Source organism: Alkalicoccus saliphilus (assembly GCF_003044065.1).
Classification (GTDB): domain Bacteria; phylum Bacillota; class Bacilli; order Bacillales; family Salisediminibacteriaceae; genus Alkalicoccus; species Alkalicoccus saliphilus.
Map to the genome: position 1 here is coordinate 1 of NZ_PZJJ01000016.1, position 57671 is coordinate 57671.

Here is a 57671-nt window from a genome sequence, read left to right on the forward strand (position 1 = left end):
GGCTTCCCCCCGAAGGGTTCCGCCGGTTTCCTGCGCTCGACTTGCATGTATTAGGCACGCCGCCAGCGTTCGTCCTGAGCCAGGATCAAACTCTCCGATAAATCGTCGAAGTTTGAACTTCTGACATCGCGAAGCAGGATGCTTCGCTTGCAAAACGGAATCTGGCTAAAGATTCTTTAAAAAAAAATTGACAGAGAATGATTCATTCTCTTTTTCCTTCACAATCGTCTTTTGTTTAGTTTTCAAAGGGCAAATCATGTGTTCAAATTGATAATGGTGGGCCTGAGTGGACTCGAACCACCGACCTCACGCTTATCAGGCGTGCGCTCTAACCAGCTGAGCTACAGGCCCAAAACACGTATTAAAATAAAATGGAGCGGGTGATGGGAATCGAACCCACATCATCAGCTTGGAAGGCTGAGGTTTTACCACTAAACTACACCCGCTTAATAGAAAAAACGTATTCTGTTTAACTTGCAGTGCATGGAAATGGTCGGGAAGACAGGATTTGAACCTGCGACCCCTTGGTCCCAAACCAAGTGCTCTGCCAAGCTGAGCTACTTCCCGTTTTCGCTCACTACTTAAATAAACAAGTATATGGTGCGGTTGAGAGGAGTCGAACCTCCACGGGTGTTACCCCACTAGGCCCTCAACCTAGCGCGTCTGCCATTCCGCCACAACCGCCTGTGCTGGTTTTAAAAAGTATGGTGCGGGTGGAGGGAGTCGAACCCCCACGCCCGAAGGCACTAGATCCTAAGTCTAGCGCGTCTGCCAGTTCCGCCACACCCGCATACTAAGTTAAAAGATAAATATATAAAATTAAAATGGCGGTCCCGACGGGAATCGAACCCGCGATCTCCTGCGTGACAGGCAGGCATGTTAACCGCTACACCACGGGACCTTATAATAGATGGTGGAGGATGACAGGCTCGAACTGCCGACCCCCTGCTTGTAAGGCAGGTGCTCTCCCAACTGAGCTAATCCTCCGTGAATTAAGTAAATGGTGACCCGTACGGGATTCGAACCCGTGTTACCGCCGTGAAAGGGCGGTGTCTTAACCACTTGACCAACGGGCCATCTATCTGTTTTATGGATGTATATAACTGGCGGAGAAGGAGGGATTTGAACCCTCGCGCCGCTTGCGCGACCTACACCCTTAGCAGGGGCGCCTCTTCAGCCACTTGAGTACTTCTCCAGGATGGCTCCACAGGTAGGATTCGAACCTACGACCGATCGGTTAACAGCCGATTGCTCTACCACTGAGCTACTGTGGAATAGTGTCATTCCTTTAATGGGACAAGTAATATCTTAACATCGAGTTAATTATTATGTCAATATTATTTTTAAATATTTTTCGGTGTGCGTAATGCGGCATTTGCTGCGCTGCCGTTTCGGCGACTTTTATAATGTACCACAGGCGGTGATTTTACGTCAACGCTTTTTCATTATTTTTTGTGCGAACTTTTTTCAGCTTTCCTCTGCACTTTCCGCACACGTATTTTTCTGTGTTCATACGGCGCTTCCTTTCATACTCATGGGCACATGACGTGCACTCGTATACGTGAAAAACTGTCTGCTTTCCACCTCGCTGCGGCAGATTTCTGCAGTGTCTTGAGCCGCCCACTTCTTTAAGAAGCTGTTTGAATTCCGGATCCCGGTGGTGATAGCCTTTACCCTCCAGATGAAGATGATAATGGCAGAGTTCGTGCTTAATGATGCTTACGACTTCTTCCATCCCGTAATATTCATAATGCTTCGGGTTAATTTCTATATCATGAGAGTGCAGGGCGTACCGTCCCCCGGTTGTACGAAGACGTCCATTAAAAAAAATCCGGTGCCGGAACGGTCTGCCGAAATAATCTTTGGACAGATCTTCAGTTAGATGCTGCAGCTTTTTATTGTCCATACTGATTTGCTCCGCACCCTTTCTGTATATGTTATTTTCCATCATATCATTTACCTCCCATTATTGAGAAGTACTGCCTTAGTAATTTTTGTACATCAGAAAAAGGCGCCTTTTTAAAAAGACGCCTCCATCGTGCTGGTTATTCGTTTGGCCTGCCGTCAGGCTGAAGCATCGTTAAGGCGATCCTTCCTTTATCTTTATCAACATTTTCCACCCAGACAGTAACGACATCTCCTACAGAGACGATATCCATCGGATGCTTAACAAACCTGCGTGCCAGTTTGGAAATATGCACAAGTCCATCCTGTTTTACTCCGATATCAATAAACGCACCAAAGTCGACGACGTTTCTCACTGTACCCTCCAGCTCCATTCCGGACATAAGATCTTCCATTGAAAGAACATCTTTTTTCAAAAGTGGTTTTGGCACATCATCCCGCGGATCTCTCCCCGGCTGCTGGACGGCCTGCAGTATATCTTCCAGCGTCGGAACCCCGACTCCAAGTTCGTCCGCCGTTTGTTTCAGGTTCAGCCCCTCATATGCTTTGCCGGCTTCTTCTGATCCTATATCATCCGCAGTGAGCCCGAGTTTTTTAAGGAGTGCCTTCGCTGCCGGATAGCTTTCAGGGTGGACCGGCGTAGCATCCAGCGGTTCGTCCCCTCCTGCAATACGAAGAAAACCGATACTCTGCTCGTAGGTTTTCGCTCCAAGACGCGGTACTTTTTTCAGTTGTCTGCGATTGGTGAATTTCCCTGCTTCCTCTCTCGCTTTAATAATGTTTTCGGCTACACTTTTAGATAGTCCGGAAACGTACTGCAGAAGAGAAGAAGAAGCGGTATTTACATTAACTCCGACACGGTTAACGACCGTCTCTACAACAAACGTGAGACTTCCGCTCAGCTTGGACTGGGTAACATCATGCTGATACTGGCCGACCCCGACAGATTTCGGATCGATTTTCACGAGCTCTGCGAGTGGATCCTGCAGCCGCCGGGCAATCGAGACGGCACTGCGTTCTTCCACCTGAAGATCCGGAAATTCTTCTTTGGCAATTTTAGAGGCCGAGTAAACACTTGCCCCGGCTTCATTCACGATCAAGTAATACACTTCCTTGTCCAGCTGCTTCATTACTTCAGCAGTAAACTGCTCCGTTTCCCTGGAAGCTGTTCCGTTACCGATCGCAATCATTGTTACCCCGTGCTCTTCAATAAGATTTTTGACGGTTTTTTCAGCTTCTTTCACTTTGTTCCATGGAGCTGTCGGATAAATTACACCGGTGTACAATTTCTTCCCGGTGTCATCCACGACTGCCAGCTTGCACCCTGTCCGGTAAGCCGGGTCGATACCGAGCACAACGTTACCTTTCAAAGGGGGCTGCAGCAGGAGCTGGCGGAGATTCTGGGAAAAGATATCAATCGCATGTTCTTCTGCTTTTTCATTCAGTTCGCTTCGTATGTCCCGTTCAATCGAGGGGTGAAGCAGCCGTTTAAAGCTGTCTTCTATCGTTTCCTTTAATAACGCTTCTACGGTAGATCTTTTTCCACCGAGCACCAGCTTTTCCAGCCAGGAAAGAATTTTTTCTGCCGGAGGATCAATTTTCACACGCAGAACATTTTCTTTTTCTCCCCGGTTTACTGCCAGGATGCGGTGTGGCACCATTTTTGATACGGTTTCTTCGTACTCATAATACATCCCGAAAACTTCCTTCTCGTCTTCTGCTTTCGGTTTTTTCTCGGAAATCAGCTTCCCTTCTTTCCAGGTCGTAAACCGAACGTAGCGGCGGATATCCGGATCATCAGAAAGGTATTCTGCTATAATATCTTTCGCCCCTTGAAGAGCTTCTTCCACTGTATGTACTTCCTTTTCTTCGTCCAGAAAGGAAAGGGCCTTTTCTTCCGGCTTTTCTGTCTGCGGGATGGAATACAGCCACTCCGCCAGAGGCTCGAGCCCTTTTTCCTTTGCTGTGGTGGCCCTCGTCCGGCGCTTCTGTTTATAAGGCCGGTAAAGATCTTCAACTTCCTGCAGCCTGGACGCACTGTTTATGCTCTCCTGCAGCGCTTCGTCCAGTTTTCCCTGTTCATCTATGAGGCGCAGCACTTCTTCTTTCCGTTTTGCAAGCGCTTGAACATAGGCCCACGCATCAAGAATGGCACGAATCTGCTCCTCGTCAAGCCCGCCGGTCATTTCTTTACGGTATCTGGCAATAAAGGGGACTGTATTCCCCTCTTCGGAAAGTTCAATTACTTTCTGTACTTTTGTTTCCGGCAGTGCAGTCTGCTTATGTACAATCTGAAGATGTTCTTTATTCATTGCGATTCCTCCAATTATGCTTCCTTTTCTCCCTCTCAGTATACATGTTTCCCGCCTCAGGCTCCATCGCCCCTTTTTATTTTCTCCTGGTAAAGGAGCTTCGGACACCGTCACATCAAAATGAAAATTCAATACAAACATAAAAAAAGAAGCTATCCCGATAACTTCAGGATAACTCTTTTAAAAACTATACGTAAGCTTTGCCAATCATTACTGTGGCATCATCATCCACGTATTCAAACAGGCTGGAGATTCTATCCATGATTTCCTCCGGCGTGTCCTCGTAATCAAAAACCCGGTTCGCAAGCGGATCCTGAGGAAACCCGTCGGAATACATGCTGAAAACCATCCCTTTTTCATAAGGCCAGGTCTGAACACGCAGTTTCTGCTTTCTTCCGGACAGGTACCCGCGCTGCGGTACAGGACGAATCATTTTTCCGTCCGGATGATAAAAATTGCAGGTGATGTTGCCTACATTGATGTATTCGCACGTTTTGTCGGCAATATAAATCCTTAGAATAGAAAGCACAGCTCCGCGTGTTCCCCACATTTTTTCATTACACCGTTCCATCAGCGTTTTCAGGTGCAGACTGTGGTCTTCCGCGATGACTTCCATCGCCTGTTTGGAAGCATGCATCGCTTCCTCTCCGCTGCCCAGACCATCAGCCACGGCAATGAGTACGTATCCATCAGCACGGACACCATAGTATCCGTCCCCTGTGCACCAGTTCCCCTGCTTGGCTGTTTGATAAATACTGACATCCGCATCCTGCAGGTGTAAATGATCAAACATGCTAGAAAGCCTCCGTAGGCTCGATTCGAATAGATTCACGGAGTTTCTGAAGGGCGCGGCGCTGAAGCCGGGACACATGCATCTGGGAAATTCCGAGCTGTTCTCCTGTTTCTTTCTGGCTCATGTTTTCAAAATAAGTCAGCTGGAGAATCTGCTTCTCTCTTTCTGTAAGTACGGCAAAAGCTTTCTCAAGAAGAAGCTGCTGATCGGTCTGTTCATATCCGCCTTCATCCTGACCGACAAGATCCAGCAGCGTTACTGCACTTCCTTCATCATCCGCTTCTATGGAACGGTCCACAGAAAGGGCCTGATAGCTTTTTCCCATTTCCATCGTTTCAAGTATTTCTTCTTCAGAAACACCGAGATGCTCGGCAATTTCTTCCACTCCGGGAGAACGCTGCAGCGTCGTCGTTAAATCTTCGACGGCACCTTTAATTTTGGGCCCGAGCTCTTTAATACGCCGCGGAACGTGAACACTCCACGTCTTATCACGGATAAAACGTTTAATTTCACCCACGATGGTAGGTACAGCAAACGATTCAAAGCTCCTCCCGAATGAGGGATCAAAACGGCGGAGTGCTGCAAGCAGGCCGATCATACCAACCTGAATCAGATCTTCATCGTGGCGCTGTCCCCGTGAAAATTTCCGCGCAAGAGCATGCACGAGACTTTCGTACTCCAGCACCAGCTCCGTCTGCAGTTCTTCATCATTCGTTTCCTGGAATTCTGCGATCTTTTCCAGCATTCGTTTTTTCGATTCACTGGTGTTCTGGTGATTCTTCTGAGGCTCTTCTGCCATTCGGTTCCACCTCATCTCTTTGCAGGAACTTTGTCATAATGATCATGACGCCTTTTTCCCCGCGGATTTCTACCTCATCCATCAGTGTTTCTATCAAAAAGAGGCCGAGCCCTCCTTCCTTTAGTTCGTCAACAGGCTGGTCCTTGGATACCGGGCCGCGTTCTCTGTTGAAAAATTCCGTATCAACCGCACCGCCTTCATCTGCAACTACGAGCTCGAGACGATCCTCATGCACAGCAAAGTTAACATGCATATCATTTGAAGCGGACTGCTCCGTATACGCGTGATTTACTACGTTTGTACACGCTTCTGCCACAGCGATTTTAATATCTTCAATATCATCATATGAATACCCGAGACGGCTTGCTACTCCGGAAACAGTAAGACGAACGACACCAACATACTCCGGTTTTGCCGGAACTTTCATTGCTATGTTTTCAGCTGTTTGTACCATTCTTACGCTTCCTCCCTCTTATCTGCTTCAATATCAATAACTTCATGAAGTCCCGTGATTTCAAACAAACGGCGCACGCGTTCGTTGAGGCCGGTCAGCTTCAATGTGCTTCCGGATTTTTCCGCGGCCTTTAGAGCTCCGATAAAGATTCCGAGTCCGGTACTGTCAATGTACTCTACGCCGGACAAATCTATCACAAGACGGTGATTTTCTTTTTCCGCCAGAGGAATCAATGTATCCTTAAGTTTTGCAGCTGTATAAACGTCGACTTCCCCCGTAACCCGGGCAATACTTTCATTTTCATGTTCTTCTACCTGAATATCTAAATTCATAGTTCCCCTCCTGTAATAAACCTCGAGCTATAATTAATCCTAGTGCCTTTACCCCAATACTGGACAGGTCAAACCTTTCTTCTCACAATCATAAGTGTAAAATCGTCACGCAGCTGAAATTCCTGGGCTTTCTCCAGCTGATAGTAAACTTCGTCCACGATCTCCTGTGCCGGGAGATGAAGGCGCTCCCGGATCATGTCGACGATTTGATCCCGTTCGATAAACTCTCCATCAATCCGGCTTTCCGTCACCCCGTCAGAAAGAAAAACAACCAAGTCTCCCGGATCCAAAGGAAGCTTTTTTTCTTCGTACCTGACTTTCGGCGAAACACCGAGTACGAGGCCTTTCGCCTCCAGTGAAACAAAAGTATCTTCCTGTGCATTATAAATAAACCCTGGCTCATGACCAGCGCTTGATATGGAAAAGCTGTGCTCCTCCGGATAATATACACCGTACATCATTGTAATAAACATGTCTTCATCGATGTTCCGTTCCACCACGCGGTTCAGACTTTCCAGCACAGCCGACGGCTGCATCTGTTTGTCTGTCAGTGTGTCCATCGCGTATTTGATCATAGACATCGACATCGCTGCCGGTACACCTTTTCCGATAACATCGGCCACCGCTACAGCAAGATTGCCGTGATCATCCAGGTCATAGTGGTAATAGTCGCCGCTCATTTTACCAGCAGGGACACTGACCACACCAAAATCCACTTCCTCCAGATCAATCTTTTTATCCGGAAGAAGCGTCCGCTGCATCTGGGCAGCTACGTTTAATTCAGACTCCAGTTCCTGCTGCCTGTCCCGCAGACTTTGATGCTCACGGTAGGCAAGACCATAGCCGATCATAACCTCCAGAAGAAGATCAAAAGAATCTCTCACTTCTTCCGGCATATTCTGGGAGAGGTCCTCGAACACTGATACATGAAGGCTCACCGTTTCTTCCGGAGACATATCCTGTTCCATCATCTGCTTGCTGAACTGCTGGGCGTGATAAAGCGCATGTTCACTTTTATCTTCCAGATAGCTCGTCAGCATATCTTTATATAACTGGTACATTGATACCTTCATATCCTCCAAATGACCGCACCCCCCTTATCTCAGCCATTTTATTGTAGTGATTACCGTTCCTTCGTCCTGCTCTGATTCAATACCGAATTCGTCCATAAGTCTTTTGACGCCGGGCAGGCCTGCTCCGAGCCCCCCCGAAGTTGTAAAACCATCTTCCATGACGCGGCGCAGGTCCTTGATACCCGGTCCCTCGTCTGAAGCTATGATTTTCATACCGCGTTTACCTGACTCTGTTACTTCTTCTATTTTGATCTGTCCCTGATTTGCGTACAGGTAAATATTTCGTGCGAGTTCGGAAATCGCGGTCGTAATTCTCGCCTGATCCACGGACCCGAATCCAATCTCACGCGCAAGTTTCCGCCCCGCCTGTCTGGCTGCTACGATGCCCCACTCACTGTTTATATCAACATGGGTCTGAACCTGCATAATTAACCCTCCAATTCGAGCTGGAGACGTTCCAACCCTTGTTCAAGGTCCAGTGCAGTCGGGACTTCGTCCAGCACAATGCCCATATCGATCAGCGTAATCGCCACTGCCGGCTGAATACCGGTGAGTACAACACGTGCACCCATCAGATTAGACATGTCCACTACATCTCCGAGCACTTTGGCTATAAATGAATCGATCATTTCCACAGAAGTCAGATCTATAACAACACCGCGTGAACCTTCTTCATGAATTTTCTCGAGCACATCTTCCTGGAACCGGAGGGCAGTCTGATCGTCCAGTTCTACCTGGACAGATATCAACAAATAATCGTGTAGTTTTAAAATTGGAATCCGCAATGCTGTTCCCCCCCTAAGATTCAAGTTCAACGATGTCACGTTTTGTCATTCGAAGTGCCGTTTCGACACCTTTTTTCAATGTACTTTTTGTCGGAAATTTGCCAAGGTCAATACCGAGGTTGACGATTGTCTGAGCAATTTCCGGACGGATACCCACCAGAATGCACTGTGCCCCGACGAGCCTTACCGCTTCGGAAGCCTGAATAATATGATGTGCAACCATTGTATCCACGACCGGCACACCGGTTATATCAATTAAAACGACCTGCGAGCGGTGTTCAATGACACCGTCAAGAAGGTTTTCCATGATCAGCTTTGCCCGCTCAGTATCAATCGTCCCAACAAGCGGCATAACACTGATATTTTCAAATACCGGGATTAAGGGAGCAGAAAGCTCTTTTAAAGCCATTTTTTGAAGAAAAACTGTATTCTCCCACGATCCGGAATACTGGTTTACGAGAAGGTTAACTATTTCGTCCACCCACTCTTCGATTTCTTCGATCATGCGGAACTGATCCTCATTATTATCAGTTTCCTGAAAAATAACTTTTACGGATACTTTCCGGAATTCCTGAAGACCCCGTGTAATGTAGTTGAGCGGCCATCCCATCTGGATCAGACGCTCGACAAATTGATTCAGCTTTTCATCGCTCACTTCGTTTTCTTCCACAGTAAGCAGCAGCTTATGAACAAAATCACGGCTGGTACTTTCGTAAACGGAAGCTGAGATGCTCTGCAGCGACTCATCTGTCCGGAATTTTTCGATCTGCTGCATCCAGTCTTCAATAATAAGGTCCTGATGCTGCAGTATATTCTCTCTTACTTTCGGGATCATGACTGTCAATTCCTCCACTCTCTGCGACAAATTATAAATCTATTATTTCATTGATTAATGGTTTATGCAAACGTTCAACGGGGGAATGGGAGTAAAAGAACCTAAAGAATTCTGTGACGATTAGAAATTATAGCACATAATGCTGTCACAGCGTCTAAATATGCCTATTCTTACTTATAAAGTAAAAAAGGATCGGACAACCACACTTTGTCCGATCCTCCTGATGATATTTAAAAGTCAATAAGGCCTATACTTATATTTAACGCGTCATTCACTTTTAACATCATATTATCATCCAGCTGCGTAATTTTATCCGTCAGCCTCTGTTTATCAATGGTTCTGATCTGCTCAAGTAAAATAACGGAATCGCGGTCAAAACCGTAGCGCTCGGCATCAATTTCCACATGAGTCGGCAGCTTGGCTTTTTGAATCTGTGCGGTTATAGCAGCAACGATGACCGTTGGGCTGAAACGGTTTCCGATATCATTCTGTATAATAAGCACAGGTCTTACTCCACCCTGCTCAGAACCTACTACAGGGGATAAGTCCGCGAAATACACGTCACCACGTTTGACAATCAACTCCGCTACACCCCGCTTACTAGGCGGTCCAGCGTGCTTTCAGCCTCCTCTTCAGCTAAAAAGGACTCCGTGGCAATGTTAAGGTTAATCTTCGCCATTTCCATATAGCCTTGCTGCATTGTTTCACGAATGTGCTCTTTTTTCTGCTCCTGTACATAGCGTGTAGCTGCATTCTGAATAAAATCGCTGCGTTCCAAGACATCCCCTCCAGTTGAAGCGTCTGGTTCAGTTGCCAACTCCTTTGGTAAGCTTATCGTCATCTCTTCATTACCATTCATAGAAAACGAACACCTCCAAACAACTCTCTGCCTGCTTCTTTTTCAAGTCTAATCATATCATTTGACACCTTTGACTGCAAACGTCTTTTTTAAGATTCCCGAAATTCTTTCTTATTTTTTTCACAATGAAGGCGTTTTCTCACCACAATTTTAGAGGACCCGATTGTGCACAGCTGCTGTTTTCCCGTCTTTTTTCAATACTCTCGGTACACGGGCGCTTATAATACAGGGTATCTCGTAGCTGATCGTTTCCAGCCTTGCCGCTATCTCCTCCACTGAAATAAATTCGGTGCCCTGCCCGCCGATAAGTGTAACAAGTGTATCTACTGCTGCAGGATGTTCAAGTTTGATCAGCATCTGGTCCATACATATGCGGCCTACGATTGGAGACCGCTTCCCATCTACAAGCACGTCCCCCCCCTGGTTTGCCCGTATCCACCCGTCTGCGTAACCGATAGGTACTGTAGCAATCCATTCTTCTTCTGAAGCGGTATATGTCCGCCCGTAACTGATACTTTCTCCCGCCTGGAGCTTTTTCACGTGAGTGATTCTGCTGTGCAGCGAAAAAGCTTCTTTCAGTTTGACCGGGAGAAGAGGTTTTACAGCCGGTGAAGGCGCCAGACCGTACATGGATATTCCGACACGGACCATATTCAGCCCCGCTTCAGCATACAGAAGTGTACCTGCGCTGTTTGCAGCATGACGGCACGCGACCGGTCTGCCAAGCTCCTCTTCCAGCTCTTCCCCCATACGCCGGAATTCTTTCAGCTGTTTGAGAGTGAAATTTCGATCGAGCTCATCCGCTGCTGCCAGGTGAGTATACATGCCGGTTACTTTTATCGAGGGCGATGCGGAAACAGCTGAAGCAAAGCGGCTGATTTCTTCTTTTGATTTCATTCCTATTCTGTTCATACCGGAATCCAGTTTCGCATGGAGGGAGAGAACGGCGCCGGTTCCTGCCAGCGCATCAGACGCCTCTTTTATCCACTCGTCCTGAAAAGCTGTCAAAGTAATGTCTTTTTCTGCCGCAGTCGGCACGTCCTGCGGTCTCGTCACACCGAGCACAAGAATAGGTGCGGTAATACCTTTTGCACGAAGATCCAGCGCTTCATCCAGAAGAGCCGTTCCTAAAAAACCGGCTCCCGCTTTCAATGCTTCTTCTGCTGTTTCCAGGGCTCCATGCCCGTAGCCGTTAGCTTTAACAACGGCCATAAACTCTATTTTATCCGGCAGTGTGGATTTAATCCCCGCTACATTTTCCCGGATCGCATCCAGGTCTACTTCTGCCCACGTGTCCCGGTAAAAAACCGTGGCACTCTCCGGAACTTTCGGCTGATTCACTGTCATTCCTCCTCCTGATCCTCTGTTTCTTTCAAACTTGTTCAGCACCGGGTGCTTTTTCCAATCCTGCTGCAGTTCCTTTTTCTTCGTCTTCCGTGAAAAATTTCTGCTTTTCAGCATGCATCCCGGCTGCTTCATTTCGCAAACTTTCAGCGTGTTTCGATAACAACATGAGCACATGCATAGTCTCTGCTGTGGGAAACTGACAGATGGACAATATTCGTTTCACCTTCGGCTTTCAGTAATGGTCTGCCTTTTTCATCATTTGAAACACAGATATCCTTAAAAGCAAGCTCAGCACCGATTCCACACCCGCAAGCTTTGGCATAAGCTTCTTTTGCTGCAAAGCGCCCGGCAAGAAACTCTGTTTTCCGCCTATCATAAAGAGTGTCATACTTCTTTTTTTCTTTATCGGTAAGAATACGGGCGGCAAGACGCCCTCCTGTACTTTCGATTCTTTTTAATTCGATAAGGTCAATTCCTATTCCTTTTATCACTTCCAGCCAGCCTTTCCTTTATGCTTTCTCTTTATATTCTGTGCTAAAATAAAGTCGGTATTATTTTTCTAATTATAAAGGATGTACTGCCGGAACACACGTAAAAAAAGACATTTTATAAAGGCAGCTTATTAAAAGGTGGGATGACATGTTTCTTCGCAGTGAAAGCTTTGACGAATATATACGGTCTTATAAAGTTGTAACTGTCCTGATTGCGATTAATTTATTTTTCTTCGTCTGGACGGGCATGTTTACGTTCCTCGGCGGCGCTGAGATCCGTGCGCTCGGGATCGGAAACAATTTCTTTATTGCCGCCGGAGAGTGGTGGCGCATCATTACACCGATTTTCCTTCATGGAGGCCTCATGCACGTGGCTTTCAATTCGTTTGCTCTATTTTTATTCGGCCCGGCTCTGGAGCGGATGCTCGGCGGTCCAAAATTTCTGTTTGTTTATCTCGGCACCGGTATTTTTGCCAACATTGTCTACTTCTTTCTCGGGAGCCCGATGGTTTCGCATCTTGGAGCATCCGGAGCTGTATTCGGCCTTTTCGGCATGTACGTGTACATGGTGCTTATGCGGAAAGATCTGATTTCCAGCATGAATTCCCAGATGATTACGGTTATCGTTGTGATCGGGGTCATCATGACATTCGTAAACCCGGGGATTAACATCATCGCCCATATTTTCGGCCTGATTGCCGGAGCGCTTATTGCCCCTGTCGTCCTCTCCGGAGTCCGCTATACTGATCAGTTTGTTTCCAGAAGCGTCCATGATCCGGACGAAATCGGCTTTGATCCCGACCGGTGGCGTAAAAAAGAAGCGAGAAAAAAGAAACGCTGGTTCTACATCGGCGGTGCTTTCCTGGCTATGGTCACCTTTTTCTTTTTAGTTGACCTGCTCCTGCTGCCTTAAATGATCAAGCGGCTGCATGGAGAAAAAACGGTTCATACATGGGTTACACTCACACAGAAAGGTTCAGGACAGATAAGGTCCTGAACCTTCTTTTTATTTTACGGTACCGGAGAGTTTGGTGAGAATAGAGATGGATTAGCGCCGGTTTCCTCAGCACCACTGCCACCAGAGTCCAGCCTTCTGATTCCGGAGACTATCTTCCGGGTACTTTTGAATTCAGCCTCCCTCTGCGGTTCGTCGATCATCTTCCATTGCAATTCTATTAATTTTACAGAATCGCTGCTGTCTTTACACAGAAAACAATATGCTTCTTCTTTTTAATTCGATTGGAGGGGGATCAGAGTAATTCTACCAATAATAGAAGGAATACTACCGCCACTTTCCGGAATAGTTCCGACTCCGCCGGTTATTTCTACCACCCTCCACTTTATTTCTATTAAATAAGGATAATAATTCCAAAAAGGAGCTTAATACTGCCACCTCTCCTCTCATTTCTACCACTTACCGAGACCATACATGTCTTTTCCTTCAATAAAGAAGACCTTCCCGCTCTGGCACAGGAAGGTCTTCTTTATTCATTCAATACACTAGTACCGCTTCAGCAGGTAGTGCAGAGGAATAATCGACACGAGCACAATGAGGAGTGCCCCGGGAGCAGCCTGGTGATATATAGCTTCCGAAGCTTCGTAGTACACCCTGACTGCAAGTGTATCAAACCCCGGCGGCCTCAGCATAAGTGTTGCCGGCAGCTCCTTAATCGAGCTTACGAATACGAGCGCCCCGCCGGCGAGCACCCCGGGAAGGATCGATGGCAAAGTTACTTTCAGCATTACTTTCCATGCCGGATATCCAAGGCTCCTTGCAGCTTCGTCCATCCTCGGCGAAACAAGACTGAGAGATGCCTCACCCGCCTGCATCGCCTGCGGCAGAAAGCGGACGACGAATGCAATAGCTATCATATAAAACGTGTTGTACAGAAACGGAAGGTGATTGTTGAAAATAAATACCATCCCAAGAGCCACAATGACTCCCGGCAGTGCATAACCAGTGTAGCTCAGTTTATCGATCACTGAAGTAATAGAGGACGGATGTCTCGATTTCAAATAAACAAGCGGCGTGGCAAGAACCATACAGATCAGTGCTGCCAGCCCGGAAACTTTCACACTGTTCCATGCATATTCAAGGAAATCTGAGTCGATTACTCCTGCTCCAGCACCGATAATCGTCCAGTAAACTAATACAAATATCGGCAGGATAACCGCGAGGCTGAAGACAGCTGCCACATAAAAAACAGCAAGCGGCTTCCATTTTCCAAGACGGAGAATTTCCGGCGGGCGGAATGTATTGGAAGTCTGATAAAATTTATTCTTTCTCCGCGTATAGGATTCGATCCATAAAATAATGACCGTCAATACAATCAGCACAAGACTCAATACAGAAGCTGAAGGGATATCGAATCCGGCCCGCTGGTAATAAATCGCCGCAGTAAAGGTGACATACCTCATCATGGCAATCGCACCAAAATCAGAAAGCACATAAAGTGAAATCAGAATGGCTCCCGCGCCTATTGCAGGCCGGAGCAGTGGCAGGTTAACTTTCATAAATATCTGCGACGTGGTCATCCCCTGGGACCTCGCCACCTCTTCGTAGTTACGGTTCATCTTTCGAAGCGAAGCGCTCGCTATTAAAAAGACATACGGATACGTAAACATCGTCATTACGAAAAACACACCGAAAAATGAATATATGTTTATCGGATAATTTCCGAGCACCTGCAGAAAACCGTCATTCCACAGATCCCGCATCCAGCCGCTCGGGCCAAACACAATAATGTACGTCACAGCTCCAACGTAGGGAGGAATAACGAGTGGAATCGCAAGCAGCCACTGCCAGACTCTTCTTCCCGGAATATCCGTCCGTATAACGAACCAGGCAAGGGAAACTCCAATGACGATTGCAGCTGCAGTTACAGCTGCCGTCAAAGACAGGGTATTCCACATCAGCCCCGGGATTCTGTCTCCGAGAAGCCGTGCCCAGCTGTCCACCCCGGCACCGATCGAGCGGACAATGACATATATCAGGGGCACAGACATGAGCACCCCGGTGATTATTCCTATCGTAAGCAGAACAAAACCTGGAGGGTTTCCATTCCAGAGATTTCTCCAGCGTTTCTGAAGAAAGCGCACACCCGAATTGCCGGCAGTACGTGATGCATTTTTCTGTCTGCTTTCATCTTCTTTCTTCATGACAAACTCTCCTGACATAATACGGCTCTTCCGTACAGCATTCCCTCTCCTATTCAACCATAATTGAGAAGAACATGCCATACAAGGTATCTGCATTTTATGAACCTTCTCTGAAAATGCAGAGCAGTATGTCTTCTCCTTTACAGTAAAGAAATCAATGAACTTATTCAGTCACCTGTTCTTCCTGCCATCAAACCGTAATGACGGTCCTGAAGTAAATAATTTAAGCGGTGCTCCGTGCCGTCCCCTGAAGGACCATCAGCTCCATTCCGAGGTGTCTTTCATCGGCACGGAGCTTTAACAAATTCCTGCTTTAAAAAAGGACGACCCGGAGTCGGGCCGTCCTTTTCTATGGAAACTGCGGGCATTAACGTAGTTCCAGATCCAGTCCGGCATCTTCAATAAGCTGCCTTGTATCCTGGAAGTAGTCACCCAGTTCGCGAAGCGGCATGTTCTGTACATGCAGCTCACTGAAAGGTACTGCTTCTTCAAATGGAGGATCAAGATCTTCGTTGATCGGTACTTCCAGTGACTCTCCGACAAATGCCAGCTGGTTTTCTTCCTCGAGTAACCAGTCCATAAATGCTTCTGCATTTTCCTGATTCGGTCCACCTTCTACAAGCCCTGCACCGGCAGCATTAACAATGGCTCCCATTTCGTCTTCTTCCTGGTCAGCATAAACGAAGCCTACGTTGTTATCAGTCGGCTCTTCCAGCTGCTGATGATAGTAGTAGTTATTGACAAGACCGAAAGCATGCTCACCGGCACCTACAGCCCTGCGGATATCTCCGTGCCCTTCAAAAATACCGGAAGCATTTTCCTGAATAGCTTCCACCCATTCCTGTGTTCTTTCGTCGCCCCATTCATAACGGAGGGCAGATACGTTTCCAATCATGCCTCCATTACCGCCACGGGTAATTGCGTAGCCGTTTTCCACATCGCCATAGGAGTCTTCAAACAAATCTTCCATTCTGGAAGGAACATCTTCTTCGTCAATCATATCCTGATTGTAGATAAATCCGCGCGCACGTGTGGAAATGGCAACCCATTCATTATTATCCGCCCGGTACTGTTCATCGATCGTATCAATATTTTCCGGATCGCTCTCTGCGAGGAGACCTTCCTGGTTTAAGTATTCGAGACCGCCGACATCATTTGAAATAAAAACATCTGCCTGTACATTGCCGGCTTCCTCCTGAATCTGAAGCGGCTCTGCTTCATGAAGCGCCTGTACTTCCACACCTGTATCTTCCTCAAATTTGTCGAGAAGCTCATCCACGAACTGCTCGTTACGTGACGAATAAACAACAAGCTCTCCGGACAGGTCTTCTCCTGCAGCTTCTTCCCCACTATTATTATCTGCGGCATTTTCCGCTTCGTTATTCTCCGATGTGTTATTTTCACCGGCATTGTTCTCTTCCGCATTGTTCCCGCATGCCGCGAGCAACCCCGCAGCCGCAATGGAAGTAATAAGTAATTTGTAAGACCTTTTCACTAAACTCCAGCTCCTTATGTTTTAACTTGTTAACAAAATGTGTCCTATGTCTTTCTGTTTTGAATTTTACTGCGAATGAGAATCATTGTCAATGAAAATTAGAAAGTATTTCTATTGATATGGCTACGGGAGGGGTTTGTATCACAGCTGGCTTTCAAAAATGGCCCTCCCCCCAGTATCAGTCCTGGATGAAAGCAGGAAATGAGAGCCTGGCAGATTATTCAGTTCCAGCAAAAAGAACGGCCCAAATAGGACCGCTCTTAAAAATGTGCTGTTATTCAACCATTGCTACGAGTTCCGGTTTGATATCAAAAGAAACGATCGATCCGATTTCAACGTCCTGTTCCACCGGAGCATAAATGATCATCGGTGCTTTGGAAAGCTCGGGCTCGTTATGAAGTTTCACGTGCAGCTCCTGGTACTCCCCACCGTACGTCACTCTTTCCACACTTCCACAGTAGGCGCCTTCTTCAGAAAGCATGCAGCCCTCCGGACGGATTGAAAGGGTTACATTTTCCATCCGTTCCTTCGACTCTTCAGGGAGCGTCACTTTACCGATGTGTGTATGGATATTCCGCAGATCATTGTCCATTTTACCGGTCAGAAGATTTGTTTTACCGACAAATTGTGCTACGAAGCAGTTTTTAGGACATCGGTACATTTCTTTAGGAGCAGCAATCTGCTGAATAATACCTTCATTCATGACAACTACCCGGTCAGAAACAGCGAACGCATCTTTTTGATCGTGTGTCACGATGATAGCCGTCGTATTTGCACGCCGAAGAATATTCGTCACATCAAAACGCATCTTTTCGCGGAGACCGGCATCCAGGTTACTGAAAGGTTCATCCATCAGTACGACGTGCGGTTTAGGTGCAAGAGCTCTCGCAAGCGCGACCCGCTGCTGCTGTCCTCCGGAAAGCTGGGTTGGATAGCGGTCAGCGTATTCCTCCAGCCCGACAAGTTCCAGCACTTCCTTTGTCCGGACCTTCTTGTCACGCATCTTCCACTTATTCAGACCAAACATGACATTTTTAGCAATTGTCATATGAGGAAAAAGTGCGTAATCCTGGAAAACCATACCGATCCCCCGCTTTTCAGGAGGAAGGGCGCGGGATTCATTAACAATGGATGCCCCGTCTATTTTGATCGATCCGGAAGATGGATTTTCAAACCCTGCGATCATCCGGAGAGTTGTCGTTTTTCCACAGCCACTCGGACCGAGAAGAGAAATAATCTCCCCTTCTTTTATTTTAAGACTTAATTTATCCACCGCCGGCTTTCCCTGCTCGGAAAATGCTTTTGTTATATTGTCGAGTTGAATAAAGCTCATGACTTTTCCTCCCTGTACTTTCTCCAATGCAATTTCAAAAACACGGCACGCCTTCATAGAGAAACCCGCTTTATAAACAAAAGCGGATATAATGCTTATTTAGAATTCTTATAATCTAGTTGAGAATGATTTTCATTTCTACTGAAGTATAGCACAAATTTTTAAAAAAGGTCAATGTGATCCGCTTTCAACAAAGAATTTTTCCAATGTTATGATACTTTCTTTCACCGGGCGTAGGGAAAACCATTTTAGAGGCACATAAACAACCGGCCATCGATTTGTAAGGCCGGTTGTTTGTACTATATATTAGAGGAGTTTTTCTCCAAAAAGAGAACCAATAAGAGCAACTGCGGCTTCTGCCGTCTGGTTTTTCATGTCCAAAATCGGGTTGACTTCAACGAATTCCGCCGACGTCACAATGTTTTTCTCAGCAAGAATCTCCATTGCAAGATGCGTTTCCCGGTAAGTCGGCCCCCCGACAACCGGCGTTCCTACCCCCGGGGCATCACTCGGATCGAGGGCATCGAGATCGAGGCTCAAATGCACGCCGTCTGTACCGTTTGTTACATATTCCGATGCTTCCTCCATTACCTGCGGCATACCGATCCGGTCAATTTCATGCATCGTGTAAACTTTTATTCCTTTTTCCCTGATCAGCTTACGCTCTCCCTCATCCAGAGATCTGGCACCAATCAGGACGACGTTTTCCGGCTTTACTTTCGGGCTGAAACCGCCTATCTCTGTCAGACTTTTATCTCCAAGACCAAGACTAACAGCGAGCGGCATACCATGAATATTTCCGGATGGGGAGGTTTCCCCGGTGTTTAAATCTCCGTGGGCGTCGTACCATATAACACCCAGATTCTCTTTATCTTTTGCTGTACCTGCAAGCGAACCAATCGCAATGCTGTGATCTCCTCCGAGTATGAGCGGAAAAGAACCGTCCGCAATCACTTCTGCCGTTTCCTCCGCAAGCAGACGGTTTGCTTCCACTACTTCTTCCAAATCTTTAAGGTTTGATTCATTTTTTACGTCAAATCGTTTCGGCCGGCCTATTTGAATGTCCCCCCGGTCCTCTACCTGCCAGCCCAGCGCTTCCAGTCGTTCGACTACACCGGCATAGCGGATAACACTCGGACCCATGTCCACGCCCCGCCTCATCTGGCCAAGATCCATCGGTACTCCAATAATTGCAATTTTTTTATTCAAAACTGTCACATCCCATTTGTTTTATTTAAGCCGGTTCAGTATCACACCGAGTTTTATTGATAATTTTTCTGCAGAAAAACGGATTTATTTGGAAAGCAGCCCCCGGAAAGCAAATGTAATGTTCTGCGGCCGTTCAGCAAGCCTTCTCATGAAGAAGCCGTACCAGTCATTTCCAAACGGCGTGTATACACGCATTTTGTAGCCTTCACGGGCGATTTCTTCCTGCATTTCCGAGCGGAAGCCATAAAGCATTTGAAATTCAAACTGATCTTTTCCGATCCCGTTCTCTTCCGCAAATTTTTTGACCTCTGCAATAATATTATGGTCGTGGGTGGCAACAGCGGCATAGCTGCCGTTCAGCATGTGACGCTTAATAATGCTTAAGTAATTGTCATATACTTCTTTTGCGTCCTGATACGCCACTTCCGGAGGTTCATTATACGCTCCTTTAATGAGACGGATGTTGGTTCCTTTAAGCGTATCCACATCCTGCCCGGCCCGGTAGAGATACCCTTGAATCGCTGTACCGACATTGTCATATTCTTTCCGGAGTTCCATAAGAATATCCAGTGTAGGCTCCAGGTGCGAGTAATCTTCCATATCTATCCGTACAAAATTACCGTATTGTTTTGCCTTGGCAAGAATGGACCGCATATTATTTAAACAAAGTTCCTTGTCGACATCCAGACCGAGCTGTGTCAGCTTCAGGGACAAATTACAGTCCACCCCCGCTTCTTCAATCGCTTCAAGTGTACGTATACAGTATTCCGCCGCTGCCATCGCCTCTTCTTTATCGTATACAAATTCTCCGAGATGATCGACAGTGGCACTAAGTCCCTTTTCGTTCAATTTGCGGACTGTATCCATCGCTTCCTGCAGTGATTCGCCGGCAATTACTGACTTTGCTCCAAATTTCGGGCCCCATTTTGTCGCTTTATTTTTAATAAAGTCGTTTTTCGCTAAAAACAAAAAGAAGTTTCTTGTAATCATTTTTCTTTCGCCCCTTTCAATTTCTTCAGTATGTGCAGGCTGGTCAGCGTGGAATGGAAACTGCCGCAGGATTCGCTGCTTTGGGATAGTGCAGATAATTTTTTAAAAAGTCTTACTTTTCCCTTCCCTTTTTGCGCGCCTTTCAACCTGAAACGGAACTGACCGGAGGAAGTTCCTCTAATACAGTAATATTGCAAAAACCATGCCAAATATGAGAGCGCTTTCCTAAACGCTTTTTTTCTGAAAAAAGTGTTTGATTTTTGAGCACTGTCTGTAGATTTTGCACCAGAATGACAATATTTTTTGCACTTGAGACTTCTCCCTATTACAATGACAGAAGAAGACATACTGCCGGGAGGACAAATATGACGCTGCCAATCATGCCTGAAGTTTATAAACAGCTGCTCGACGCTGTCGACGCAGGTATTCATGTAATTGATATGGAAGGCCATTCTATACTTTATAATCAAAAAATGTCTGAGATTGAAGATATGAATAAAGAAGAAGTGCTTCGTAAAAACATTATGGACATATTTCTGTTTCAGTCCGAAGAAGAAAGCCGACTTATCCAGGCGCTCCGGCATGGAAGGTTCCATAAAAACGCGAAACAGACTTACTTTAATTTTAAAGGGCAGGAAATCACGACAATCAACGATACGTTTCCATTAGTATATGAAGGAAAGCGCATCGGTGCCGTAGAAATCGCGCGGGACATTACGAAACTTGAACGTCTTTCCCGGGAGAATGCCCGTGAAAAAAGAGCAGCGGGTTTTACATTCGACCAGATTATCGGAAAAAGCCCGGTTCTTCGGGAAGTTATCCACCATGCCGAAAGAGCGGCACGAACGTCGTCCTCTGTGCTGATTTACGGAGAGACAGGCACCGGCAAAGAGCTGTTCGCCCAAAGCATTCATAATGCGAGCGTACGGGCGGCGGGACCATTTGTCAGTCAAAACTGTGCAGCACTTCCGGAATCACTTATTGAAGGGATCCTTTTTGGTTCAGTGAAAGGGGCCTTTACCGGTGCATCAAATCATGCCGGATTGTTTGAGCAGGCAGAAGGCGGCACACTGCTTCTTGATGAAATTAATTCTTTGAGTGCCCCCCTCCAGGCGAAACTGCTCCGGGTTATACAGGAAAAATCCGTCCGGCGGATCGGAGACGTTAAGGACCGTCCGGTAGATGTCCGTCTTATTGCAGTGATGAACGAAGACCCCGCAGCTGCGATTCAGGAAAACCGTCTTCGTGAAGATCTGTATTACAGGCTGAGTGTTGTTTCTATTATTGTTCCCCCGCTCCGCCAGCGGAAGCAGGACATTCCGATCCTTACCGCGCATTTTATTGAAAAATATAACGAAAGATTTCAGCTTGGAGTTCCCGGGGTATCCGACCAGGTGAAAACGATATTCTCATCCTATGAATGGCCCGGTAATGTCCGGGAACTGGAACATCTGATCGAAGGGGCAATGAACTTGATTTACCGGGACGAAACCATTGAGTACAGCCACCTTCCACTCCATATACGGACGAAATTTTCCGGCGGAGCGCCGGCACTTCCCGCTCCTGAGCCGGAAGCTGCAGTCATCACTCCGAAACCATTAAAAACTTATCTGGAAGAAGTAGAAAAAGAGTACATCGAGACGATGCTCACGAGAAATAATCAAAACATTACCCGGACTGCCGCTGAACTTGGAGTCAGCCGCCAGAGCCTCCAGTACCGTATCAGGAGACTGCGTTCTGAATAATCTGTGCCTATGAAAACGCTGTGCTGAAGTGCGGTGCCTGAAAAAAGAAGTGCTTCTCCTTATTAAGAGTCCGCTCTTTTAACAGAAGTATAAAAAAAGACTGCGCCGGTCGTACCGGAAGGCGCAGTCTTTTTATGGCAGCTGCACTGGAAGCAGCGTTACTTCTTTTTCTTCTTCGTTGACGAGCTGTACCGTGTCGAGCGTAAAGTACTTGGCTGTCAGCTGTACCGCTTCTTTGAATGTTTCAAAAGATTCTTCCGAGTTTTCTTCAGCGGTGTAGAAAACATAAGCAGTTTCCCCTTCATACCTTACATCTTCAATTTCCACGGTGTCTGGCACCGCTGGTTCGTACCAGTCCTGCCCGTTGACTTCCTCCATCTGTGTGAGCGTTTCGTCGAAGCTGAGCGGATCACCCGCTCCACTCGTCATCGGTTCCCCCGCAGCTCCTGCACTGACAAGTCCTTCTCCACTGCTCAGCGGGTAATAGCCGCGGTTCAGCGTTGAAAGGTCAACTTCTGATTGACCTGACTGCCCGACGAGCAGCTCTTCTTCTCCTGCTTCAAAATTCACTTCGGAAACTTGATAAAGGGCCAGTGTTTCCTGAAGTACCTCTTCCATAAAATAATACTCTGCACTCGATAAAGAAGCCAGCTGGTTCTCTTCCGCGAAACGGAGTGTTAAGGCATTGGACGAACCTCCATTAAATTCGGCTTCTTCCAATGCTTCAAAGTAACTTCCAGAAGTCGGGTCACTTTCCTGAAGAGCATAAACCACTGCTTCTTCCTTAGACATCCCGTCTGCTGCTTCCGGAATACCGTAATATATTTCATCTTCTTCCAGCATGGCTGCCGTAACGAAAAGACTTTCTTCTTCTTCCACCGAATATCCTTCATCGTCCGCTGCAAAATAGTTATCATCCTCCGGAACCTCTTCCGGACTGTCTGCAGGCTCGTTGTTTCGGTTATTGTCTGATTCGTTCACATTGCTGCCGGAGTTTTGATTTTCGTTTTCATTGCTGATGTTATTTCTATTTTCGTTTTCACTGCTATTGTTATTTCTATTTTCGTTTTCATTGTTATTGCTGTTCCTATTTTCATTTTCAGCCGCTTCTTCGGGTGCAGAAGATTCACTGCCGTCGGTATCCGGGCTGACCGTATTCGTATTTTCCACATTCTCTTCATTATTCTGCACAGAAAAACTGTTATTATTTTCGGACGCCTCGTTGTTATCTGCTGCATCGAAAGTATTCGTCTCTCCGTTATCAGCTGGTGACGGGCCGTCACTGGATGAAAACATTCCAGTGTTCATAAAGGAAGGAATCATAAGTACGATCAGAAGCAGAGCTGCTGCCGATGCCATCGCCGGGAAAAACCAGGTTTTAGAAACTTTACGCTGTGGTGCTTCTTTGTCCGCCCGCTGCTTTACTGCATGAAAAAGTTCGTCTTTTGTCTGCTTATCTTTTACCGGCGGCATACGTCTCAGCGTGTCCTCCAGCTCTTTTTCCGACCATTTATCGTTATTCAAGGGGAACCCTCCTTTCCTTGTACATTTTCACCATCAGCCTGAAGATGCTTCTGCAGAGTTTTTATCGCCCGATGCTGGGTCGTTTTCACTTTGCTTTCTGACCATCCGAGAATATCGGCACTTTCTGCGATGGACAGCCCTTGTATATAGCGCAGAACAATCACCTGCTGCTGGTCTTTTGTACATTTTTTCATTGTTTTATAAATATGCTGAATCTCATCCTGCTGGGCCACGATTTCATCCGGCAGCGGCTGCTTGTCTTCAATTTCAAATTCCCGTTCACTCCACTCGTATTCCTTCCCCTCAAACTTTCTTTTCTTTCGGGACTGGCGGCGTATCCAGTCGATCGCTGCGTGCTTGGCGATAGAATAAAGCCATGTTTTCTCGCTGCTTTTTCCCTCGAAAGTTTCGTAGGAGTGGAGTACTTTTATATACACTTCCTGAACGAGCTCCTCTGCTGTTTCCCGGTTCCGGACGAGGTAAAATAAGTATTGGAATAGCTGCTGGTGATAGGCAGAGTACAGCCGTTCAAACTCCTCTCTCACGTCATTACCTCCCTGCTTCATCTATTTGACGCTGTAAGCGCTGAACATGTTACAAATTTTTGGATAGTTATGTAACTTTCCCGAATATGCTTTCTTTATTGTAACAGATATCGAAATAGAACATGCACGCCTTCCCCGCCTCCGTTTTCATCGTCATCCGGAGACCGAAGCTCAGTACATAAAATTCTTCAGACCACACCTGAAGCCTTCTGAAAATTTCCCTGTATATAGAATAAAAAGGATAGCCAGGGATTAATACACCCTGAAAAAAGTTTTTATATTGACTGCCTTGAACAAAAAAAGAACGTCTGCTTTCGTTTCCATGGAGAGGCTTTCCAAGCGGGCCGGCCTCAGCTGATTCCATCCTCCTGTTTAGAATAAGAGGTAACCTTGCTGGAAAAGAACCTTTTCATTCCTCAAGGTGCAACGGTTGTGCATGAGTCGCACTTTTAAAGCTCAGTGTTGTTTTTGAAGGTTTCCTGCGGCTTCTTTTTTCTTCGCTTGCCGCGGGGCTCATCGTCAGCTGATTGCCCTCCGGCTTTGAAAAGGATCTTCCGACTTCGCTTTATTCCCATAGGCGTCCCCGCCGGACGTTCCAGAGGAAAAAGCCTTTCCTGAATGGAAGAGAAGAAAGGACGGAATCAACAGGTTTTTTTAGAAGAGAAAACGTCTTTTTATTTTCCTGCTGGATCTGCAGCAGGCGACTCCGAGGCGAGATAGGACGAGTGGAAGATCCATTTCTTCCGGTTGATGGGCGGAAGAAATTAGCTGAAGTCGGCCCGCCCGGAAAGCGTCCTGTTGAGGCGAAAGCAGGGAAATGTATACACATCTATAAAAAACACTTTATAAACAGCCGGTTTCTTTCTCCAGGAGAAAGAACAGCGTTAGAAAAAGGAGAATCGGGGGACTGAAGCGCCCTGAGAAAACTTTTTTTAAAAAAAGTTTTCTCAGCATCCGGAATTAACCTGCGGAGTGTATCCCTTTATAACACTAAGGGTTTGGCAGCCCTTACATTACTTAAGAACTAGACAATGAAGTGTCGTAAGTCCTTACAAGTACACACCAGACAAAGGTGCTATTTCTTGATAATTATAGTATTATAAAGCTAACTACCTTTCACAGCAGTTCACCGGCGCTTTTCCGTCATTTTGGAAACTCAGACCTATTCACACTGTTTGTCATTTCTCTTCGTGGCACGTATAGTAGAAAAGGTTGATTTTCTCATATTTTTTTAGAGTTGGATACTAAGGCATTTCAGCCGGCCTATATGTGTAGAAGTAAAAATAATAATCGAGGTGAGCTCTTTGGCGAAAATTGAAGTCCGCAATTTGACAAAGGTCTTCGGCAAACGCCCCAAACCGGCGCTTGACATGCTGAAGGAAAAAAAGTCGAAAGATGAAATATTGGAAAAAACCGGCTTAACCGTCGGTGTGAACCGTGCAACGTTTGATGTTAATGAAGGGGAAGTCTTCGTTATTATGGGACTTTCCGGGAGTGGTAAATCCACGCTTGTCCGTCTGCTGAACCGGCTGATTGATCCAACGGACGGTCAGATCCAAATCGAAGGAGACGATCTGGCTAAAATGGACGACAACGCTCTGCGGGAAGTACGCAGAAAGCATATGAGTATGGTCTTCCAGAAGTTCGGTCTGTTCCCTTTCCGTACAATTCTGCAAAACGTGGAATACGGTCTGGAAGTACAAGGTATCGCAAAGGAAGAACGCAGAGAGAAAGCGATGAAATCCCTGGCGCTTGTCGGCCTGCAGGGTTATGAAGATCAATTTCCGGACCAGCTTTCCGGCGGGATGCAGCAGCGTGTCGGCCTTGCCCGCGCGCTGGCGAACGATCCGGATGTTCTGCTGATGGACGAAGCGTTTTCCGCGCTCGATCCGCTGATCCGTAAGGATATGCAGGATGAACTGCTCGATCTTCAATCCTCCATGCAGAAAACTATTATATTTATTACGCATGATCTGGATGAAGCGCTCCGTATTGGAGACCGTATTATGATTATGAAAGACGGTGCGGTAGTACAGATCGGGTCCCCGGAAGATATACTTATGCATCCGGCTGATGATTACGTCCGCCGCTTCGTAGAAGATGTGGATCGTTCAAAAGTCTATACAGCGGAAAACATTATGACACGCCCTGAAACAGTAAACATGGAAAAAGAAGGAACGCGTGTGGCACTGCAGCGTATGAGAAAGGCAGACATTTCGAGCATTTACGTTGTTAACCGCACCCGGCAGCTGCAGGGAATTATTCATGCCGGCGATATTGCAGAAGCTGTCAACCGGGATGAAAGTGATATTACGCCGTATGTTCAAAAGGACGTGCCGACGTGCAGGCTGGATACACCGATGCACGACCTTTTCAACCTTTCCTCCACTTCTCATGTACCGATCGCGGTACTCGGGGAAAACGACAAGCTTGCAGGTATCGTTATCCGCAGTAAAATACTTGCAGCACTTTCAGGAGAAGAGGTGAATACAAGTGAGTGAAACTTGGGAAGCAATTTACGCATGGTTTGATGCAATTCTTGATTTTATGCCGGAACTTCCGGTAGGTACATGGATTGAAGATTTTGTAGACTGGCTTCAGAACGCTCAGTTTATTTTTGACGGTATCCGTGGCTTTGTAGCCTGGGTCACCGGAATGTTCAACAGCTTTTTCGGGTTGATACCGCCAATTTTGTTCATTCTTATTCTGACAGTTATCGGCTATATGCTCGTACGCAAGTCTGAAAAATTCGGTCTGCCGATTCTTATTTTTCTTGGACTGCTGTTCATTGAAAGTATCGGCTACTGGGATGAGTTGATTTTAACCCTTTCCCTCGTTATTACAGCAACACTCATTTCTATTGTGATCGGTGTCCCTATCGGAATCTGGATGGGAAGAAGCGATCTCGTTAAAAATATTGTGACACCGATTCTCGACTTTATGCAGACAATGCCCGCGTTTGTTTACTTAATTCCGGCGGTTGCCTTTTTCAGTATCGGTATCGTTCCGGGAGTTATTGCATCGGTTATTTTCGCCATGCCGCCTACCGTCCGCCTGACCAACCTCGGAATCCGGCAGGTACCGGCAGAAATGATCGAAGCTTCCGACGCATTCGGTTCCACCCCTGGTCAGAAGCTTTTCAAAGTACAGCTTCCAATGGCCAAGGTAACAATTATGGCCGGGATCAACCAGACGATTATGCTCGCACTCTCCATGGTAGTTATTGCTGCGATGATCGGAACAGACGGGATCGGCCGGGAAGTTTACTATGCCGTTGGACGAAATGACATGGCAATGGGATTTGAAGCAGGTATCAGCCTCGTAATTCTGGCTATTATTCTTGACCGTCTTACACAGGCTCTGAACCCGGAGAACAGGAAAGCATAAATAACAGGTATAATGAAATACCAAATAAATCCACTACAAAGGAGTAGATTTTTTATGAAACGAAGACACCAGTTTGGTTTAGCAGCAGGTTTGTCTCTTTCCCTTCTCGTAACAGCATGCGGGGCAGATAACGAGAACAACGCAGATACAGCAGATAACAATACTAACGCAGAGGAAAACACGGCGGAAAACAACGCAGCTGACGAAAATAACAACGCTGTGGACAATGAAGACAACGAGGCAGCTAACGATGGCGAAGCTGGAGGCGGAGACTACGCTGAAGAGCTTGAGCACACAATTACCGGGATTGATGCCGGTGCCGGCATTATGTCGGCTGCTGACGAAGCACTTGAAGTATACGAACTGGAAGACTGGACAATTACAGCAAGCTCTGACTCTGCAATGACGCAGGAACTTGCAACTGCCTACGAAAATGAAGAGCCGATTGTTGTTACGGGCTGGACACCGCACTGGAAGTTTGCAGAGTACGACCTGAAGTTCCTTGATGACCCGGAAAACGTATTCGGTGAAGCGGAAGATATTCACACTTTTGTACGTGACGGTCTTTCTGATGATATGCCGGAAGCCTATGAAGTGCTCGATAACTTCGAGTGGACAGAAGATGACATGAACGAAGTTATGATGGAAATCCAGGAGGGCACCGACGAAGAAGAAGCTGCCCGCAACTGGATTGATGCTAATGAAGATACTGTCTCTGAATGGACAGACGGTGTAGATTCTGTAGATGGCGAAGAAATCGACCTCGTCTTTGTAGCATGGGAATCTGAAATTGCTTCTACAAACATGATCGCTCTAGTTCTGGAAGATCTCGGCTACGAAGTAACGATGGATCCACTGGAAGCAAACTTTATGTTCCAGGCTGTTGCAACCGGCGAAGCTGATGCGATGGTAGCAGCGTGGCTGCCGCTTACGCACGAGCACCTCGTAGAAGATTACGGTGATGACATGGAAGATCTCGGAGCGAACCTCGAAGGCGCCCGCACAGGACTCGTTGTTCCTGAATACATGGACATCGATTCTATCGAAGATCTTAACCAGTAAATCATTTTAAAAAACTCTCCCGCATTCGTGTGGGAGAGTTTTTAATTTACCTTATGAGAATATTTGTTTTTTTACGATGGATGAGTTTGCCCGGCTGATGAAAGCACGGTGCAGGACTCCAATACATAAAATGCTTTATTAACACTTTGGGATTCCCGCAGTTCCAGGCTAATTTTTAAAGTCCTCCCACTTTTTTTCCGCCTTTTTTGCAAGGTAAGTATCCCTGACCCAGTAAAGAATAAACCGGATCGCTACAGCGTGCATAATCACTCCACACACCGTAAGCAGTGTTACCGTAATGGTCCCTGTTATAGACTGGGGATCAATGTAGGCATAACCGAAAAACACAAGAGAAGACGCACTCCCTAAAAAGGCTTCAAAATAATGATCAAACCGCTCCCCTTCCGCCCAGTACAGCGGGGCTGTGCTTAGAAATATGATTACTGCAAGTCCGGAAACAACATGGGTGACCTTCTGTTTTTCCAGAAGCTGTACGGCCGGTTTCATATAATATTTCGTCATCGCTTTTAAACGTAGAAAATGCAGTACCCGCGCTATACGTGCAAATTGAAAAATTGCATCAAGTGGAATAACCGCTATGACGATAAACGGATGCGCTTTAATAAATTCCCATTTTCGTTCCGCGTTATAAAAGCGGACGCAGAAATCTATGAAAAAGATGCCCCATGTCCCCCATACAATGACAGGTTCGAGGCTTGTCTCAAACCAGATAGTTGCTACAGCAGCAAACGCAAGGACTGCCATCAGTGCTTCATATACGTATTCTATACGACTGTTCCGCTGTGCCGCTGTCATCACTTCCTTTCCCTCACTACCAGTATAACGGATTTACACATTCCCGTGAGTATACAGTCTGCATTTTTCTCCTGGTAATTATTCCAGAAATTATCTATAATAACCAAGTAATTGTAACCCCCGGGTCAAATAAGCGTCTACGTTTACAGATGGGGATATTTTTGCACTCTGTTCTTGTCATTGCTGCTTTGCAGAAAGCTTCCCGGCAGTCACCGCTCCTTTTTTCAATATATAGAACAAATGAAAAAGGCTTCTTTTCTGCGTTTGATGCACTGCAGTGGAAAGTAACAAACTATAGAAAGGTGGAATAAATGTATGAAGAAAATGTCTTTTGTGCTCATAAGCGCCCTAACTATCGGAGGGCTGACAGCGTGCGGCCAGGGGGGAGAAAGTCCTGTCGATGAAAATACCGACAAAAATACCGGAGGCGCCGATGAAGTGGAAGAAAACCTCAATGAGATCAATGAGGAAAATAACAGCGGTGGTTCCATAGGTGAAAATAACAATAATGAAAACAGTGAAAATGAAAATGATACAAACACGAATAATCAGGAAGATAACGGAAATAATATGTCAGACGAAAACAATGAACATAACGACAGCAATGATAATTCTAACGAAAACAGCAGCAATACTGATGAAAATTATGAAGAAGAGAACGAAGAAGTCAATAATGCTTCCAACGAAGAAAATGCCAGTGAAGAGGAAGCGGACGAAGAAGCATCTATGGTCGATCCACTCTACCTGTACTTCTCCGATGATCAGCTGCTTGAGACTCTCCGCGTCGAAGCAGAGCCTGTAACAATGGACGAGAGCGGTGCAGAGGAAGCGATGGATTTGTGGGCTGCCGGACCGGATGACGAAGAGCTTTACGGGGTATTTCCAGCGGAGGCAGAGGTTCAATATGTAGAATTAGATGGAGATACCGCTAACGTTTCACTTTCTCCGGAAGTGCAGAATGCTAATTTGGGATCCAGCGGAGAAGGTCTTATGACAGAGCAGATCGCAATGATGATGGAGCAGTTCGGAGCTGCTCAGACAATGATCCTCATTGATGGCGATGAAACAGAGGAATTTCTTGGACATATGAGTCTCACAGAGCCTGTGGAAGCAGATTCTCCAGAGGATTACGATACTCATTAATTTTCTTTCATAAAAAAGCTCCCGGAGGCATCGTCTTCCGGGAGCTTTTTCAATCAGTCCGCTTCATTCGTTCTGCCTTTCATGCTACACTGAATCCGGAACAAATGATAAAGGAGAAAATATATGAATATCCTTCAAAAAGACCCGGAAAAATACATCGAAAAAAACTCAGAATATTATAAGAAAAAGTGGAATGCTCATAAAAACCCTTTCCTTTTTGCCGGCTGGAACTGGGCCGCTTTCTTTTTTGCGCCTTTTTGGGCTGCTTCGCGTCATATGTACGGTGCTGCTCTATTTTACTGGCTTTTCTATCTTGGTTTTGCTCTGCTGGAATCTTTTCTCCCTGCTCTGATCGACGCTGGGGCCGGAGCGGTGCCTTCCTTATGGCTGCTTCTTTTCCCTGTGCTTTTAATCCATTCGTTTTTCGGCTTGTTCGGTAATGCTCTTTACGCTCGGAAAGTATCCGGTTTGACAGCGAATGAAACTACCCAGCACCTGCCCCCAATTTTCAATAAAAGTGGATGGAGTCCTGCAGCAGGCAGTCTTGTGCCGCTTCTGTTTATTTCCGTCCTTGCCTGGCCGCTGCTCACCATTTCTCAGTGGTCTTATAATCCTGCTCTTGAAGAAGGGGTCTACGTTTACGGGGACGATGGAGTGTCGCCACAGGGGCAGTTGGACGTGAGCAGAAACCCTCTGTTTGAAAAATATGAATCCCGGATTAATATGTTTTACGTAGGGGAAGCCCTGGATAACCGGGCACTCAGCTACGAACTGCTGTATGAAGAAAATGATCAGTGGGTACCCGTCCGCGACCAGAGCGTGGCTTTCTTTTCCACTGACAAAGTTTCTCTGGAAATACTGGACGCAGAAGATCCCGCTGTTCAGACGGGGAACTACCGCCTTGAAGTCTACGTGGAGGACATGCACTTTGACGCCGTTTCCTTTGAAATAATAGAGCCATCTTTTTAAAAACAGCCTCTCTAAAACACTTCAGAGTTATTAACGTTTTGAAGGCCGTCTCCTTCCTGAGACGGCCTTTTTTATCCGATTTTTGTACCGTTGGGCACTGGCTCATCCGGTTTCAGAAGCACCACGTCCCCTTCACCAGGTATTCCTCCTAGAACGAGCACTTCCGAAGAAAAGCCCGCGATTTTACGCGGAGGAAAATTCACCACTGCCGTGACCTGTCTGCCTTTCAGCTGCCCCGCTTCATAACGTTTAGTAATCTGCGCACTGGACTGGCGGATTCCAATTTCTTCTCCAAAATCAATTTTCATTTTCAATGATGGCACTCTTGCTTTTTCGAGTTCCCCCACTTCTATAATTGTTCCAATGCGGATATCGAGCTTTAAAAAATCATCAAATTCAGCCATTAGTTTCTCCTTCCAATTTATTCAACTCTAAAAAATAATAAGAATGTGCCGGTAGATTCTTATCCCCGCCTCCTTAATTAATTATCGATCGACCTGGTATTTTCCTTCTTTATACTAATCATTTATAACAATTATGCCAGATGTTTCAAATACGTGTTTTCGCGAGTGGACATTAGGGGAATTAAACAGTAAGATAAATGTCGGCTCATTTTTTCAAATTTGCAGCTTCGTCATTACATACCGAAGGGGGGGAAGTATCCGCGTTCTGCGCGGGTATGCTTACATTTATGAGCGATCATTATTCGTACGAAACGAAGAAACCAAGCATTGTCTTTTTCATTTCAGCTCCGCTGGTGGCTGCGTTTGTACTTTGGGGATTTCTTGGGCCGGAATCCCTGGAAGCACGGTCCAATCAGGGCCTCGCATTTACATTAAATAATTTCGGATGGTTTTACATGCTGTCCACCGCCTTTTTTATCGCTTTCGTTCTTTTTCTGGCCGTCAGTCCGTTTGGGAAACTGAGGCTCGGTAAAGAAGATGAAAAACCGGAGTATAATTTTTTCACCTGGATCGGCATGCTGTTTGCTGCCGGTATCGGCGTAGGCTTCGTCTTCTGGGGAGTTGCTGAACCTGTCCTTTATTTCTTCGACCCCCACCCTGACTATGTCGGAGCAGGGGAAGGTACACTTGCGACAGCCGGCCTCCGGTATGGGGTTTTCCACTGGGCACTTCACCCATGGGCTATCTTTTCTCTTGTCGCCCTCACGCTTGCTTACGTGCAGTTCCGTAAAGACCAGCCGGCACTCATCAGTTCTGCTTTTCACCCGATCCTCGGAGATAAAGCATACGGGGCATTCGGTAAAGGAATTGATACGCTGGCAGTTCTAGCTACTTCCACCGGGGTGGCCACTACATTTGGCTTAAGTGCCCTGCAGATATCCGGAGGTTTTTCATACTTATTCGAAGGAATTGAAAATACGGCACTGACGCAGATGACAATTATAGCGATCGTTACTGTGCTTTTCATTTTCTCGGCAGCTACCGGAGTCAATAAAGGTATCCGGATTTTAAGTTCTATCAATCTCGTTATAGCTGCACTTCTGCTCCTATTTGTGATTATCGTAGGACCGACTCTTTTCATAGCACAAAACTTTGTAACAACGATCGGCGGCTACATGTCGAATGTCATGTCGATGAGCCTGGATCTTGATCCTTTCGGGGACGGGGAATGGCTCGGTAATAACACCATCTTTTTCTGGGCATGGCATATTTCCTGGGCACCGTTTATGGGTATCTTTATTGCCCGTATTTCCCGGGGACGTACGATCCGGGAATTCGTTGCCGGGGTGCTGATCGTGCCTTCTCTTCTTGCCGCTCTTTGGTTTACCGCTTTTGGAGGAACGGCACTCGATCTTATTCTCGGTGGAAATGAACTGATCGGAGATCTCGTTATGGAAGAAGTCGAACTGGCGCTGTTTACTACCCTTGGTGAACTGCCGCTCGCTGCGATAACGAGTACGCTTGCTATATTCCTCATCATTATTTTCTTTATTACTTCTGCCGACTCTGCTTCCTATGTTCTCGGAGCAATGACGAGCAGCGGAAGTCTGAGCCCGAAACTTTCAGTAAAAGTAATCTGGGGCTTTCTCATCGCCGGTACAGCAAGTGTGCTGCTCCTGAGCGGTGGTCTGGAGGGGCTGCAGACCGCCTCCATTGTCGCCGCCCTGCCATTTGCAATTATAATGATCGTCATGATCTTTTCGTTGCTTATTATGATGAGCAGGGACTTGAAAGTTGAAAGTCTTCGCAGACGCAAAAATGAACGCCGACGCGTCAAAGATGAAGTTTACGGCGGTATGAAAGAAAATGTTTACGACGATATGAAAGATGACGTCCGGGAAGAAATTAAGGACGATTTCAAAGAAAATATGCGGGAAGACTTCCTGACAGATGAAGTGTACGAAGAAATGAAAGATGAAGTGTATGAACAGGTAAAAGATGAAGTGTACGACGATATTAAAGACGAAGTATACGAAGAGTTTAAAGAAAAAATTTATGAAGATCTGCGTGACGATCTTGAAGAGCAGCTTGGTGAAGATGAATCGGACAGCTCCGGCTCAAAAGATAAAGACAGGCGCTGATTCAGTATCCAAAATTGTTCATTGAAACATTGAAAAGCCTCCGGAAATTTCCGGAGGCTTTTTTGATTAATCGAGCATATCATCAGAGAAGCCGAAGAGCCATGTTAAGGCAAAGGCAACTCCTGCTGCGATAAGGTTTGTCAAAATATATAGAATAAGCGTAATCGCCGATTCTACGTAAAGCAGAGTTCCCGGAATGACCGTAATAGCCATGCCTGTTGCCTGCAGATTGAACAAAGAGGCAAAGAAACCACCTGCTGCACCACCGACCAATGCAAGAACAAACGGCTTGATATAACGAAGGTTTACACCAAAGATCGCCGGCTCGGTAATTCCAAGAAATGCGGAAAGAGAGGATGGCAGTGCCAGTGCCTTCAATTTCTTGGACTTTGTTTTAAGACCGACTGCAAGAGCTGCACCACCCTGGGCTGCAATACCAGCCGTAATCAGTGCGTTGAACGGGTTGAGACCGTTGTCTGCCAGCAACTGAATTTCAAACAGGTTGAATATGTGATGGACACCCGTAATAACGATAACCTGGTGAAGACCACCGATAATCAGCCCGCTGATTCCAAACGGCAGATCAAGTACAAAGTTTGCTCCACCCATAATTCCAGCTTCCACTGCTGAGAAGATCGGTCCTAGTACAAACAGGGCTGCTGTAATCATAATGAGAAGTGTCAGGAACGGTGTGAGTATTAAATCGAGTGCTTCCGGCACACGCTGACGGAGCCATTTTTCCAGCTTCGCCCCTACGAAACCGGCGATAAATGCCGGCAGTACGGATCCCTGATAGCCGATGACAGGTATAAACCCGAAGAAATACAGCGGATCTATATCTCCGGCACCCACTTCGTAAGCATTCGGAAGTGCCGGGTTAACGAGCATTAAACCGAGCACGATACCAATAACCGGACTGCCCCCGAATACCCGGAAGGCCGACCAGGCGACGAGCGCCGGGAGGAAGGCGAACGCTGTATCCGTTAAAACTTCTGTGTATAGAAGAAAGTTATCCGGCAGTGCTCCCGGGAAAATGTTTGTAATAAGTCCACGGAAACCCATAAAAAGACCCGTCGCAACAAGTACCGGAATAATCGGCACGAAAATGTCACCGAACGTACGCAGCAGCCGCTGCAGCCAATTGCCCTGCTTCTTTGTTTCTTCTTTCTGTTCGGACTTCGAAGCTTCCGGCATGCCGATCGCTACCATCTGTTCATGGATGCGGTTAACCGTTCCAGTTCCGAAAATAACCTGGAACTGCCCGGCATTATAGAAAGCTCCTTTTACTTTGTCGAGTTCTTCTACGCGGTCCTGATCAATTTTCTCTTTGTCCTTTACCATGATCCGAAGTCTTGTAGCACAGTGGGCTATGGAAGATATGTTTTCTTCCCCGCCGACAGCCTGTACCAGTTCTTCCGCTATCCTGCGATTTTCATCAGCCATGATAATAACCCCTTTCTAAAATAAATACACACTAAACCTTGGCCAACAAACATGTGTGATCGATTCCACAATGAACATAAAAAAACAATGTAATCGGTTCCATGTTCATCGTAAACTATCCCGTTTTAAAAGTCTATAGTCCATTTGTGATTTTTCGACTTTTTTTGCGCGGCCAGTAATCGCTTTTAATAAAATTCCTGCAGATACTTTTCCGGCTTCTTCATAATAGTAGTCTACTGTTGTTAAAGCCGGGGTTACATAGGCGGACATATCCGATGCTCCCATCCCTGCCACCGCCATTTCACCCGGAAGATCGAAGCCCTCTTTTCGAAGTGTCTGCATCACTCCGACGGCCAATCTGTCCGTAACAGCGAGTACAGCTGTTGGAAGTGTTTTCGACTGATCCAGCAGTCTGGCGGCTGCCTCTTCCCCCGCCGAAATACTGAAGGAAGCAGTCTGCATCCATCCGCTTTCCACGGAACAGCCGTTTTCTTTTAGCGCATCAAGAAAACCTTTCTTGCGGAGAACACCAACGGAATAATCTGCTTCATCTACACCGATAAAACCAATTTTCGTATGGCCTGCACGCAGAATTTCTTTCGTCAGGGATTTGGCCGCTTCGTAATCATTATAAACGACGGAAGATATGTCAGGCAGATGCTGGCCTACAGCTACAACAGGCACACTCAAGTTTTTCACTGCTTCCAGCAGTTCCGGTTCCCGGTTTGTTGCTACAAGTATAATTCCGTCTACTCTTCTGCTCTCCAAAAGCTTCAGCTGCTCAATTTCTTTCTCTTTATCAAGACTGGAGCTGGCCAGCAGTATTTGATACCCTTCCTGCTGCAGAACTTCATCCATGCCATTTACTACCCGGCTCATCGTTTCCGTGCTTATCTTCGGAATGACTACTCCAATAACTTTCGTCCGCTTTAACCGGAGTGACTTCGCCTGCTCACTCGGTACGTAGCCTGTCGCTTCGATAACGCGGCTGATATTTTCTCTTGCTTTTTCGCTGACATATCCGGATTCATTTATAAATCGTGACACTGTTGTTCTGGATACACCCGCGCGCCTCGCTATATCGTTAATTGTTACCATACAAACCCTCCTTTCTGTCAGGCTCTTTTCTTTATTTATAGAAGACAACTCTAAAAAAAGCAATAGTGAAAATTATGCCGTTCACTGTACTGCTGTAAAATGATGTATTTGCAGGTTGGATTTAATTGACTGTTGAGAAGTTAAGGATCCACCGTTCTTCTTCACAAAGAAACTGTAGAAGAAACGTCTACAGCGACTCCAACGCCTTTAAAAACGTTGGGGTCATCAACAAACTGTCCTGCAGCCGTCTAGTATTTTCCCGAGCACCTGTGCTGTTACTTACAACTATGGCGGCTTTCAACACTGGCTTTTATATAATAAAAAGCTGCTCCCTCCGGCCTGTGTAAGGCCTGTGTGGGAACAGCTTCCTGCTGTTTGTATTTATCTTTCCCGCAGAAATATTACAGTGCTACTACGTTGGATGCCTGTGGTCCGCGGTTTCCTTCTACGATTTCGAATTCAACGTCCTGACCTTCTTCAAGCGTTTTGAATCCTTCTGCCTGAATTGCAGAGAAATGTACGAATACATCGTCCCCATCTTCACGCTCGATAAATCCAAATCCTTTTTCAGCGTTAAACCATTTTACTTTACCTGTCATAATACATCGGCCTCCTTGCCTGAAATCTTTGAATCTCGTGAACCATTTCTTGCCTGCTTTCAAACGAGGCCGAAGAATGTTTCCGAATTCAAACCTTTTACACAGATGATAGTATCACAATCATTATCCTAAATCAACACAAATTTTCCAAATTAACGGATAATTGAAATCGTTTGCATTTTTTGATGTCTGCTTTTGAATTTGCAGACGGTAAAACATTGTCAGGATGATGAATCCGGAAAGGAACTCGTTACGTGGCCTTCCAGCATGCACTTTACGGCGTGTGCTTTGTTTTTTCAGAAGCAGGGAGCAGAATTTCCCCCGCTTCGGGAATAGTACCAACACCCATGGTGACAGCTTTTTTGGTACATCCTCTTCTTTTTCAAAAAATCGGGAGTTCGCCTTTATTGTGGATGATACCAGCGGGACTTCTGATGTTTTGCCGTCCAACACACTTCCGGGTTCATTAAATCCAATATGACCGTTCTCTCCAATTCCAAGCACTTGTACATCGACCCCTTCAAGGCTTTGAATCAAATCTTCATACTTTTTCCCTTCCGCTTCCGGATCTTCTGCATCACCATGCGGCAGACGGACTTTATCTTTCCACCTTCTATAAAGGAGGAAGGCCCCCCTTATAAATCCAATAAAAGTGCCCTCGGAAAGCTTTTTTCATATCCGACCTCTCCTTTTTGCAATAAAATATATTAAGTTGTCTATATCTACAAAAAAACTTTAGTTCCCACTTTTACTTCTGTTCAAACACTTCAGTTGTGAACTTTTTTCAACAAATTAAAAACAGCTGTTAAAAAGAGAAATAATAAGTATATAAAAGATATATGTATATGATTCACGCTTACACGGCGTTTTGCATTTTTTGAGGAACCTGTTATACTCCTTTTGTTCTCTACGGACCGGATCTTTCTTGGAAGGATCCACAACTGAACATCCGGGCCTGCTTTTTTTTATGCCTTCTGTCTGATATCGACGAAAAACACCGCCTGTTTTTCTCCGGCAGCGAGCCACAGCTTGCTGCCCGGCATCAGCGGACTCATCTTAAAAAGCCCCGTTTTTTTAGTCATAGAACAAAACAAAAATATGAAAGAGGTGCAGATGTTGACTACGGTAGAAAAATTGAAAAGTGAGTGGTTTGGCAATGTGAAAGGTGACGTGCTTTCTGGAATAGTTGTGGCGCTTGCGCTGATTCCGGAGGCTATTGCCTTCTCCATTATTGCTGGTGTTGATCCAATGGTAGGACTGTATGCCAGTTTCTCCATTGCTGTTGTTATTGCTTTTTTAGGCGGAAGACCTGGAATGATCTCGGGAGCTACCGGGGCAATGGCGCTCCTCATGATTACGCTGGTCGCCGACCATGGGCTCGAATACCTGCTCGCTGCAACGATTCTGACCGGGATCCTGCAGATTTTATTTGGTATCTTTAAGCTCGCAAAATTCATGAAGTTCGTACCGCGTTCCGTCATGATCGGCTTCGTTAATGCGCTGGCGATTTTGATTTTCACGTCGCAGCTGCAGCATTTCGTGAACGAAACGTGGGTCATGTACGCCCTTGTAGCTCTGACCCTGGGTATTATTTACATTCTCCCTCGTTTTACGAGAGCCGTTCCGTCAACGCTTGTCGCAATTGTGGTCGTTACAGGACTTGCTATTATGATGAATTTCGGTGTCCGGACGGTCGGAGATATGGGAACTCTCCCAAGTACACTTCCGGTCTTCCTACTTCCTAATATTCCATTGAACTTTGAAACCTTAGCAATTATTTTCCCTTATTCTTTTGCGCTTGCAATGGTCGGTATTCTCGAATCTCTGCTCACGCAGAACATTGTCGACGACATGACGGATACAGAAAGTGACAAAAATAAGGAAAGCCGCGGCCAGGGTATTGCCAACGTCACCACCGGTTTCTTCGGTGGCATGGCCGGCTGTGCTATGATCGGCCAGTCTGTCATTAACGTCAAATCCGGCGGTACAGGACGACTCTCCTCTCTAACAGCGGGGGTTGTACTGATGTCTATGATTATTTTATTGAATAACATTGTTGTACAGATTCCAATGGCAGCTCTCGCTGGTGTAATGATCATGGTTGCCATCGGGACATTCGACTGGTCTTCCCTCATGAATATTCATAAGCTGCCACGGACGGATGCCATTGTTATGGTCGTGGTGGTCGCTACAGTCGTCTACACGCACGACTTGGCAATCGGGGTATTCGCTGGTATCATTTTAAGTGCCCTGTTCTTTGCCTGGAAGCTTTCCAAAGTGAAAGTGGAAGAGCATTTCAATATGAAAGCCCAGACACTTACGTATGAAGTGCACGGTCAGCTTTTCTTCGCTTCCGTGCAGGATTTTGTCGAAGACCTTGACTTTGACGCGGATGTAAAAAAAGTCGTGATTGATCTTTCCAACGCCCACCTGTGGGACGATTCGGCAGCAGGGGCTATCGATAAAATCGAGCACAAATATGAACAACGGGGTGTCGAAGTGAAAATTACCGGACTCGATAAAGGCAGTGCGGAACTGATGGACAAAATCGGCGGCCTCAGTAAAGCTTCCGGTCACTAATGGAGGGAACGACTGATGTTTAAAAATCTACTACTTGCAATTGATGGATCAGATCACAGTAACCGCGCGACAGAAAAAGCAATTGAGCTGGCAAAACTGCAGAAAGATGCTTCTATCGAAATGCTTTATGTAGTGGCTGGTAATAAATCAAAAACAGATGTGCTTCATTATGGAGATTCAGATAATGCTTCCCGTAAAAGAAAGCAGCTTCTCACAAAGTATGAAACTATTATTAAAGAAGCCGGCATTCCTGTTGAAGTTACTGTACTTCACGGTAAGGATGGTATTGCTGAACCAATCATTGAACACGCGAATAACGGTTCTTATGATGCGCTTATCCTTGGAAGCCGTGGTCTTAGCACGGTTCAGACAATGGTACTCGGCAGCGTCAGTCATAAAGTGATGAAATACGTGAAAGCACCAGTACTGATGGTGAAATAAGAAAAGAAGCCGCCCACGAAAATGTGGCCGGCTTTTTTTTATGGAAAAGGAAGGCCCCTTTCCCCTCTCCACTTAAGCATTTTTGATACTGTATCCTCATGATTCATGACGGGCCTGTAATGATTTAATATTCCGGCCGCCTGGGAACGGCAACTTCTTTCTATCTCGCGAAAGCCGTCTCCCTCTTTTAAATTTCTCCACGTGTTATACTGAGATTGACTTTTTACAGAAAGCGGTGCTGACAATGCTTGAAGATACCGGAGAACGAGTGATCCCGGAATACATGAAAGAAGACAATGCTATGTGGCTGGAACATCTGGCACGCTATCATTTTGCTATGCCCTACGCGAGAGACCGGCTTCTGGATATTGCCTGTGGAAGCGGCTACGGTACAAAGCTGATGGCTAAGCGGAGGAAACGGGAGGTAACAGAAGCTGTAGGTGTGGATGTAGACAGCGAAACTATCGAATACGCCCGGGGAGCCTTCTACCATCCCCATGTTGCCTACAATCAGGGAGATCTTCTCGACCCTTCCCTTCCGGAAAAAATCGGCACATTTGATACGGTGCTTTCGTTTGAAACATTGGAACATGTACCTGATGACTACGCAGCCATGAAAAGACTAAGTAACCTTGTGACACCGGGAGGTACTCTTGTACTATCCACTCCTTTTGGCGCAGGAAGAAATGAACCTTGCAGTTCTCCTTTTCATTACTTTCAGCTGACTGAAGAGGAATTCAGGGAACTATGCCGGAATAAAGCTTTCGCCTTTAAAGAAGTGACTTTTTATTATCAGAACGGTGTCAGTTTTGAGCCTTTTAAAAGAAACGGCCTGCACTATCCGATCGGGATCGCTGTCTGCCGAAAATAGCTGTCTGAAGACGAAAGAAAGCTGTCCTGCTTTAAAAGACAGCTTTCTTTTTCTATTGGGCTGCTTTATTCAGGATACGCTGCTGGCTGGCTCTTTATTCTCGTTACTCCGATCCTTCTTATGAAAGAATAGTGTCCTGTCCCGGTAGAGGAAATAAGCCGAGAGAGCAAAAGCGAGAATATCTGCGAGCGGAAAGGCAAGCCACACTCCCCAGACCCCAATAAACGGTGGAAGAATAAGAACAAGCGGAATAAGAAAAAGCACCTGTCTTGCCATGGATAGAACGAGTGCGGGCCTTGATTTACCGAGAGCCTGGTACAACCCGCCGCTGATCACCTGAACACCAATAAGAAAAGCAGCAGCAAAAATGATCCTCATTCCTTCGGTACCTGCCTGGATAACGTCCGGGTCCGTCGTAAAAACAGAAAGCATCAAATCCGGTATGAGCATCGCCAGTGCAAAAATCGTTACGGAAAATGCCGTGACCACCTTGAGGCCGAGGATGATAACTTCCCTCATCCTGCCGAACTGTTCCGCACCGTAATTGTAACCAATGATAGGCTGCATTCCCTGAAGAATTCCCATCATCGGCATAAGTGTAATCATCGCAACACGCTGCATAATACCGAAAACCCCGACATAAAACTCTCCACCGTATTGAATGAGCATCGCATTAATCGCAATCATCATTACGCTTCCGGCAACCTGCCGGGCAAAAGCCGGCAGACCAACCGTCACCACTTCTTTCACGATACGAAGCTGTGGTGTCATTTCACTCAAACGTATTTTCAAGGAGCTTTTTCCGCTCAAAAAGTAGTGAAGAACGATGATGGAGATGCTCCCCTGGGAAATAACAGTAGCTATAGACGCCCCCTGAACTCCCATATCCAGCAGAACGATAAATATCGGATCCAGAATGATGTTAAGTACAGAGGGGATAATCATCGTCATCATCGCAAAGCGGGCGTGCCCTTCCGAACGGATAATGGCGTTTGTTGTGAAGGCAAACGTAAAAAAGATCGTAGCCATTGTAATAGGAAAGATATATACCACTGCCAGATCAAAGATTCCCGGCGTTGCACCGAATATCGTAAGTGTCGGCTCCAGTACTGTATAGGATGCTATCACACCAAGTATTCCTGTAATGAGTACGAGGGTAATAATGTTACTGAACACCCGGTTTGCTTCTTTTTCTCTTTTTTCTCCAAGTCTCCGCGAAATGACCGAGGCTCCCCCCATACCGAGTGCAGCGGCGACTGCCATCATAATAATCATAATGGGAAAGGCAAGTGTAACGGCTGCGACGCCGTCGATTCCGACGAAAAAGGAAATAAAAATCGTATCGACGACGTTGTATAAAGACATGACGAGCATGCCGATAATCGCCGGAATAGATAAACTCCGGAGCAGCTTCGGAATAGGCTCCGAGCCGAGGCGCGTACTCTGCTTTTTTTGATCCATAGCGTTATTCCTCCAAATCTTCCTGCAGGCGCTCCTTCATGCCTTTCAGTATTTCAAGAAGCATTTCCCGATCTTTTTCCGATAAACAGGCGGTAAGCTCTTCATCTGCCGTCAGTGCTTCCTGCCAGAGTGTTTCTTCCAGGTTGCCCCCTTTATCTGTCAAAGCGATCATCTTCTGCCTGCGGTCTTTTCCACTTTCCTGTTTTTCCACAAGTTCATTTTTTGTAAGGGACTCCACAATGCCGTTCATCGTAGAAGGCTGAATATACAGCCGTTTCTGAAGTTCCGATTGGCTCTGGGTACCGTACCGCTGCAAGAGCGAAAGAACTTTCACCTGGGCCCGGGTCAGTCCATGTGCGGCCAGGCTGCGGTTATGTTTATTCTGCAGTAAATGGGCCACCAGCCCAAGCTGATAGCCGACGATTTCTTCTGTATTTCGTTCCATTATATATAAACACCTTTCCATCTCCACAAATTACTTCGTTCCCTAATATTACGCCAGACGAAGTATTTCGTCAAGCAGAGCTGCAGCTGACTAATAATAAAAAGAAAAAACACCCTTTTAGTGGTGTTTTTGTCAGCTTGTGAATCAAGTCTTATTTATGGAATAATTATTCCAGCGTATAGTTATCTCCTGCACTTTCCGGCGGAAACTTGCCGTGGGCTTGTCTTCAGCTATTTCTGCCGAAGCTGAGCTTCTTCAGAAAGGATCTTCCGACTTCGCTTATTCCCACCGGCGTCACCGCCGAACGTTTCGAAGAATAAAAAACACTTTATGTAAGAAACAGGCCTGGACAGCGTCTTCCTTTTAGGTCAGAAACCTTCTTTATTACTTTTCTGCTTAATCGACTCCCTTGGCAATAGAGGACGAACCAAAGATCCGTTCTGGCGGAGAAATCAGCTGATCTTTTCCCGCCAGAAAAGCGTTTCACGGAGGCGTAAGTATGGAAGCATCTCCCTATGCATAAAAAAGCACTTTATAAACAGACTGAAAAAAACGCCCTCTAAGAAGCGTTTTTTTAATAGTTACATTTGTTAAGAAAGACGGACTTAATAACCAGCTTCGTAATCGACTACATTCACCGGCAGTTCTTTGTTTTCCGTGTATGCCTGGAGGTTTGGAATAAAAATATCACGAATAACACGCTCATTGTATTTTTCGGTGGACCCTGCGGTGTGGGGAGTCATTATGACGTTTTCCATCGTCCAGAACGGATGGTCTTCCGGCAGCGGCTCTTCTGTAAAAACATCCAGACCGGCTCCGGCAATGTTTTCCTGCTCGAGTGCAGCGATCAGAGCTTTTTCATCTACCGTATCCCCCCGGCCGATGTTCACAAAAAATGTTTCGGGATTCATCTTCTCGAAAATAGTTTCTGAAAAAAGATGCTTTGTTTCTTTTGTAGAAGGAAGCGTATTAACGACGTAATCGTATTCCGGAAGTTTTTCTGCCGCTTCCTCGAATGTCATGACTTCGTCCGTATACGGGGTATTTTTGACAGTGCGGCGTACGCCTGCGACGTGCATTCCAAACGCTTTGGCAATTTTAGCTGTTTCTTTGCCTATCGCGCCCATCCCGTAAATAAGAACAGCTTTCTCATGCATTTCTTTTTTTAAATGAGCATGATGCCATGTTTTCTTCTCCTGCTGCCGCACATACGTATGCAGCTTTCGTGTCCAGCCTAGAAGAAAAGCAAAAATCGTTTCCGAAATCGGATAGGCATGTACGCCATTTGCACTCGTAACTGTGTATCCTTTCTGCTCGTATTCCCGAAGCGGCAGCTGATCCACTCCGGCGCTCCACGTCTGAATCCATTGGAGCGGCGCCTTTTCTATTAACGATTCAGCCATTTTCGGTTTCCATCCGGCAATGATTTCCGCTTCGTTTATGTACGGCTCCCATGTGGAATTGTCTTTCCCCGTTATGATTTTATAGTCTGGAGCAGCTTTCTCCACCTCTTTTTTTAATTCTTCGTTAATATTTTGTGCAATAATGATTGTTTTCTTCATAATTTCTGCCTCCTTTTTTGTCTTGATCGTTCTATTATATTCCCTCTCTTTCTTCTTAAAGAAACATGGCCCGGAAAAATCATCGTGGTCCATGCGAACTTCCGGACACGTTATTGAAGAAGTACTTTCAAACGAGTCTCCCACTTTCTCCAATCCCCATTCATCTGCTTTTCTTGCCCCTGTTGGAAGTGTATCTCCAGCTCTTCTTTTACGGGAAGTGAAGTTTCCTCCGGCAGCCACAACCGAACGTCTACACAGCTTTTATTCATCTGTCACAGAACTTTCTTTAGCAGGAAATGAAGTTTTTTACTATACTAAAAAAAGTATGATTAATTTGATAAAGGAGTTTTTGTTATGTCCTACAGTAAAATACTTCTGATCGCTTCGGCCGTCTTTGGAGTGATCGGTACCTTCATGGGAGGACACATGGCAGGAGCAGGCTCACCGGCTCTCCGCCCTGTACACGCCCACATTCTTGTCGTCGGCTGGCTCTCTCTTTTTTCCTGGGCCATCTACTATAAAGTGTACCAGCCGAAAAAAAGCTGGATGACAGCCGCTCATGTCTGGACCGCTCTCATCGGAACTATCGGTCTGACTTCGGGTATGTATGTTTTTATGCTTGATACTATTCCGCTGCCTGATCTTTTCAGCCTGCTTTTCTATATTATCAGCGGTACGATTCTGACAGTCAGCTATGTACTTTTTCTTATTCTGGCTGTGAAAACGCCGGAGTAGCTCATGCGGAAATCAATTAGCTGGAATAACAGGGGTGCCGTCTGCGGGGGAGCAAAACTGTGATAGAACTGATGGAAGCCGTCTGGACACCCCTTCTTCTTTCACTCCGAGTGGCACTTGTGGCGACAGCCGCAGCATTTACTGCAGGGGTGCTGCTTGCCTGGTTGTTTGCTTTTTATAAAAACCGCTGGACGAGTTTTTTGTCCATTCTTGTAACTCTTCCACTCATCCTGCCGCCGACTGTACTCGGTTACTATCTGCTGGTTTCCATCGGCAGAAACAGCTTTATCGGCAGAAGCTACGAGCAGCTCACAGGAGGTCCGCTCGTCTTTACGTGGCAGGCTGCTGTTATTGCGGCTGCTATCGCGGCCCTGCCACTTCTTATCCGGCCGATTCAGGCTGCGTTTGAATCTGTGGATATCGAGTATCTTGGAGCCGCAAAGCTGGACGGTGCTTCTTCGTGGCAGCTTTTATATTATATTATTATGCCTCTGGCCTGGCGCGGTATTCTTGCAGGCCTCGTACTCGGCTTTGCCAGAGCCATGGGAGAGTTTGGGGCCACGCTGATGGTGGCAGGAAGCATTCCGGGCCGTACTCAGACGCTCTCTCTCGCCATTTATGACGCAGTCCAGGGCGACCGTATGGCCGAAGCAAACATGATGGTACTGATTTTATCTGTTACAACGATCACTATTCTGCTCCTGGTACACCGGCGCTTTTCAAACTAACTCCAAAGCAGTCATAAATTAAACAAAAGGTTCAGGGCATCGGCCCTGAACCTTTTGTTTATGCTTCCTGATTATCCTTCGTTTCCAGTGATTCCATTGCCTGTTTGACTGAGCCGTATGTTTTGAGGGAAGAAAAATCAATTTCCAGGCCACGGGTTTTCATAGCTACAGCCGGTGTAATACCAGTTACAATCATTTCGACTCCTTTCAGCTTCAATAGATCACCCAGCTGAAAGATGCCGATGGTTGCCGTTTCATCGATGTCACTGAAACCCGATAAATCGACAATCAACATTTCAATATCTCCCTTTTCCAATTCCGGAAGTACCCGGTCTACGATGATTTCGATACGGTGCTCGTCGATATTTCCGATAACCGGAAGAATAGACACCCCTTCTTTTACTGGTACAAGAGGCGTGGAAAGCAGCTCTATTTCTTTATTGTAGGCGGCAATTTTCTCTTCAGCTTCCTTTGTCTGTGTAATATCTTTTTGAATTCCGACAAAATAGTACTGACCTTCTGTCTCGAGATAAATCGGGTCGATGTGAAGCAGATTCCAAAAAGGTGTCCCATCCTTTTTGTAGTTTAAAATCTCGACAGACAACGGCTCCTTCTTTTTCACTGCCTGACGAATCTGGTCCAGTGCTGCTTCCTCCGTCCGCTCTCCTTGAAGAAAGCGGCAGTTTTTGCCCATAATTTCCTCCCGGTCATAACCGGTAAGGTTTGAAAATCCCTCATTCGCATAAATAATTGGATTATCCGGCTGCTCGGGATCGGTGACAATAAAGACGAGCTGTGTTTTTTCCAGTACTTTATTTTTCAAGGCCTGCAGGTCCTTCATTTTTTAAACCGCTCCTTTTTATCCTGACGCTCTCTCTATTTTACCTAAATTATTCAAAGAGTAAAAGACAAAGTGGATAGAATCACGTTTCGTTCTTAAAAAACCTCTGCTGATAATCCGGGATCCCTCCCGGATTTAATACCGCAAAAACTTTTTTGAAAGAAAATGATTGTTTTTGATTGCTTTTGATTGATAAATCATTTATGATGTAGTTAATCAACTAAACGAGGTGACGTCTATGCTGACTTTCGAACGTCAGGACATGATTCTTTCTTTATTAAAGCAGCAGAAAGTAGCTAAACTGTCTGAATTAACTGAAGCGACCGGTGCTTCTGAGTCTACAATACGAAGGGACTTGAGTGAACTTGAGCGACAGAATAAATTAAAGCGCATACATGGCGGTGCCTCCCTCCCTTCGAGGAAATCAGAGGAACCGGGAATGACAGAAAAAAAAGCATCATTCACTGCGGAAAAACAGCTGATCGGCCGACATGCAGCTTCTCATGTTGAAGACGGAGACTCCATCTTTGTCGACGCAGGAACGTCTACTGAAGCAATGATCAGTCATATTCAAGCAAAAAACGTCATCATCGTGACAAACGGGCTGAATATAATCGAAGCCTCCCTCCGATTCGGTTTTCGTACGTACGTCCTCGGTGGATATGTTAAGTCAGGAACACATGCACTGATCGGCAAATCTGCCGTGGAGGCGATGCGGCAGTACCGCTTCGACAAAGCCTTTATTGGAACAAACGGAGTAGATGCTTCGTTCGGTTATTCCACTCCCGACCCGGAGGAAGCCTATATTAAACAAATTGCGGTGCAGGAAGCCCAGGAAGCCTATGTACTGGCAGATTCCTCCAAGCTGAACCGCACCTCCTTTTCCAGGTTTGCCGGTCTTCAGGATGCCGCTTTAATTACAGAAGCGGGAAGCGACTCAGAAGAATACTTGCAGCAGCTCTCCGAATTAACATCTATCGAGGCGGTGAAAATATGATATATACAGTTACTTTAAACCCGTCCATTGATTATTTAGTGACCGTGGATGATTTTCATTTCGGTGCTACAAACCGGGCAGATGAGCAGCACATTGTTCCAGGAGGAAAAGGAATTAACGTTTCCAAAGTACTCGCATCGTTCGGTCTTTCTTCCCGCCTTTTTGGATTTACAGCAGGGTTCACGGGGGATTTTATCGAGTCCGAATTAAAAGTTCAGGGTCTCCAGACTGATTTCATCCGTGTAAACGGAACGACCCGGATTAACGTAAAGCTGAAAACCGACACAGAAACAGAAATTAACGGACGCTCCCCTGTTGTGGAAGAAAAACATCTTCAGCAGCTGGCAGGGCAGATCGCTTCTCTTTCTGAAGGAGATACACTCGTCCTTTCCGGAAGCCTTCCGAAAAGCCTGCCGGCGGACACGTACCGGAAACTCACAGAAGAAGCTTTCCGAAACGGTATCCGGACGGTCGTTGATACGAGCGGCGCTCCGCTCCGGGAATCGCTTCAGGCTGCTCCGTTTTTGATCAAACCAAACATTGCAGAACTTGAAGCACTGTACGGGGAAAAAGCGGAAAATGAACAGGATGTTATCCGCCTGGCAGAAAAAGCTGTCGAAGAAGGAGCAGAACACGTACTCGTTTCCCGCGGCGGCTACCCGGCCCTCCTCGTTACTAAAGACAATGTTTACACCGCTTCTGTTCCAACCGGTGAAGTGAGAAACTCCGTCGGTGCAGGCGACTCTATGGTCGCCGGCTTCCTTTACGGCCTGGAACAGCAGCATGATATAAAGAAAGCTTTTCAGTACAGCATCGCTTTTGGATCCGCCACGGCATTTTCACTTAAGTTTGCGGAGAAAGAATCAATGGAGAAACTGCTGCCTGCCATTCATATTACACACGAAAAGAAGGGGGAAGTAACATGAACATTACTGAGCTGTTAAAAAAGGAAACGATCATTCTTGATCTTTCTTCCCGCTCCAAAGAAGATGTTATTCATGAACTCGCTGCAGCACTGGATAACGCGGGCCATCTCTCAGACCGCCAGTCGTTTATTGACGCAATTAAGGAAAGAGAATCCCAGAGTTCCACCGGGATCGGGGAAGGCGTAGCTATCCCGCACGCTAAAGTTGCCGCTGTTACTGAACCTGCCATCGTCTTTGGACGTACGCAGGACGGCATCGACTACGATTCCCTCGACGGGGAAAAAGCCCATCTGTTCTTTATGATCGCTGCAAGCGAAGGCGCAAATGAAACCCACCTGCAGGCGCTGTCCCGTCTTTCCACACTTTTAATGGATGAGGATTTCCGCCAGACGCTTCTTACTTCAGATACGCCGGAGGGAGTTTTGAAAGCGGTTGATTCAAAAGAAAAAGAAAAACTCGCTGCTGCGGAAGCCGAAGAAGCGGAACAGGCAGAAAAAGACAAGCAGCGCGAAGCTGCCTCTGAAGCCTCCCGCCCGTACTTTGTTGCTGTAACAGGATGCCCGACAGGTATTGCCCACACGTATATGGCTGCGGATGGATTAAAAGATGCTGCCAAAAAGCTCGGCTATGACATCAAAGTAGAAACAAACGGGTCGGACGGCGTGAAAAACCGCCTCACGCAGGACGATATCAACCGGGCAGATGCTGTCATTATCGCAGCGGACACGAAAATTGAAACCGACCGCTTTGACGGTAAAAAGCTGCTTAACGCTCCTGTTACTGCCGGTATCCGGCGTCCCGAAAAACTTCTTCAGGAAGCTGAAAAAGGGGATCTTTCTGTACACCGTGCCTCCGGCAAAGGCTCCAAAGAAGAAAAGTCCCAGGGAGGCGGAACCGGCATCTACAAGCACTTGATGAGTGGTGTATCCAACATGCTTCCATTCGTTGTCGGTGGTGGTATTCTCATAGCCATGTCCTTCTTCTTTGAAGATCCGGTCACCGGTGAGATGGGAGCCTTCGGAGAAATTCTCTCCACGATCGGCGGAGCGAACGCTTTCTTCTTCCTCGTCCCTGTTCTCGCCGGGTTTATCGCCTACAGCATCGCTGACCGTCCCGGTTTTGCTGCCGGTATGGTCGGTGGTCTCATGGCTCACACCGGAGAAGCCGGTTTCCTCGGCGGTATTATCGCTGGTTTCCTTGCCGGTTATCTCGTTCTCGGTATCCGTAAGCTGTTTGGATTCATGCCGGCATCTCTGGAAGGTATTAAAACGATTCTCGTCCTTCCACTCTTTGGTATATTTACAACTGGTTTCATTATGTACTTCCTTGTTGTCCCGCTCGCTGCGGTACAGTCAACGCTTGTAGCATGGCTCGGCGGTATGGAAGCAGGCAACGCCGTTATTCTTGGATTGATTCTCGGCGGTATGATGGCTATAGATATGGGTGGACCTGTTAACAAATCCGCTTACGCCTTCGGTATTGCTATGATTGATGCAGGCAACTTTGCACCGATCGCAGCCATAATGGCCGGCGGCATGGTTCCGCCGCTCGGTATTGCTCTGGCAACAACGTTCTTCAAGAAAAAATTCACGAAAGAACAGCAGGATGCCGGTAAAACGAATTACATCCTCGGAGCTTCCTTCATCACGGAAGGGGCGATTCCTTTCGCAGCTGCCGACCCAGGCCGTGTCATCCCTGCGATCATTGCAGGTTCTGCAACAGCCGGCGCGTTGGCCATGTTCTTCGGTAATTCCACCCCTGCACCGCACGGCGGTCTGTTCGTAATCGTTACAGGCCTCGTAGAGAATGCGCCACTTTATATCGTAGCCATTCTCGCAGGTTCTCTCGTAACGATGGTTCTTCTCGGTATCTTGAAAAAAGATATCGAACCGTCTGCCACAACAGACAAAGCAGCCTGATCATAAAAAGCGTCCCGATTGCTGACAATCGGGGCGCTTTTTTCGGATTATTTTCTTAAAGTTTTTGATGCCATCGTTACCCTGTTGTTTGTGTACGTCTTTTCTCCCCCTTCTCCACAGCCCGCCTTACCCAAATCGGGAATCGCCCCGCAGAAACAAAAAATCGCACACTTATTTTTTCATAACACACTGTTCAGGCCTGGGATTATTTCTTCTATGATGAATTTATTTTCTTTTCAGAGAACTTTTTCACTGTATTGTATTGTAAACAGGACTATTTTATGACATATTTGGTATATGAGGACTGGTACATATTACAAAATGAGGAGTGGTTAAGGGTATGCTTAAAAAATGGATGATAGGCATCAGCAGCGCTGTTATTGTTACGTTCGGCGGCATGACAGCGGTCCATGCGGAGCACAGCGACACGAAAAACTGCGGGGATTTCGATACTGGAGAAGAAGTATGGGAATTCTGGACAGAGCACGGCTACAGCTCGGAAAATGACCCGGACAGACTCGATGGTGACAGCGACGGCGTTCCTTGTGAAGACCTGACTCTCAGCGCAGGCCTGGAAAGTGATTTCCTTGCCTACGATGAAGACCAGACAGGCAGCGAAGACAACAACAACAATAACAATGAAAATAACAACAATGAGAACAACTCTAACGAAGAAAACAACTACAATGAAGCTAATAACGAAGACCACAACGAAAACAATAACAATGCGAACCACGAAGATGAGGAGAACAATAACGCAGCAGCGGGCAACAACGACGAAGGTGATGAAATGGCGGCTACGTCAACATCGTATCCACTCATGGCTCTTATCGGAATTATCGCTGCCGGTGCCGGTGGCTTTATGCTCTTCGGCCGTAAAAAAGCTGCACAGGCTTAATATCGTTTCGTACCGTCCTCATCTTCAGAGCCGTACTGGATATTCCAGTACGGCTCTTATTTGTTTTCTGAAGTATTTTAAAAACAAGAAAGTCTGCTTTATGCTGAAAGACTTCTACACTTCTTTCTTTAAAAAACACCTTCTATCTTTACGTGGAATAAGATACACTATAATCAAATAGTCAGAATATACGATAAACATTTTCTTTTCAGCGTCCTGCCTTCCAGCACGTCTTTTCTTATTCTGACAGCGGGACTTTACCCTTTTTGTTTCATATATTTCTCCATGCGTGCATCATCTTTCATGTCCTTTACTACCAGAATCGCATGAATAACGCCCGGCACGTAAAAAATGAGTGTCAAAATAAGATTTATTAAAGCCTGGAATGGCTTTCCTGCAATAAGAACCGCCACCGGAGGCAGCAGGATGGCTAACAGCCACATCATACGTCTTCACCTCACTTTATTTTTATGATTCCCTATTCCCCTATTAGGAGGTATTTACGCATACCAGCTTTTAAAAACTTCTCCCCCTGCTATTTTCTTTTTTGAACTAATTAATTATACAGCCACTTTAAAGGAGGAATTCGATGAAAAAAACTCTCTGCTTGTCTGCTCTTGTATTTTTCACAGTAGCTGCCTGCTCTTCCGAATCCGGTTCCGAAACACCGGAAAGCAATGAAACAACAAATTCTGCATCCCCCGAAGAAAACAATAACGAAGAAATAGAAGATGAGGAGGAAGAGGAAACGTGGGAAGCCATTACTTCCTACGAGCAGAACCTGGATAACGTTCATTACGAAACGGAAAACAGCAGTACCATTCCCTCTCTGTTTCCGGAGGACTATACATATGCTGAAGGGGTGCTGACGTTCCGTGGAAATAACCTGCGCGACTCCCCTTCTTTCGGCTCTGCGCAGGTCGAAGAAGAAAAGCTTGAAGTCATATGGGAAAAAGAGACCGGCCGCAGTGAAGACTGGGGAGGCGGTGCCGGATGGACCGGACAGCCCGTCATTGTAAACTGGGACGACAGCATAAGAGAAAATATGGATCTGCATGAAGAAAAAATTCTGAGGAGCTTGTAGAAGTTATTCAAGGTTCCCTGGATGGAAATGTGTATTTTCTCGACCTGGAAGACGGCAGTGAAACGAGGGACCCAATTGAGATAGGAAATCCAATCAAAGGAAGTGTCTCCCTCGATGCTTCCGGAAGCCCTATTCTTTATGTCGGCGACGGCGTACCCGAAGGAGAACCGTTCGGCTTCCGGCTTTTTGACTTATACACGAACGAAAAACTTCACTTCCAGACCGGCCGTGACGATTACGCCTACCGGGAGTGGGCGGCCTTTGACAGTTCGGCTCTATTCAACAGAGAAGATGACGTACTTCTTACAGGCGGAGAAAACGGTCTTCTTTACAACGTTGAAATGAACACAGAACATGATGCGGAAGACGGCACAGTTTCTGTAGATCCGGAAGTGAAAACGAGCCGCTATGAAGCAGATGATCACGAGTATCAAGGAATTGAAAGTTCTCTCGCAGCCTACAAAAATCTTACTTATTTTGCTGACAACAGCGGTACGATCACTGCCTACGACACGGAATTGAATGAACCTGTGTGGATGCTTCCTCCACTGGACGATACAGATGCCACTATCGTTCTCGAAATAGAAGAAGGCCACCCCTACCTCTACACCGGCTCTGAAGTTGATAATGTAGAAGAAGACGGAACTTCCTATTTAAGAAAAATAGACGGCCTGACCGGCGAGGAAATATGGCGTGAGGGATACGACGCCTATTATTACCCAGGAGTAGTCGGCGGCGTCCTCGCTACACCTGTCGTCGGAAAAGATGATATTGACGACTTGATTATTTTTACGATCGCCCGCACGACTGACGTTTATGCCGGAACGATGGTAGCTCTCGACAAAGAAACTGGTGAAGAAGTCTGGACATGGGAAATGGAAGACTACGGCTGGAGTTCTCCGGCTCCTGTCTACCAGGAAGACGGACCTACCTATCTGATTCAAGGTGACTGGCAGGGAAATCTTCACCTGCTTGAGGCAGCTACCGGTGAAAAGAAAGACGAGCTGTTCCTCGGGGCAAATATCGAAGCCTCTCCGGCTGTTTACGACGATACGATCGTTCTCGGCACGCGTGCCGATACTATTTTCGGCATCAAAATAAAATAGACAATCCGGGTTCACGCTTCTGATAAACTATTTTAACTCTGTGCCTGGTTTCTGAGGCGCTGGCCTTTAATCATTATAATAGATAGTATTAACTTTAACGGGGACGGTTTAATCATTATAGACCGGTTATTTGTCAATAAGATCGTTTTTAATCATTACCGGCTGTTTTTAATCAATATTTACTGATCGCCGGGAGGAATTAATCATTACAGACCTGCCGTTAATCATCAGACTGCACGCATCACAAATTAAAGAGGAGCTGTCCTATTTGTTCAGGACAGCTCCTCTTTAATTTGTTATTGAAACATTTTTTCCAGATGCTTTACGGTCGGTGTCAGATTCATGAAGAAATATGCTTCCCGCAGGCGCCGGCCGTCCGCACTCGTCTGCAGATAAGCCGAGCCTCCGGCATGCATCATCGCTGCGTGCACGGCGTCCATCGTTAAATAGACGGTATCTTTCCGGACCGATAGGATCCCTTTCCAGGACACCCCGGTTTCCAGCAGATCTCTGAACTGTTCCTGAACCGCATCGAAACGGACTTGAAGATCCTCTGCCTGTACCGGAAGATACTGATTGGCACCGCTCTGCTTGTTCACACACTTCTCTACCGAACGGATAGCAGCCTCTATTACTCCAAGACCAACAGGCACCTGATACGTCACGAAATACGGCCGGATTTTCTGCACGAACGTATCCGCGTCTTCTGCAAGCACCTGGCTGTCAGGGATAAATACTCCGTCGAAGCGGCAGGCAAACGTGGCACTGCCGTTCAGCCCAAGGTAGGATACTTTTTCTTTCAGCTGCAGATTTTCGTCACTGCATGGGACAAAAACCATAATGCGCCGGCCATTTTCTGAAGCAACGGCTCCAAACCAGTGCCCCTCCCCCAGGTTGGACACCGCAGGAAGAGCACCATTCAGCTTGTAGCCGCCGTTTACACGCTCGGCTTTCAAGTGCAGCTTTTCAAGGTCTGCATAAAACTTCATCGGGTTGGAAAGCCCTGTGGCACCGAGGATTTCTCCATTTTCCAAAGCCGGAAGAAAACGTTCCTTCAATTCCTCGTTTTCAGTATGACGCACGTAAGTCAATGCCGCCATATGGCACCAGAGATTGAAACCAGTCGTCATACAGTAGGAGGACACCTGCTGCACTACTTTCACTTCCTGCACAGCTGCTTCCGCTACTGTCTTATCTTCTGAGGATAAAAAACCATTTCTGCCTAGCTGCAGCAGAAAATCCCGCGGGTAATATGCTTTTTCATCTATTGCCCGGACGAGCGGCTTCAGTTCCTGCTGAAGCAGGGTATCCAGTTGTACATCATGATTGATTGCAGGCACGGCAGGGTCCTCCTTATTATTGAGCTTTTATTTTTTGTCGGAAAGCTGCGTAATACTGTCGATCGGGGCTTTTACTGCTTCTCTTGCACGGACAACAGATTCATCATCCGGAGCATCATAGAAGCAGAGACATTTTGTCATATCTTCGCAGACGTACGTACGGGAAAAAGATACTTCCGGTACTTCCGCATAGTGAACGGAATTTTTCTTTTTTCTCTCGAGATACTGATCCATTGTCAGGTTATCTGGAAGGTTCCACTCGACAAGGTAGTTGATTTTTTCTTTTTGCTGCTTTGCTTCCTCCAGGTCCTGTCCTACGATGCGTACTTCTTTGGAGAGGTCCACTGGAAGCTCTTCTTTTTCCAGCTGCTGTTTCAGGCTGCTTTCATCGTCTGCCTCAAAAATAAAAAAAGCACGGCCGAAGTCGGAAGCTACCTGTACTTCAATCAGTTCTTCCTGAAGATTTTCTTCAAGTTTCTCCACCTTTTGTTCAAATGCCTCTGTATTTTTCAAGCTTTCATTCAGTGATGATTCAATTAAATATAAACCCATGTGTAATTCCTCCCTGTTTGTATTAATCCTATCAACTTAATAAGGATTATTCTACCGCACGAAGTTAAAAAAAACAACCCACTAGCTTGAGAAAGTTTTTTTCTCCGGTATAATAGGGTTTAATTCAATATGTATTGGTTTAGAAAGAAACTGAGCAAATGAAAAATAATCCCGACTATTTAAGGTGGTTTTATCATGAAACAACGTTATCCAATGGAATGTAATATTGCCCAGACCCTGAACCTCGTTGGTGACCGGTGGACGATGCTCGTGCTTCACGAAGTGCTGATCGGCAGACATACGTTTAACGAAATGAAAAAACAGCTTTCCGGTATCTCCGCCAATATTCTTTCTGAACGGCTGAAGCATCTTGAAACACTCGGGCTCGTTGAAAGCAAGCTTTACACAGAGCACCCTCCCCGTTTCAGTTACCGCCCTACAGAAGCCGGCAGTGCTTTCTCTACCGTTTTTGACGCACTTCTTTTATGGGGCAGGGACCACCTTGACCCTTGCTACAAGAAGCTTATTCATACAGAATGCCGGACAGAAGTGGAAATGAGCTATTACTGTTCCTGCTGCAGCCGCCGCGTAGACCGTGAAGAGCTTGAGCCGGCTGTACTGGAAAAAGAAGAAGCCCGCTGACAGGCGGACTTCTTCTTAATTTGTTAGCTATGTTAAAGTTCGCTGTTGATGGCTGGAGAAAAACTTCACTTCCAACCGGCCTGCCGTGGAGGAGATTTTCAGCTTCCTCGCGCTTACGCCCTGCGGGATCTTCCAATCTCCTTCTTCCACAGGCGTCCGCCGGTTTCCACTCCGTTTTTTTCAAAGAAAAAGAAAAGATCTGCTTTTCATGAACGTTGTTCTTTATTCCACCACACCGAGCCCCATGCGATTTTTCGAGACACCTGCGGAAGGGCGCAGATCCTCCCGGACGGCAGGTGTCCAGAGGTGCAGGCAACCTTAAATAATTACAAGGAGCTTTAACAGGGCCAATTTGTTAAACAGAAACCCTATGATCGCGATAGAAGCCGGTCGAGTTGAAAATTAATTTTTCAGTGACGGTCTCCGGACTTTATTTCGACGCATTATTTATTGAACTATTGGTTGAAACAATTTATACAAAAAAAAGCTGCCTTTGTCGATTTTATTCGACAGAGGCAGCTTTTTTAAAGGAAAATATGCTGTCAGCCTTCTGCTCCCCACTGACGCCCGATCCAGCGTTCGAAAACGCCGATCGATTTGTCGAGAAGCAGCCCAAGTACACCGATAAAGAAAATACCTGCGAGCACGAGATCCAGATCAAGCGCGTTTCTCGCATCGACGATCAAATAGCCGAGGCCGGACTGGGCTCCGATCATTTCCCCTGCAACGAGGAAAATCCAGGCAGTCCCCACCGCAATGTGCAGCCCGTTGGCGATATAAGGGAACGACGCCGGAAAGATAATTTTCCATAGCAGCGACGTCCGGCTCAGCTCCATGTTTTCTGCCAGTTTCAAATACGTTGGATCAATTTTTTTCACTGCTGATACGGTAGAAAGCAGCACTGGAAAGAAAGCGGCAATAAAAATAATGACAATGGCAGGCATATTGCCTATCCCGAACCAGAGCACGATAAATGGCGACCAGGCGACAGGTGCAACCGGCCGGAGAACCTGTACGACAGGGTCGACTATTCTCCAGATGTGGGTCGTTCTCGCGAGAAGAAGTCCGAGCAGAACGGCTGCTACGACCGCTGTTAAATACCCGGTAAAAAATCGGAAAAGGCTGATTTGCACGTGGGTGAACAGCGTGCCGTCCTGAATAATGGAGACGATTCCCCAGAAAACCATAAGCGGAGACGGCAGCAGCGCTTCCGGATAGTCACCGATCCAGATGATCGACTGCCAGATAATAATTACGATTATAAATGCGGTAAAAGCATATAATATGGATTGACCAAGCTTCATAAATTACCCTCTTTCCTCCAGGTATCGGCGGTTTACAAATTCTTCGTAGGAAGGCGGTTCATCTACCAGGTCCATGTCCACGAGTTTCTCCCGAAGATATTCATACTCATCTTCTCTGATATCCAGATCATCGTAGGAAATCCATTCCAGAGAAAGTTCCAGCGCCCCTTCTTCCACGGGCAGATAATCTGC

Annotated in this window: 58 protein-coding genes, 10 tRNA genes and 1 rRNA gene (1 of these 69 running past the window's edge); 20 read left to right on the forward strand and 49 right to left on the reverse strand. The window is 46.4% G+C overall.

Going from position 1 to position 57671, the window contains the following annotated elements:
- From C6Y45_RS10235 to acpS, 25 genes are all read right to left on the reverse strand, one after another.
- A 16S ribosomal RNA gene (locus C6Y45_RS10235) occupies positions 1-101 on the reverse strand; the annotation flags it as partial.
- A gap of 173 nt (positions 102-274) precedes the next feature.
- Positions 275-351 (reverse strand) — tRNA-Ile (locus C6Y45_RS10240).
- Positions 352-372: 21 nt separating this feature from the next.
- Positions 373-446 (reverse strand) — tRNA-Gly (locus C6Y45_RS10245).
- Positions 447-490: 44 nt separating this feature from the next.
- Positions 491-567: transfer RNA gene (locus C6Y45_RS10250), tRNA-Pro, on the reverse strand.
- Between the two features lie 31 nt (positions 568-598).
- Positions 599-684 (reverse strand) — tRNA-Leu (locus C6Y45_RS10255).
- A gap of 21 nt (positions 685-705) precedes the next feature.
- Positions 706-790: transfer RNA gene (locus C6Y45_RS10260), tRNA-Leu, on the reverse strand.
- A 35-nt stretch (positions 791-825) separates the two neighbouring features.
- Positions 826-901: transfer RNA gene (locus C6Y45_RS10265), tRNA-Asp, on the reverse strand.
- Between the two features lie 10 nt (positions 902-911).
- Positions 912-987 (reverse strand) — tRNA-Val (locus C6Y45_RS10270).
- Between the two features lie 14 nt (positions 988-1001).
- Positions 1002-1076 (reverse strand) — tRNA-Glu (locus tag C6Y45_RS10275).
- 28 nt (positions 1077-1104) lie between these two features.
- Positions 1105-1195: transfer RNA gene (locus C6Y45_RS10280), tRNA-Ser, on the reverse strand.
- 4 nt (positions 1196-1199) lie between these two features.
- Positions 1200-1274, reverse strand: a tRNA-Asn gene (locus tag C6Y45_RS10285).
- A 152-nt stretch (positions 1275-1426) separates the two neighbouring features.
- On the reverse strand, positions 1427-1906 hold the full coding sequence (locus tag C6Y45_RS10290) for a SprT family protein (protein ID WP_107585199.1): 480 nt from the start codon (positions 1904-1906) through the stop codon (positions 1427-1429).
- Between the two features lie 139 nt (positions 1907-2045).
- On the reverse strand, positions 2046-4217 hold the full coding sequence (locus C6Y45_RS10295; protein WP_107585134.1) for a Tex family protein: 2172 nt from the start codon (positions 4215-4217) through the stop codon (positions 2046-2048).
- 187 nt (positions 4218-4404) lie between these two features.
- The gene (locus C6Y45_RS10300) at positions 4405-5010 is read right to left on the reverse strand and encodes a SpoIIE family protein phosphatase (protein WP_160058304.1); all 606 of its coding nucleotides are present in this window, start codon (positions 5008-5010) and stop codon (positions 4405-4407) included.
- Position 5011: 1 nt separating this feature from the next.
- Entirely contained in the window at positions 5012-5809 is a 798-nt protein-coding gene (sigB, locus tag C6Y45_RS10305) for an RNA polymerase sigma factor SigB (RefSeq protein ID WP_107585136.1), read from the reverse strand.
- On the reverse strand, positions 5769-6263 hold the full coding sequence (gene rsbW / locus C6Y45_RS10310) for an anti-sigma B factor RsbW (protein ID WP_107585137.1): 495 nt from the start codon (positions 6261-6263) through the stop codon (positions 5769-5771). The genes sigB and rsbW overlap by 41 nt, the downstream gene beginning before the upstream one ends.
- A 2-nt stretch (positions 6264-6265) precedes the next feature.
- Positions 6266-6595 carry an STAS domain-containing protein gene (locus C6Y45_RS10315; protein WP_107585138.1) on the reverse strand — a complete coding sequence of 110 codons (330 nt, stop codon included), beginning with the start codon at positions 6593-6595 and terminating at the stop codon, positions 6266-6268.
- 68 nt (positions 6596-6663) lie between these two features.
- Entirely contained in the window at positions 6664-7677 is a 1014-nt protein-coding gene (locus C6Y45_RS10320; protein ID WP_107585139.1) for a PP2C family protein-serine/threonine phosphatase, read from the reverse strand.
- 15 nt (positions 7678-7692) lie between these two features.
- Entirely contained in the window at positions 7693-8094 is a 402-nt protein-coding gene (locus C6Y45_RS10325; protein WP_107585140.1) for an anti-sigma regulatory factor, read from the reverse strand.
- 2 nt (positions 8095-8096) lie between these two features.
- Complete coding sequence (locus C6Y45_RS10330; protein ID WP_107585141.1) at positions 8097-8453, reverse strand: STAS domain-containing protein; 357 nt, start codon at positions 8451-8453, stop codon at positions 8097-8099.
- A gap of 13 nt (positions 8454-8466) precedes the next feature.
- A complete protein-coding gene (locus tag C6Y45_RS10335) occupies positions 8467-9288 on the reverse strand; it encodes an RsbT co-antagonist protein RsbRA (RefSeq protein ID WP_107585142.1) in 822 nt (273 codons plus the stop codon).
- Positions 9289-9518: 230 nt separating this feature from the next.
- Positions 9519-9869: a type II toxin-antitoxin system PemK/MazF family toxin gene (locus C6Y45_RS10340; RefSeq protein ID WP_107585143.1), complete on the reverse strand. Its 351-nt coding sequence runs from the start codon at positions 9867-9869 to the stop codon at positions 9519-9521.
- Between the two features lie 5 nt (positions 9870-9874).
- Positions 9875-10147, reverse strand: coding sequence for an antitoxin (locus C6Y45_RS10345; RefSeq protein WP_107585144.1), 273 nt, complete (start codon positions 10145-10147; stop codon positions 9875-9877).
- Between the two features lie 150 nt (positions 10148-10297).
- Entirely contained in the window at positions 10298-11488 is a 1191-nt protein-coding gene (gene alr / locus C6Y45_RS10350) for an alanine racemase (protein WP_245922637.1), read from the reverse strand.
- A 149-nt stretch (positions 11489-11637) separates the two neighbouring features.
- Complete coding sequence (acpS, locus tag C6Y45_RS10355) at positions 11638-11985, reverse strand: holo-ACP synthase (RefSeq protein ID WP_107585145.1); 348 nt, start codon at positions 11983-11985, stop codon at positions 11638-11640.
- A 148-nt stretch (positions 11986-12133) separates the two neighbouring features.
- On the opposite strand from acpS, the gene C6Y45_RS10360 reads away from it, so the two are divergent.
- On the forward strand, positions 12134-12898 hold the full coding sequence (locus C6Y45_RS10360) for a rhomboid family intramembrane serine protease (RefSeq protein WP_107585146.1): 765 nt from the start codon (positions 12134-12136) through the stop codon (positions 12896-12898).
- Positions 12899-13485: 587 nt separating this feature from the next.
- Here C6Y45_RS10360 and C6Y45_RS10365 read toward each other — a convergent pair.
- The 6 genes from C6Y45_RS10365 to C6Y45_RS17545 form a co-directional block, all read right to left on the reverse strand.
- Complete coding sequence (locus tag C6Y45_RS10365; RefSeq protein ID WP_107585147.1) at positions 13486-15144, reverse strand: ABC transporter permease; 1659 nt, start codon at positions 15142-15144, stop codon at positions 13486-13488.
- Between the two features lie 367 nt (positions 15145-15511).
- Positions 15512-16639: an extracellular solute-binding protein gene (locus C6Y45_RS10370; protein WP_107585148.1), complete on the reverse strand. Its 1128-nt coding sequence runs from the start codon at positions 16637-16639 to the stop codon at positions 15512-15514.
- A gap of 274 nt (positions 16640-16913) precedes the next feature.
- Positions 16914-17972: an ABC transporter ATP-binding protein gene (locus tag C6Y45_RS10375; protein WP_107585201.1), complete on the reverse strand. Its 1059-nt coding sequence runs from the start codon at positions 17970-17972 to the stop codon at positions 16914-16916.
- 306 nt (positions 17973-18278) lie between these two features.
- Complete coding sequence (gene rocF, locus C6Y45_RS10380; protein WP_107585149.1) at positions 18279-19181, reverse strand: arginase; 903 nt, start codon at positions 19179-19181, stop codon at positions 18279-18281.
- Between the two features lie 84 nt (positions 19182-19265).
- Positions 19266-20171 (reverse strand): proline dehydrogenase family protein, encoded by a 906-nt coding sequence (locus C6Y45_RS10385; protein ID WP_107585150.1) that lies wholly within the window; start codon positions 20169-20171, stop codon positions 19266-19268.
- Positions 20168-20518: a hypothetical protein gene (locus C6Y45_RS17545; RefSeq protein ID WP_160058306.1), complete on the reverse strand. Its 351-nt coding sequence runs from the start codon at positions 20516-20518 to the stop codon at positions 20168-20170. Before C6Y45_RS17545 ends, C6Y45_RS10385 begins: the two co-directional genes overlap by 4 nt.
- An 18-nt stretch (positions 20519-20536) precedes the next feature.
- On the opposite strand from C6Y45_RS17545, the gene C6Y45_RS10390 reads away from it, so the two are divergent.
- Positions 20537-21916 (forward strand): sigma-54 interaction domain-containing protein, encoded by a 1380-nt coding sequence (locus C6Y45_RS10390; protein WP_107585151.1) that lies wholly within the window; start codon positions 20537-20539, stop codon positions 21914-21916.
- 132 nt (positions 21917-22048) lie between these two features.
- Here the strand turns inward: C6Y45_RS10390 and C6Y45_RS10395 are convergent, their stop codons facing one another.
- The 3 genes from C6Y45_RS10395 to C6Y45_RS17550 all read right to left on the reverse strand — a co-directional run bounded on the left by C6Y45_RS10395 (position 22049) and on the right by C6Y45_RS17550 (position 24814).
- A complete protein-coding gene (locus C6Y45_RS10395; protein ID WP_107585152.1) occupies positions 22049-23440 on the reverse strand; it encodes a hypothetical protein in 1392 nt (463 codons plus the stop codon).
- Entirely contained in the window at positions 23437-23985 is a 549-nt protein-coding gene (gene sigX, locus C6Y45_RS10400; protein WP_107585153.1) for an RNA polymerase sigma factor SigX, read from the reverse strand. The genes C6Y45_RS10395 and sigX overlap by 4 nt, the downstream gene beginning before the upstream one ends.
- Before the next feature lie 565 nt (positions 23986-24550).
- Positions 24551-24814, reverse strand: a complete 264-nt coding sequence (locus C6Y45_RS17550) for a hypothetical protein (protein WP_160058308.1) — start codon at positions 24812-24814, stop codon at positions 24551-24553.
- 475 nt (positions 24815-25289) lie between these two features.
- Here C6Y45_RS17550 and C6Y45_RS10415 point away from each other — a divergent pair, with 475 nt between their 5' ends.
- From C6Y45_RS10415 to C6Y45_RS10425, 3 genes are read left to right on the forward strand one after another with little or no spacing between them, the layout of a single operon-like run.
- Positions 25290-26486: a quaternary amine ABC transporter ATP-binding protein gene (locus tag C6Y45_RS10415; RefSeq protein ID WP_107585156.1), complete on the forward strand. Its 1197-nt coding sequence runs from the start codon at positions 25290-25292 to the stop codon at positions 26484-26486.
- Positions 26487-26532: 46 nt separating this feature from the next.
- The gene (locus C6Y45_RS10420; RefSeq protein ID WP_107585202.1) at positions 26533-27372 is read left to right on the forward strand and encodes an ABC transporter permease; all 840 of its coding nucleotides are present in this window, start codon (positions 26533-26535) and stop codon (positions 27370-27372) included.
- Positions 27373-27426: 54 nt separating this feature from the next.
- Entirely contained in the window at positions 27427-28434 is a 1008-nt protein-coding gene (locus C6Y45_RS10425) for a glycine betaine ABC transporter substrate-binding protein (protein ID WP_107585157.1), read from the forward strand.
- A gap of 168 nt (positions 28435-28602) precedes the next feature.
- Here C6Y45_RS10425 and C6Y45_RS10430 read toward each other — a convergent pair whose 3' ends face one another.
- Entirely contained in the window at positions 28603-29253 is a 651-nt protein-coding gene (locus C6Y45_RS10430; RefSeq protein ID WP_146159170.1) for a hypothetical protein, read from the reverse strand.
- A 312-nt stretch (positions 29254-29565) separates the two neighbouring features.
- On the opposite strand from C6Y45_RS10430, the gene C6Y45_RS10435 reads away from it, so the two are divergent.
- Together C6Y45_RS10435 and C6Y45_RS10440 are read left to right on the forward strand one after the other, a co-directional pair.
- Positions 29566-30393: a GerMN domain-containing protein gene (locus C6Y45_RS10435; protein ID WP_107585159.1), complete on the forward strand. Its 828-nt coding sequence runs from the start codon at positions 29566-29568 to the stop codon at positions 30391-30393.
- Between the two features lie 123 nt (positions 30394-30516).
- Positions 30517-31362, forward strand: a complete 846-nt coding sequence (locus C6Y45_RS10440; RefSeq protein WP_107585160.1) for a DUF2628 domain-containing protein — start codon at positions 30517-30519, stop codon at positions 31360-31362.
- 71 nt (positions 31363-31433) lie between these two features.
- On the opposite strand, the gene csaA is transcribed toward C6Y45_RS10440, so the two are convergent.
- Positions 31434-31766, reverse strand: a complete 333-nt coding sequence (gene csaA, locus C6Y45_RS10445) for a chaperone CsaA (protein ID WP_107585161.1) — start codon at positions 31764-31766, stop codon at positions 31434-31436.
- Positions 31767-32053: 287 nt separating this feature from the next.
- Here csaA and C6Y45_RS10450 point away from each other — a divergent pair, with 287 nt between their 5' ends.
- The gene (locus C6Y45_RS10450; RefSeq protein WP_107585203.1) at positions 32054-33907 is read left to right on the forward strand and encodes a BCCT family transporter; all 1854 of its coding nucleotides are present in this window, start codon (positions 32054-32056) and stop codon (positions 33905-33907) included.
- Positions 33908-33973: 66 nt separating this feature from the next.
- Here C6Y45_RS10450 and C6Y45_RS10455 read toward each other — a convergent pair whose 3' ends face one another.
- The 4 genes from C6Y45_RS10455 to C6Y45_RS10470 all read right to left on the reverse strand — a co-directional run bounded on the left by C6Y45_RS10455 (position 33974) and on the right by C6Y45_RS10470 (position 37551).
- Entirely contained in the window at positions 33974-35350 is a 1377-nt protein-coding gene (locus C6Y45_RS10455; protein WP_107585162.1) for a sucrose-specific PTS transporter subunit IIBC, read from the reverse strand.
- 105 nt (positions 35351-35455) lie between these two features.
- Entirely contained in the window at positions 35456-36448 is a 993-nt protein-coding gene (locus C6Y45_RS10460) for a LacI family DNA-binding transcriptional regulator (RefSeq protein WP_107585163.1), read from the reverse strand.
- A 401-nt stretch (positions 36449-36849) separates the two neighbouring features.
- A complete protein-coding gene (locus tag C6Y45_RS10465; RefSeq protein ID WP_218017810.1) occupies positions 36850-37050 on the reverse strand; it encodes a cold shock domain-containing protein in 201 nt (66 codons plus the stop codon).
- A 120-nt stretch (positions 37051-37170) separates the two neighbouring features.
- On the reverse strand, positions 37171-37551 hold the full coding sequence (locus tag C6Y45_RS10470; protein WP_107585165.1) for a sugar phosphate isomerase family: 381 nt from the start codon (positions 37549-37551) through the stop codon (positions 37171-37173).
- A gap of 594 nt (positions 37552-38145) precedes the next feature.
- On the opposite strand from C6Y45_RS10470, the gene C6Y45_RS10475 reads away from it, so the two are divergent.
- The 3 genes from C6Y45_RS10475 (at position 38146) to C6Y45_RS10485 (ending at position 40939) form a co-directional block, all read left to right on the forward strand.
- Complete coding sequence (locus C6Y45_RS10475) at positions 38146-39627, forward strand: SulP family inorganic anion transporter (RefSeq protein ID WP_107585166.1); 1482 nt, start codon at positions 38146-38148, stop codon at positions 39625-39627.
- Positions 39628-39642: 15 nt separating this feature from the next.
- The gene (locus C6Y45_RS10480) at positions 39643-40068 is read left to right on the forward strand and encodes a universal stress protein (RefSeq protein ID WP_107585167.1); all 426 of its coding nucleotides are present in this window, start codon (positions 39643-39645) and stop codon (positions 40066-40068) included.
- Positions 40069-40312: 244 nt separating this feature from the next.
- Positions 40313-40939 carry a class I SAM-dependent methyltransferase gene (locus tag C6Y45_RS10485; protein ID WP_107585168.1) on the forward strand — a complete coding sequence of 209 codons (627 nt, stop codon included), beginning with the start codon at positions 40313-40315 and terminating at the stop codon, positions 40937-40939.
- A gap of 69 nt (positions 40940-41008) precedes the next feature.
- Here the strand turns inward: C6Y45_RS10485 and C6Y45_RS10490 are convergent, their stop codons facing one another.
- The 3 genes from C6Y45_RS10490 to C6Y45_RS10500 all read right to left on the reverse strand — a co-directional run bounded on the left by C6Y45_RS10490 (position 41009) and on the right by C6Y45_RS10500 (position 44410).
- Positions 41009-42400, reverse strand: coding sequence for an MATE family efflux transporter (locus C6Y45_RS10490; RefSeq protein WP_107585169.1), 1392 nt, complete (start codon positions 42398-42400; stop codon positions 41009-41011).
- A 4-nt stretch (positions 42401-42404) separates the two neighbouring features.
- A complete protein-coding gene (locus tag C6Y45_RS10495; protein ID WP_160058310.1) occupies positions 42405-42845 on the reverse strand; it encodes a MarR family winged helix-turn-helix transcriptional regulator in 441 nt (146 codons plus the stop codon).
- Between the two features lie 605 nt (positions 42846-43450).
- On the reverse strand, positions 43451-44410 hold the full coding sequence (locus tag C6Y45_RS10500) for a D-2-hydroxyacid dehydrogenase (protein WP_107585204.1): 960 nt from the start codon (positions 44408-44410) through the stop codon (positions 43451-43453).
- 351 nt (positions 44411-44761) lie between these two features.
- Here C6Y45_RS10500 and C6Y45_RS10505 point away from each other — a divergent pair, with 351 nt between their 5' ends.
- A complete protein-coding gene (locus tag C6Y45_RS10505) occupies positions 44762-45142 on the forward strand; it encodes a hypothetical protein (protein ID WP_107585171.1) in 381 nt (126 codons plus the stop codon).
- 59 nt (positions 45143-45201) lie between these two features.
- Complete coding sequence (modB, locus tag C6Y45_RS10510) at positions 45202-45870, forward strand: molybdate ABC transporter permease subunit (protein ID WP_245922638.1); 669 nt, start codon at positions 45202-45204, stop codon at positions 45868-45870.
- Between the two features lie 58 nt (positions 45871-45928).
- On the opposite strand, the gene ytvA is transcribed toward modB, so the two are convergent.
- The gene (ytvA, locus tag C6Y45_RS10515; RefSeq protein WP_107585172.1) at positions 45929-46711 is read right to left on the reverse strand and encodes a YtvA family blue-light photoreceptor; all 783 of its coding nucleotides are present in this window, start codon (positions 46709-46711) and stop codon (positions 45929-45931) included.
- Between the two features lie 238 nt (positions 46712-46949).
- Between ytvA and C6Y45_RS10520 the strand changes: the two genes are divergently transcribed.
- From C6Y45_RS10520 to C6Y45_RS10535, 4 genes are all read left to right on the forward strand, one after another.
- The gene (locus C6Y45_RS10520) at positions 46950-47708 is read left to right on the forward strand and encodes a DeoR/GlpR family DNA-binding transcription regulator (RefSeq protein WP_107585173.1); all 759 of its coding nucleotides are present in this window, start codon (positions 46950-46952) and stop codon (positions 47706-47708) included.
- Positions 47705-48634, forward strand: coding sequence for a 1-phosphofructokinase (gene pfkB, locus C6Y45_RS10525; protein WP_107585174.1), 930 nt, complete (start codon positions 47705-47707; stop codon positions 48632-48634). Before C6Y45_RS10520 ends, pfkB begins: the two co-directional genes overlap by 4 nt.
- The gene (locus tag C6Y45_RS10530; protein WP_107585175.1) at positions 48631-50553 is read left to right on the forward strand and encodes a PTS fructose transporter subunit IIABC; all 1923 of its coding nucleotides are present in this window, start codon (positions 48631-48633) and stop codon (positions 50551-50553) included. The genes pfkB and C6Y45_RS10530 overlap by 4 nt, the downstream gene beginning before the upstream one ends.
- Positions 50554-50893: 340 nt before the next feature.
- Positions 50894-51451: an excalibur calcium-binding domain-containing protein gene (locus C6Y45_RS10535; protein ID WP_107585176.1), complete on the forward strand. Its 558-nt coding sequence runs from the start codon at positions 50894-50896 to the stop codon at positions 51449-51451.
- A 257-nt stretch (positions 51452-51708) separates the two neighbouring features.
- Here C6Y45_RS10535 and C6Y45_RS10540 read toward each other — a convergent pair whose 3' ends face one another.
- Positions 51709-51897, reverse strand: coding sequence for a YqaE/Pmp3 family membrane protein (locus C6Y45_RS10540; RefSeq protein ID WP_107585177.1), 189 nt, complete (start codon positions 51895-51897; stop codon positions 51709-51711).
- A 143-nt stretch (positions 51898-52040) separates the two neighbouring features.
- Between C6Y45_RS10540 and C6Y45_RS10545 the strand changes: the two genes are divergently transcribed.
- The gene (locus C6Y45_RS10545; RefSeq protein WP_107585178.1) at positions 52041-52535 is read left to right on the forward strand and encodes a hypothetical protein; all 495 of its coding nucleotides are present in this window, start codon (positions 52041-52043) and stop codon (positions 52533-52535) included.
- Between the two features lie 29 nt (positions 52536-52564).
- Positions 52565-53641, forward strand: a complete 1077-nt coding sequence (locus tag C6Y45_RS10550) for an outer membrane protein assembly factor BamB family protein (protein WP_107585179.1) — start codon at positions 52565-52567, stop codon at positions 53639-53641.
- Positions 53642-53937: 296 nt separating this feature from the next.
- On the opposite strand, the gene C6Y45_RS10555 is transcribed toward C6Y45_RS10550, so the two are convergent.
- Positions 53938-54981 (reverse strand): acyl-CoA dehydrogenase family protein, encoded by a 1044-nt coding sequence (locus tag C6Y45_RS10555; RefSeq protein WP_107585180.1) that lies wholly within the window; start codon positions 54979-54981, stop codon positions 53938-53940.
- A gap of 27 nt (positions 54982-55008) precedes the next feature.
- Positions 55009-55533, reverse strand: coding sequence for a DUF4242 domain-containing protein (locus tag C6Y45_RS10560; protein ID WP_107585181.1), 525 nt, complete (start codon positions 55531-55533; stop codon positions 55009-55011).
- A gap of 195 nt (positions 55534-55728) precedes the next feature.
- On the opposite strand from C6Y45_RS10560, the gene C6Y45_RS10565 reads away from it, so the two are divergent.
- On the forward strand, positions 55729-56175 hold the full coding sequence (locus C6Y45_RS10565) for a winged helix-turn-helix transcriptional regulator (protein ID WP_107585182.1): 447 nt from the start codon (positions 55729-55731) through the stop codon (positions 56173-56175).
- Between the two features lie 542 nt (positions 56176-56717).
- Here the strand turns inward: C6Y45_RS10565 and C6Y45_RS10570 are convergent.
- Positions 56718-57479: an ABC transporter permease gene (locus C6Y45_RS10570; RefSeq protein WP_107585183.1), complete on the reverse strand. Its 762-nt coding sequence runs from the start codon at positions 57477-57479 to the stop codon at positions 56718-56720.
- A 3-nt stretch (positions 57480-57482) separates the two neighbouring features.
- Positions 57483-57671: the final stretch of an ABC transporter substrate-binding protein gene (locus tag C6Y45_RS10575; protein ID WP_107585184.1), read on the reverse strand. It continues 768 nt past the right edge of the window; 189 of the gene's 957 nt are visible here — the last part of the coding sequence; its start codon lies beyond the right edge, outside the window — the gene reads right to left on this strand; its stop codon occupies positions 57483-57485.

What these genes read in the sequence shown, in the direction of transcription:
- C6Y45_RS10290 (WP_107585199.1), bottom strand. Translation starts at nt 1,906, where the DNA reads ATGGACAATAAAAAGCTGCAGCATCTAACTGAAGATCTGTCCAAAGAT.
- C6Y45_RS10295 (WP_107585134.1), bottom strand. Translation starts at nt 4,217, where the DNA reads ATGAATAAAGAACATCTTCAGATTGTACATAAGCAGACTGCACTGCCG.
- C6Y45_RS10300 (WP_160058304.1), bottom strand. Translation starts at nt 5,010, where the DNA reads ATGTTTGATCATTTACACCTGCAGGATGCGGATGTCAGTATTTATCAA.
- sigB (WP_107585136.1), bottom strand. Translation starts at nt 5,809, where the DNA reads ATGGCAGAAGAGCCTCAGAAGAATCACCAGAACACCAGTGAATCGAAA.
- rsbW (WP_107585137.1), bottom strand. Translation starts at nt 6,263, where the DNA reads ATGGTACAAACAGCTGAAAACATAGCAATGAAAGTTCCGGCAAAACCG.
- C6Y45_RS10315 (WP_107585138.1), bottom strand. Translation starts at nt 6,595, where the DNA reads ATGAATTTAGATATTCAGGTAGAAGAACATGAAAATGAAAGTATTGCC.
- C6Y45_RS10325 (WP_107585140.1), bottom strand. Translation starts at nt 8,094, where the DNA reads ATGCAGGTTCAGACCCATGTTGATATAAACAGTGAGTGGGGCATCGTA.
- C6Y45_RS10335 (WP_107585142.1), bottom strand. Translation starts at nt 9,288, where the DNA reads ATGATCCCGAAAGTAAGAGAGAATATACTGCAGCATCAGGACCTTATT.
- C6Y45_RS10345 (WP_107585144.1), bottom strand. Translation starts at nt 10,147, where the DNA reads ATGAATGGTAATGAAGAGATGACGATAAGCTTACCAAAGGAGTTGGCA.
- C6Y45_RS10360 (WP_107585146.1), top strand. Translation starts at nt 12,134, where the DNA reads ATGTTTCTTCGCAGTGAAAGCTTTGACGAATATATACGGTCTTATAAA.
- C6Y45_RS10365 (WP_107585147.1), bottom strand. Translation starts at nt 15,144, where the DNA reads ATGAAGAAAGAAGATGAAAGCAGACAGAAAAATGCATCACGTACTGCC.
- C6Y45_RS10375 (WP_107585201.1), bottom strand. Translation starts at nt 17,972, where the DNA reads ATGAGCTTTATTCAACTCGACAATATAACAAAAGCATTTTCCGAGCAG.
- C6Y45_RS10385 (WP_107585150.1), bottom strand. Translation starts at nt 20,171, where the DNA reads ATGATTACAAGAAACTTCTTTTTGTTTTTAGCGAAAAACGACTTTATT.
- C6Y45_RS17545 (WP_160058306.1), bottom strand. Translation starts at nt 20,518, where the DNA reads ATGTCTTCTTCTGTCATTGTAATAGGGAGAAGTCTCAAGTGCAAAAAA.
- C6Y45_RS10390 (WP_107585151.1), top strand. Translation starts at nt 20,537, where the DNA reads ATGACGCTGCCAATCATGCCTGAAGTTTATAAACAGCTGCTCGACGCT.
- C6Y45_RS17550 (WP_160058308.1), bottom strand. Translation starts at nt 24,814, where the DNA reads ATGTGTATACATTTCCCTGCTTTCGCCTCAACAGGACGCTTTCCGGGC.
- C6Y45_RS10420 (WP_107585202.1), top strand. Translation starts at nt 26,533, where the DNA reads ATGCCGGAACTTCCGGTAGGTACATGGATTGAAGATTTTGTAGACTGG.
- C6Y45_RS10425 (WP_107585157.1), top strand. Translation starts at nt 27,427, where the DNA reads ATGAAACGAAGACACCAGTTTGGTTTAGCAGCAGGTTTGTCTCTTTCC.
- C6Y45_RS10435 (WP_107585159.1), top strand. Translation starts at nt 29,566, where the DNA reads ATGAAGAAAATGTCTTTTGTGCTCATAAGCGCCCTAACTATCGGAGGG.
- C6Y45_RS10440 (WP_107585160.1), top strand. Translation starts at nt 30,517, where the DNA reads ATGAATATCCTTCAAAAAGACCCGGAAAAATACATCGAAAAAAACTCA.
- csaA (WP_107585161.1), bottom strand. Translation starts at nt 31,766, where the DNA reads ATGGCTGAATTTGATGATTTTTTAAAGCTCGATATCCGCATTGGAACA.
- C6Y45_RS10450 (WP_107585203.1), top strand. Translation starts at nt 32,054, where the DNA reads ATGAGCGATCATTATTCGTACGAAACGAAGAAACCAAGCATTGTCTTT.
- C6Y45_RS10455 (WP_107585162.1), bottom strand. Translation starts at nt 35,350, where the DNA reads ATGGCTGATGAAAATCGCAGGATAGCGGAAGAACTGGTACAGGCTGTC.
- C6Y45_RS10460 (WP_107585163.1), bottom strand. Translation starts at nt 36,448, where the DNA reads ATGGTAACAATTAACGATATAGCGAGGCGCGCGGGTGTATCCAGAACA.
- C6Y45_RS10475 (WP_107585166.1), top strand. Translation starts at nt 38,146, where the DNA reads ATGAAAGAGGTGCAGATGTTGACTACGGTAGAAAAATTGAAAAGTGAG.
- C6Y45_RS10480 (WP_107585167.1), top strand. Translation starts at nt 39,643, where the DNA reads ATGTTTAAAAATCTACTACTTGCAATTGATGGATCAGATCACAGTAAC.
- C6Y45_RS10485 (WP_107585168.1), top strand. Translation starts at nt 40,313, where the DNA reads ATGCTTGAAGATACCGGAGAACGAGTGATCCCGGAATACATGAAAGAA.
- C6Y45_RS10490 (WP_107585169.1), bottom strand. Translation starts at nt 42,400, where the DNA reads ATGGATCAAAAAAAGCAGAGTACGCGCCTCGGCTCGGAGCCTATTCCG.
- C6Y45_RS10495 (WP_160058310.1), bottom strand. Translation starts at nt 42,845, where the DNA reads ATGGAACGAAATACAGAAGAAATCGTCGGCTATCAGCTTGGGCTGGTG.
- C6Y45_RS10505 (WP_107585171.1), top strand. Translation starts at nt 44,762, where the DNA reads ATGTCCTACAGTAAAATACTTCTGATCGCTTCGGCCGTCTTTGGAGTG.
- ytvA (WP_107585172.1), bottom strand. Translation starts at nt 46,711, where the DNA reads ATGAAGGACCTGCAGGCCTTGAAAAATAAAGTACTGGAAAAAACACAG.
- C6Y45_RS10520 (WP_107585173.1), top strand. Translation starts at nt 46,950, where the DNA reads ATGCTGACTTTCGAACGTCAGGACATGATTCTTTCTTTATTAAAGCAG.
- pfkB (WP_107585174.1), top strand. Translation starts at nt 47,705, where the DNA reads ATGATATATACAGTTACTTTAAACCCGTCCATTGATTATTTAGTGACC.
- C6Y45_RS10530 (WP_107585175.1), top strand. Translation starts at nt 48,631, where the DNA reads ATGAACATTACTGAGCTGTTAAAAAAGGAAACGATCATTCTTGATCTT.
- C6Y45_RS10535 (WP_107585176.1), top strand. Translation starts at nt 50,894, where the DNA reads ATGCTTAAAAAATGGATGATAGGCATCAGCAGCGCTGTTATTGTTACG.
- C6Y45_RS10540 (WP_107585177.1), bottom strand. Translation starts at nt 51,897, where the DNA reads ATGATGTGGCTGTTAGCCATCCTGCTGCCTCCGGTGGCGGTTCTTATT.
- C6Y45_RS10545 (WP_107585178.1), top strand. Translation starts at nt 52,041, where the DNA reads ATGAAAAAAACTCTCTGCTTGTCTGCTCTTGTATTTTTCACAGTAGCT.
- C6Y45_RS10560 (WP_107585181.1), bottom strand. Translation starts at nt 55,533, where the DNA reads ATGGGTTTATATTTAATTGAATCATCACTGAATGAAAGCTTGAAAAAT.
- C6Y45_RS10565 (WP_107585182.1), top strand. Translation starts at nt 55,729, where the DNA reads ATGAAACAACGTTATCCAATGGAATGTAATATTGCCCAGACCCTGAAC.
- C6Y45_RS10570 (WP_107585183.1), bottom strand. Translation starts at nt 57,479, where the DNA reads ATGAAGCTTGGTCAATCCATATTATATGCTTTTACCGCATTTATAATC.